Origin of the sequence: Salinispora pacifica DSM 45544, assembly GCF_000378845.1 — a bacterium.
Lineage (GTDB): Bacteria > Actinomycetota > Actinomycetes > Mycobacteriales > Micromonosporaceae > Micromonospora > Micromonospora pacifica.
The window spans coordinates 2,571,549-2,628,332 of sequence record NZ_KB905359.1 but is presented as its reverse complement, the minus strand read 5'-3'; the positions used below and the strand labels follow the sequence as shown (position 1 = coordinate 2,628,332).

General features: G+C 69.9%; 53 protein-coding genes (1 of these 53 cut by a window edge). 34 read left to right on the top strand and 19 right to left on the bottom strand.

Features of this window, described 5'->3' with window-relative positions; translation table 11 throughout:
* The 8 genes from SALPAC3_RS0111830 to SALPAC3_RS0111795 all read left to right on the top strand — a co-directional run.
* Window positions 1-637, top strand: the 3' portion of a protein-coding gene (locus SALPAC3_RS0111830; RefSeq protein WP_018221445.1) for an ABC transporter permease. Its footprint begins 191 nt before the window's first position; only the last 637 of its 828 coding nucleotides appear in the window; its start codon lies beyond the left edge, outside the window; the stop codon is at window positions 635-637.
* 1 nt (window position 638) lies between these two features.
* Window positions 639-1,388, top strand: a complete 750-nt coding sequence (locus tag SALPAC3_RS0111825) for an ABC transporter ATP-binding protein (protein ID WP_018221444.1) — start codon at window positions 639-641, stop codon at window positions 1,386-1,388.
* Window positions 1,385-3,370, top strand: coding sequence for a DUF5941 domain-containing protein (locus SALPAC3_RS0111820; RefSeq protein WP_018221443.1), 1,986 nt, complete (start codon window positions 1,385-1,387; stop codon window positions 3,368-3,370). The genes SALPAC3_RS0111825 and SALPAC3_RS0111820 overlap by 4 nt, the downstream gene beginning before the upstream one ends.
* A gap of 8 nt (window positions 3,371-3,378) precedes the next feature.
* Window positions 3,379-5,574 carry a bifunctional glycosyltransferase/CDP-glycerol:glycerophosphate glycerophosphotransferase gene (locus SALPAC3_RS0111815; protein WP_018221442.1) on the top strand — a complete coding sequence of 732 codons (2,196 nt, stop codon included), beginning with the start codon at window positions 3,379-3,381 and terminating at the stop codon, window positions 5,572-5,574.
* A gap of 153 nt (window positions 5,575-5,727) precedes the next feature.
* Window positions 5,728-7,035 carry an ABC transporter ATP-binding protein gene (locus SALPAC3_RS0111810; protein WP_018221441.1) on the top strand — a complete coding sequence of 436 codons (1,308 nt, stop codon included), beginning with the start codon at window positions 5,728-5,730 and terminating at the stop codon, window positions 7,033-7,035.
* A gap of 75 nt (window positions 7,036-7,110) precedes the next feature.
* Window positions 7,111-7,575, top strand: a complete 465-nt coding sequence (locus SALPAC3_RS0111805; protein WP_018221440.1) for a DUF4442 domain-containing protein — start codon at window positions 7,111-7,113, stop codon at window positions 7,573-7,575.
* Window positions 7,576-7,633: 58 nt separating this feature from the next.
* The gene (locus SALPAC3_RS0111800) at window positions 7,634-8,389 is read left to right on the top strand and encodes an HAD family hydrolase (protein WP_018221439.1); all 756 of its coding nucleotides are present in this window, start codon (window positions 7,634-7,636) and stop codon (window positions 8,387-8,389) included.
* A complete protein-coding gene (locus SALPAC3_RS0111795; protein ID WP_018221438.1) occupies window positions 8,386-10,761 on the top strand; it encodes a glycoside hydrolase family 65 protein in 2,376 nt (791 codons plus the stop codon). Before SALPAC3_RS0111800 ends, SALPAC3_RS0111795 begins: the two co-directional genes overlap by 4 nt.
* 53 nt (window positions 10,762-10,814) lie before the next feature.
* Here the strand turns inward: SALPAC3_RS0111795 and SALPAC3_RS28370 are convergent, their stop codons facing one another.
* Complete coding sequence (locus SALPAC3_RS28370) at window positions 10,815-10,991, bottom strand: hypothetical protein (RefSeq protein WP_018221437.1); 177 nt, start codon at window positions 10,989-10,991, stop codon at window positions 10,815-10,817.
* A gap of 150 nt (window positions 10,992-11,141) precedes the next feature.
* Here SALPAC3_RS28370 and SALPAC3_RS0111785 point away from each other — a divergent pair, with 150 nt between their 5' ends.
* A complete protein-coding gene (locus SALPAC3_RS0111785) occupies window positions 11,142-11,789 on the top strand; it encodes a dienelactone hydrolase family protein (protein WP_026185482.1) in 648 nt (215 codons plus the stop codon).
* Between the two features lie 95 nt (window positions 11,790-11,884).
* Window positions 11,885-12,067: an antitoxin gene (locus SALPAC3_RS0111780; protein ID WP_018221435.1), complete on the top strand. Its 183-nt coding sequence runs from the start codon at window positions 11,885-11,887 to the stop codon at window positions 12,065-12,067.
* A 71-nt stretch (window positions 12,068-12,138) separates the two neighbouring features.
* On the opposite strand, the gene SALPAC3_RS0111775 is transcribed toward SALPAC3_RS0111780, so the two are convergent.
* A complete protein-coding gene (locus tag SALPAC3_RS0111775) occupies window positions 12,139-12,675 on the bottom strand; it encodes a C39 family peptidase (protein ID WP_018221434.1) in 537 nt (178 codons plus the stop codon).
* Between the two features lie 309 nt (window positions 12,676-12,984).
* Here SALPAC3_RS0111775 and SALPAC3_RS0111770 point away from each other — a divergent pair, with 309 nt between their 5' ends.
* Window positions 12,985-13,725: a carbonic anhydrase gene (locus tag SALPAC3_RS0111770; protein ID WP_018221433.1), complete on the top strand. Its 741-nt coding sequence runs from the start codon at window positions 12,985-12,987 to the stop codon at window positions 13,723-13,725.
* A 150-nt stretch (window positions 13,726-13,875) separates the two neighbouring features.
* On the opposite strand, the gene SALPAC3_RS0111765 is transcribed toward SALPAC3_RS0111770, so the two are convergent.
* From SALPAC3_RS0111765 to SALPAC3_RS0111755, 3 genes are all read right to left on the bottom strand, one after another.
* On the bottom strand, window positions 13,876-14,892 hold the full coding sequence (locus SALPAC3_RS0111765; RefSeq protein WP_026185481.1) for a coiled-coil domain-containing protein: 1,017 nt from the start codon (window positions 14,890-14,892) through the stop codon (window positions 13,876-13,878).
* Between the two features lie 298 nt (window positions 14,893-15,190).
* Window positions 15,191-16,537, bottom strand: coding sequence for a YibE/F family protein (locus SALPAC3_RS0111760; RefSeq protein ID WP_018221431.1), 1,347 nt, complete (start codon window positions 16,535-16,537; stop codon window positions 15,191-15,193).
* A 42-nt stretch (window positions 16,538-16,579) separates the two neighbouring features.
* Window positions 16,580-16,882: a metal-sensitive transcriptional regulator gene (locus SALPAC3_RS0111755; protein ID WP_018218277.1), complete on the bottom strand. Its 303-nt coding sequence runs from the start codon at window positions 16,880-16,882 to the stop codon at window positions 16,580-16,582.
* A gap of 103 nt (window positions 16,883-16,985) precedes the next feature.
* On the opposite strand from SALPAC3_RS0111755, the gene SALPAC3_RS0111750 reads away from it, so the two are divergent.
* The 4 genes from SALPAC3_RS0111750 to SALPAC3_RS29070 all read left to right on the top strand — a co-directional run bounded on the left by SALPAC3_RS0111750 (window position 16,986) and on the right by SALPAC3_RS29070 (window position 20,124).
* A complete protein-coding gene (locus SALPAC3_RS0111750; RefSeq protein WP_018221430.1) occupies window positions 16,986-17,195 on the top strand; it encodes a heavy-metal-associated domain-containing protein in 210 nt (69 codons plus the stop codon).
* A 23-nt stretch (window positions 17,196-17,218) separates the two neighbouring features.
* On the top strand, window positions 17,219-17,446 hold the full coding sequence (locus tag SALPAC3_RS0111745; protein WP_018221429.1) for a hypothetical protein: 228 nt from the start codon (window positions 17,219-17,221) through the stop codon (window positions 17,444-17,446).
* Window positions 17,447-17,454: 8 nt separating this feature from the next.
* Window positions 17,455-19,758, top strand: a complete 2,304-nt coding sequence (locus tag SALPAC3_RS0111740; protein WP_018221428.1) for a heavy metal translocating P-type ATPase — start codon at window positions 17,455-17,457, stop codon at window positions 19,756-19,758.
* A gap of 240 nt (window positions 19,759-19,998) precedes the next feature.
* Complete coding sequence (locus SALPAC3_RS29070) at window positions 19,999-20,124, top strand: hypothetical protein (protein ID WP_018221427.1); 126 nt, start codon at window positions 19,999-20,001, stop codon at window positions 20,122-20,124.
* A gap of 54 nt (window positions 20,125-20,178) precedes the next feature.
* Here the strand turns inward: SALPAC3_RS29070 and SALPAC3_RS0111730 are convergent, their stop codons facing one another.
* The gene (locus SALPAC3_RS0111730; RefSeq protein ID WP_018221426.1) at window positions 20,179-21,222 is read right to left on the bottom strand and encodes a sodium:calcium antiporter; all 1,044 of its coding nucleotides are present in this window, start codon (window positions 21,220-21,222) and stop codon (window positions 20,179-20,181) included.
* 161 nt (window positions 21,223-21,383) lie between these two features.
* Between SALPAC3_RS0111730 and SALPAC3_RS0111725 the strand changes: the two genes are divergently transcribed.
* Complete coding sequence (locus SALPAC3_RS0111725; protein WP_018221425.1) at window positions 21,384-22,181, top strand: class I SAM-dependent methyltransferase; 798 nt, start codon at window positions 21,384-21,386, stop codon at window positions 22,179-22,181.
* Between the two features lie 44 nt (window positions 22,182-22,225).
* On the opposite strand, the gene SALPAC3_RS0111720 is transcribed toward SALPAC3_RS0111725, so the two are convergent.
* Complete coding sequence (locus SALPAC3_RS0111720; RefSeq protein ID WP_018221424.1) at window positions 22,226-22,411, bottom strand: hypothetical protein; 186 nt, start codon at window positions 22,409-22,411, stop codon at window positions 22,226-22,228.
* A 43-nt stretch (window positions 22,412-22,454) separates the two neighbouring features.
* Window positions 22,455-23,156, bottom strand: coding sequence for a spermine/spermidine synthase domain-containing protein (locus SALPAC3_RS0111715; protein ID WP_018221423.1), 702 nt, complete (start codon window positions 23,154-23,156; stop codon window positions 22,455-22,457).
* A 115-nt stretch (window positions 23,157-23,271) separates the two neighbouring features.
* On the opposite strand from SALPAC3_RS0111715, the gene SALPAC3_RS0111710 reads away from it, so the two are divergent.
* From SALPAC3_RS0111710 to SALPAC3_RS0111655, 12 genes are all read left to right on the top strand, one after another.
* Entirely contained in the window at window positions 23,272-23,808 is a 537-nt protein-coding gene (locus SALPAC3_RS0111710; protein WP_018221422.1) for an RNA polymerase sigma factor, read from the top strand.
* A complete protein-coding gene (locus SALPAC3_RS0111705; RefSeq protein WP_018221421.1) occupies window positions 23,805-24,590 on the top strand; it encodes a zf-HC2 domain-containing protein in 786 nt (261 codons plus the stop codon). Before SALPAC3_RS0111710 ends, SALPAC3_RS0111705 begins: the two co-directional genes overlap by 4 nt.
* Complete coding sequence (locus SALPAC3_RS0111700) at window positions 24,587-25,342, top strand: ABC transporter ATP-binding protein (protein WP_026185480.1); 756 nt, start codon at window positions 24,587-24,589, stop codon at window positions 25,340-25,342. Before SALPAC3_RS0111705 ends, SALPAC3_RS0111700 begins: the two co-directional genes overlap by 4 nt.
* A complete protein-coding gene (locus SALPAC3_RS0111695) occupies window positions 25,339-26,610 on the top strand; it encodes a hypothetical protein (protein WP_026185479.1) in 1,272 nt (423 codons plus the stop codon). Before SALPAC3_RS0111700 ends, SALPAC3_RS0111695 begins: the two co-directional genes overlap by 4 nt.
* Window positions 26,607-27,242 carry a hypothetical protein gene (locus tag SALPAC3_RS0111690; RefSeq protein ID WP_018221418.1) on the top strand — a complete coding sequence of 212 codons (636 nt, stop codon included), beginning with the start codon at window positions 26,607-26,609 and terminating at the stop codon, window positions 27,240-27,242. The genes SALPAC3_RS0111695 and SALPAC3_RS0111690 overlap by 4 nt, the downstream gene beginning before the upstream one ends.
* 166 nt (window positions 27,243-27,408) lie before the next feature.
* A complete protein-coding gene (locus SALPAC3_RS0111685; RefSeq protein WP_018811810.1) occupies window positions 27,409-28,215 on the top strand; it encodes a cupin-like domain-containing protein in 807 nt (268 codons plus the stop codon).
* Window positions 28,212-29,465, top strand: coding sequence for an 8-amino-7-oxononanoate synthase family protein (locus SALPAC3_RS0111680; RefSeq protein ID WP_018221416.1), 1,254 nt, complete (start codon window positions 28,212-28,214; stop codon window positions 29,463-29,465). The genes SALPAC3_RS0111685 and SALPAC3_RS0111680 overlap by 4 nt, the downstream gene beginning before the upstream one ends.
* Complete coding sequence (locus SALPAC3_RS0111675) at window positions 29,462-30,322, top strand: HpcH/HpaI aldolase/citrate lyase family protein (RefSeq protein ID WP_018221415.1); 861 nt, start codon at window positions 29,462-29,464, stop codon at window positions 30,320-30,322. The genes SALPAC3_RS0111680 and SALPAC3_RS0111675 overlap by 4 nt, the downstream gene beginning before the upstream one ends.
* Window positions 30,319-31,302, top strand: coding sequence for an ornithine cyclodeaminase family protein (locus SALPAC3_RS0111670; protein ID WP_018221414.1), 984 nt, complete (start codon window positions 30,319-30,321; stop codon window positions 31,300-31,302). Before SALPAC3_RS0111675 ends, SALPAC3_RS0111670 begins: the two co-directional genes overlap by 4 nt.
* Window positions 31,289-32,641: a hypothetical protein gene (locus SALPAC3_RS0111665; RefSeq protein ID WP_018221413.1), complete on the top strand. Its 1,353-nt coding sequence runs from the start codon at window positions 31,289-31,291 to the stop codon at window positions 32,639-32,641. Before SALPAC3_RS0111670 ends, SALPAC3_RS0111665 begins: the two co-directional genes overlap by 14 nt.
* Before the next feature lie 50 nt (window positions 32,642-32,691).
* Window positions 32,692-33,183 (top strand): MaoC family dehydratase, encoded by a 492-nt coding sequence (locus SALPAC3_RS0111660; RefSeq protein ID WP_018221412.1) that lies wholly within the window; start codon window positions 32,692-32,694, stop codon window positions 33,181-33,183.
* Window positions 33,184-33,316: 133 nt separating this feature from the next.
* Complete coding sequence (locus tag SALPAC3_RS0111655) at window positions 33,317-34,819, top strand: aminopeptidase P family protein (protein ID WP_018221411.1); 1,503 nt, start codon at window positions 33,317-33,319, stop codon at window positions 34,817-34,819.
* Window positions 34,820-35,183: 364 nt separating this feature from the next.
* Here SALPAC3_RS0111655 and SALPAC3_RS0111645 read toward each other — a convergent pair whose 3' ends face one another.
* The 6 genes from SALPAC3_RS0111645 to SALPAC3_RS0111615 all read right to left on the bottom strand — a co-directional run bounded on the left by SALPAC3_RS0111645 (window position 35,184) and on the right by SALPAC3_RS0111615 (window position 45,355).
* Complete coding sequence (locus SALPAC3_RS0111645) at window positions 35,184-35,879, bottom strand: hypothetical protein (protein ID WP_157632324.1); 696 nt, start codon at window positions 35,877-35,879, stop codon at window positions 35,184-35,186.
* Window positions 35,876-37,546, bottom strand: a complete 1,671-nt coding sequence (eccE, locus tag SALPAC3_RS0111640; protein ID WP_157632323.1) for a type VII secretion protein EccE — start codon at window positions 37,544-37,546, stop codon at window positions 35,876-35,878. The genes SALPAC3_RS0111645 and eccE overlap by 4 nt, the downstream gene beginning before the upstream one ends.
* Window positions 37,547-37,985: 439 nt before the next feature.
* Entirely contained in the window at window positions 37,986-39,239 is a 1,254-nt protein-coding gene (gene mycP, locus SALPAC3_RS0111630; RefSeq protein WP_018221408.1) for a type VII secretion-associated serine protease mycosin, read from the bottom strand.
* A 98-nt stretch (window positions 39,240-39,337) separates the two neighbouring features.
* Complete coding sequence (locus SALPAC3_RS0111625; protein ID WP_026185476.1) at window positions 39,338-40,762, bottom strand: WXG100 family type VII secretion target; 1,425 nt, start codon at window positions 40,760-40,762, stop codon at window positions 39,338-39,340.
* Window positions 40,763-40,797: 35 nt separating this feature from the next.
* Window positions 40,798-41,235, bottom strand: a complete 438-nt coding sequence (locus SALPAC3_RS0111620) for a hypothetical protein (RefSeq protein WP_018221407.1) — start codon at window positions 41,233-41,235, stop codon at window positions 40,798-40,800.
* Between the two features lie 154 nt (window positions 41,236-41,389).
* Entirely contained in the window at window positions 41,390-45,355 is a 3,966-nt protein-coding gene (locus tag SALPAC3_RS0111615; RefSeq protein WP_018221406.1) for a type VII secretion protein EccC, read from the bottom strand.
* Window positions 45,356-45,491: 136 nt separating this feature from the next.
* Between SALPAC3_RS0111615 and eccD the strand changes: the two genes are divergently transcribed.
* The 4 genes from eccD (at window position 45,492) to SALPAC3_RS0111595 (ending at window position 49,246) form a co-directional block, all read left to right on the top strand.
* On the top strand, window positions 45,492-46,880 hold the full coding sequence (gene eccD / locus SALPAC3_RS0111610) for a type VII secretion integral membrane protein EccD (RefSeq protein ID WP_026185475.1): 1,389 nt from the start codon (window positions 45,492-45,494) through the stop codon (window positions 46,878-46,880).
* A 136-nt stretch (window positions 46,881-47,016) separates the two neighbouring features.
* On the top strand, window positions 47,017-48,465 hold the full coding sequence (gene eccB, locus SALPAC3_RS0111605; protein ID WP_018221404.1) for a type VII secretion protein EccB: 1,449 nt from the start codon (window positions 47,017-47,019) through the stop codon (window positions 48,463-48,465).
* 144 nt (window positions 48,466-48,609) lie between these two features.
* Window positions 48,610-48,939, top strand: coding sequence for a WXG100 family type VII secretion target (locus SALPAC3_RS0111600; protein WP_018221403.1), 330 nt, complete (start codon window positions 48,610-48,612; stop codon window positions 48,937-48,939).
* A 19-nt stretch (window positions 48,940-48,958) separates the two neighbouring features.
* Entirely contained in the window at window positions 48,959-49,246 is a 288-nt protein-coding gene (locus SALPAC3_RS0111595) for a WXG100 family type VII secretion target (protein ID WP_018221402.1), read from the top strand.
* Window positions 49,247-49,355: 109 nt separating this feature from the next.
* On the opposite strand, the gene mycP (SALPAC3_RS0111590) is transcribed toward SALPAC3_RS0111595, so the two are convergent.
* The 5 genes from mycP (SALPAC3_RS0111590) to SALPAC3_RS0111570 form a co-directional block, all read right to left on the bottom strand.
* Complete coding sequence (gene mycP / locus SALPAC3_RS0111590; RefSeq protein WP_033774845.1) at window positions 49,356-50,654, bottom strand: type VII secretion-associated serine protease mycosin; 1,299 nt, start codon at window positions 50,652-50,654, stop codon at window positions 49,356-49,358.
* A 169-nt stretch (window positions 50,655-50,823) separates the two neighbouring features.
* Entirely contained in the window at window positions 50,824-51,030 is a 207-nt protein-coding gene (locus SALPAC3_RS0111585; protein ID WP_018221400.1) for a hypothetical protein, read from the bottom strand.
* 39 nt (window positions 51,031-51,069) lie between these two features.
* A complete protein-coding gene (locus SALPAC3_RS0111580; protein ID WP_018221399.1) occupies window positions 51,070-51,711 on the bottom strand; it encodes a hypothetical protein in 642 nt (213 codons plus the stop codon).
* Between the two features lie 246 nt (window positions 51,712-51,957).
* Window positions 51,958-52,434 carry a hypothetical protein gene (locus SALPAC3_RS0111575; RefSeq protein ID WP_018811823.1) on the bottom strand — a complete coding sequence of 159 codons (477 nt, stop codon included), beginning with the start codon at window positions 52,432-52,434 and terminating at the stop codon, window positions 51,958-51,960.
* 930 nt (window positions 52,435-53,364) lie between these two features.
* Complete coding sequence (locus tag SALPAC3_RS0111570; protein WP_026185473.1) at window positions 53,365-55,029, bottom strand: RCC1 domain-containing protein; 1,665 nt, start codon at window positions 55,027-55,029, stop codon at window positions 53,365-53,367.
* 109 nt (window positions 55,030-55,138) lie between these two features.
* Between SALPAC3_RS0111570 and SALPAC3_RS28360 the strand changes: the two genes are divergently transcribed.
* Together SALPAC3_RS28360 and SALPAC3_RS0111560 are read left to right on the top strand one after the other, a co-directional pair.
* Window positions 55,139-55,285, top strand: coding sequence for a hypothetical protein (locus tag SALPAC3_RS28360; RefSeq protein ID WP_018221395.1), 147 nt, complete (start codon window positions 55,139-55,141; stop codon window positions 55,283-55,285).
* A gap of 216 nt (window positions 55,286-55,501) precedes the next feature.
* Window positions 55,502-56,784 (top strand): RCC1 domain-containing protein (locus SALPAC3_RS0111560; protein WP_026185472.1); only part of this gene is annotated, 1,283 nt, incomplete at its 3' end.

Sequence of the window (56,784 nt, the reverse complement as noted above, 5' to 3'; positions counted from 1 at the left end):
GGGTGAGGCGGCTGACTCATACCCGCTGTTCCTGTTCACCGGGGTCTTCGCCTGGATGTGGGCCAGCTCGGCGCTGGGCGAGGCGACCAACGCGCTGACCGGCCAGGCCAGGTTGATCACCACGATGAACCTTCCCCGCCAGTTCTTCCCGATCGGGCGGGTCGCCGGGCGGGTCGCCGAGTACCTGGCCGGCCTGCCCCTCCTGGTGGCGGCCGCGGCGGCGTACGCGGTGGCGGGGCGGATCCACCCCGGCTGGTCGGTGCTCGCCCTCCCGCTGGCCATCACCCTCCAGGGTGTTCTGCTGGTCGGCCTGGCGCTGCTGCTCTCCGCGGCCAACGTGCTGATGCGCGACGTCGAGCGAGTCATGCGGCTGGTCGTCCGGGTGCTCTTCTACGCCACACCGATCATTTACCCTTTCGGTCTGGTTCGGGACTCCAGCCTGCCCGACTGGCTTAAGGTCGGGTACGAACTGAACCCCCTGGTCGGAATCTTCCAACTGCACCACGCGGTCTGGTACCCCGACGAGTTCCCCGACGCCCGGTTATTCGGCACCACGATCACTGGCTGTCTGTTGGTACTCGCCATTGGTTGGTGGACGTTCCGCCGCCTCGAACCGGCGGTCCTCAAGGAGCTGTGAGATGGCCGATCCGATCATCGAAGCAGCGGGGCTCGGCATTCGCTTCGTCCGGAACCGCCGTCGGCAACTGCGGCTGCGGGACCTCGCCCTGCACCGGGGGCGTCGCGGTGGTCGTGTCGATGGTCGGTTCTGGCCGCTACGAAATCTCTCCTTTTCGATCGCGGCCGGCGACACGGTCGGCGTGATCGGCCGCAACGGCACCGGCAAGAGCACCCTGCTGCGGCTCATCGCCGGCGTGCTGATCCCCGACGAGGGGTGGATCACCGTGCGCGGCGCGGTCGCCCCGCTGCTGGAGCTCTCCGCCGGCTTCTCCGCCGACCTGACCGGCCGGGAGAACCTCTACCTGGTCGGGGGCCTACACGGCCTCTCGTCGAGCTACCTGCGGCGCCGGGTGGACGAGATCGTGTCGTTCGCGGGCAAGCAGGTGGAGCAGGCCCTCGACACGTCGGTGCGGCACTACTCGTCCGGCATGAAAGTCCGGCTCGGATTTGCGATCATCTCGCACCTGCCGCACCCCATTCTGTTGATGGACGAGGTGACCGCAGTTGGGGACGCCGAATTCCGCCAGCGGTGCTATGCGACGATCGATCGTCTGCTCGGAGAGGGGCGCACCCTGGTGCTGGTATCACATAACGAACAGGACCTGACCCGATTCTGCCGGCGCGGCTTCTACCTCGAAGCCGGCCAAATGGTGGTGGACGGGACGATGGCCGAGGCGCTGGCCGCGTACCACGGGGCGGTGGCCCGGTGACGCTCGCGGTTGTGTTGACCACCGACGGATCAGCGGACCTCGCCGACCGCCTGGCCGGACAGTGCCGCCATGCGGGAGTCGACGAGGTCCGGCTCGTCAGTGACCTGGCCACCCTGGCTGACCTGGCGGAGTCGGCAACCGGTCCGGTCCTCGTCACCGGCGCTGATCTGGTCGCGCACACGGCCGTCCTCCGGCACCTCGCCACCAGCCCGGCGGAGCCGACGGTGGCGCTGGTGCTCGCCGGTCCGCCGGTGCCCGGTCGGACGGCGGTTCGGGAGGATCGGGGGCAGGTGGTCGCCGCTGGAGCGCCGGCGGCACTGGGCGGCGAGGCCACCGGTGTGTTCGGGGGTGCGCTGCGGGTCGATCCGGCGAACCTGCCGGTCCTGGTCGCCGCCGCGCGCGCGATCGCCGCCGAGGTCGTACCGGTGGGAGCCGCTGCGGTCCACGGTGTCGTGGACGACGGGCCCGCCGTTGACCGGCTCTTCGCCAACCTGGTGGCCCGCGACGTGGTGACCTTCGCCCACCGGGTACGGCTGCTCGTCGCGCACCGGATCGCTGCCGCCGACGACCCGGCCGCCGCCGACGACCGGGCCGCGGCCGAGGCGGCCGTCGCCGCCGTTGACCCGGACCGGGCCGAGCTGCGGTTGTCGGTGAAGGAGCGAGACGACTTCTTCACCACTTTCTTTGTCAGTACCTGGTCGCCGTACGTGACGAAGGCGGCGGCCCGGCTCCGGCTGAGCCCCACCACGGTCACGATGATCTCGGTGGCGTTCGCGGTGGCGGCCGCGCTGCTGTTCGGCGTCGGCGGACGGCCCGCGTTGGTCGCCGGTGCGGTGCTGCTTTACCTGGGTTTCGTGCTGGACTGCGTGGATGGGCAACTCGCCCGCTACACCCGTAGCTTCAGCGCCTGGGGCGGGTGGCTCGACACCATGGCCGACCGGGCCAAGGAGTTCATCGTCTACGCCGGCCTTGGCTACGGCGCCACCCAGGCCGGGTTCCGCTACGGGTGGGCCCTGGCGATCGCCGCGATGGCCGTGCAGACCGTCCGCCACATGAGCGACACCTGGTACGGCGCGATGCACGACGAGGCAGCCCGTCGGCCGCCGGCGACCTCGGGGGGTGGGTTCGGTGCCCGGCTCAGTGCCGCCTCCAATCGGGTACAGGGCGACGTTGGTTCGGTGAGCTACTGGCTGAAGCGGACGGTGGTTTTCCCGATCGGTGAGCGATGGGCGTTGATCGCCCTGGCGGCAGCCTTGTTTGACCAGCGGGTCGCCTTGCTCGCGGTGCTGACCGGGATGGTGCTGGCGCTTGGGTACACCGCGGCGCTGCGGCTGCTGCGGGCCCGCTCGATGCGGGTCGGTGTGCTGAACACGGTGGACACCTCCCTGCATCGGGACGACGGCCCACTGGCCCGCGCCTGGGCGACGCCGCGCTGGCCGGGCCCGCTGGGGTTGGCGGTGTCGGCGGTACTGGTGTCGGCGGTGCTGCTCGGGCTCGCACTCTTCGGCCCGGAATCCCTCCCGCGGTGGACGGCGTTGGTCGGGCTCGGCGGGCTGCTGCTGGCTGCCGCGGGGACGCGGGCCGTTCACGGCGGTGCGCTGGACTGGCTGGTGCCGGCGGCGCTACGCGCGGCGGAGTATCTCTTCGCGATCGCGGTCGGGGTGCTCGGGGGCGTCCCCGACTGGTTGGTCTTTGGGTACGTTTTCGTGCTGACCCTGCACCACTATGACCTGACCGCGCGGTTGGAGAAGCGGAAGCTGGCCCCGCCGTTGCATGACGCCACGCTGGGCTGGGAAGGGCGGTCAGCGCTGCTGACGCTCTCTGTGATCACTGGAATTGCTGCTATTGGCATGGCTACACTCGGTATATACCTTTTAGTGGTCTTCGTGGGGAGCGTGGCCCTCGCCTGGGCGATTCGGCCGGCCCGCGCCGTACGGGCGGTGGGATCGACAGGTGTTGTTGGCGGTCGCCCACCGGGTTAGGGGGCCGGGTGGCACTGATCAGCTTCGTGGTCCCGGCCTACCGGGTGCAGGGCTACCTGCGCGAATGCCTGGACTCGATCCTCGGGCAGCCGGTGGCTGGGATCGAGGTGATCGGCGTCGATGACTGTTCGCCGGACAGCAGCGGCGAGATCCTGGCCGAGTACGAGGCCCGCGACCAACGGGTACGGACGATCGCGCTGCCGGCGAACGGGGGACTCGGCCCCGCCCGCAACGCCGGCCTGGACCAGGCCGGCGGGGAGTACGTGTGGTTCGTTGACGGCGACGACTGGTTGGCCCCGGAGTGCCTCGTCGAGGTGGCCGAGCGGCTGCGCGCCGCCACACCGGATGTCCTCGTCGTCGACCACGTACGGACCTGGTGGAACGGGGACAGCACCCAGAGCGGGATGCGTGAGGTCTTTCCGTCCTCGCCCGGGGCGGCGACGTTTCGGCTGCGTGAGCGGCCGGAGCTGATCCGCCTGCTGCACACCGCGTGGAACAAGGTGCTGCGCCGCGAGTTCCTGCTGGAGCACGGGCTGCGCTTCGCCCCCGGCTGGTACGAGGATGTCTCGTTCACCTACCCGCTGCTCCTCCGCGCCCAGCGGATCGGGGTGCTGGATCGGGTCTGCGTGAACTATCGGCAGCGCCGGGCCGGCGCCATCACCCGAACCCGGGGGGACCGGCACTTCGAGGTCTTCGCGCAGTGGCACCGGGTGTTCACGCTCCTGGACGAGCTGGATGCGGGCGAAGACAACCTCCGCCCGGCCCTCTTCGAACGGATGATCTGGCACTACCTGGCCGTGCTCGGCACCGGGGAGCGGATCCCGGCGGACCTGCGGCCCGCCTTCTTCGTCCGGATCGCCGCCGACCATGCCCGCTGGCGTCCGGCGCCGGACCAGCCGGCCCCGCCCGGGATCGAAGGGCTGAAGCACCGTCTGGTCGCCACCGGCCGGTGGCGGACGTACAACGCGCTGCGCGGTGCCGCTCGGATCCGGGGTATCGCCGCCCGCGCCACCCGACAGGCCCGGCGCGGGGCCGTGCCGCTCCTCCGGCGGGTTCGGGACGCCGGGTTGCGCGAGTACTACCGGGCCGAGCTACTGCGGCCGGTTGACCCGCGGCTGGCGGTGTACGCCGCCTACTGGTACCGCGGCTACGCCTGTAATCCGGCGGCCATCTATGAGGCTGCCCGGCGACTCGCCCCGCACGTGCGGGGGGTGTGGATCGTGCGGCGGGACCGGGTGGACTCGCTGCCGGCAGGCGTGGACTACGTGGTCTCCGGGACCCCCGCGGGTTACCGGGCGTTGGCGCAGGCCCGCTGGCTGGTCAACAACGTCAACTTTCCCAATTTCGTCCGGAAACGACCCGGCACCGTGCACGTGCAGACCCATCACGGCACCCCGGTCAAGGTGATGGGCCTGGACCAGCAGCGCTACCCGGTCGGGGCCCTGATGGACTTCGCGGGGCTGCTGCACCGGGTGGACCGGTGGGACTACAGCATCACCTCCAACAGCTTCTCCACCCAGATGTGGGAGCGGGCCTACCCGGCCGCGTACACCACGCTGGAGGTGGGGTATCCGCGCAACGACCGGCTGGCCACCGCCACCACCGAGGAGGTGCTGCGGATCCGGGCCGAGCTGGGCCTGGGGGTCGGCGAGCAGGTGGTTCTCTACCTGCCGACGCACCGGGAGCACCTGCCGGGGTACCGCCCACCGTTCGACCCGGACCGGTTCCTCGCCGCGTTGGGGCCCGCCGGTCGGTTGCTGGTGCGCAGTCACTACTTCGACGACCGAGCCGCCCCGGCTCCGGATACGGCCCACCCGGACCGACTGCGCGACGTGAGCGACCATGCCCGGGTCGAGGACCTCTATCTCGCCGCCGACGTGCTGGTCACCGACTACTCGTCGGCGATGTTCGACTACGCCGTCCTGGATCGACCGATCGTCGTGTACGCGCCGGACTGGGCGGCGTACCGGCTGACCCGCGGCGTCTACCTGGATGTGCTCGCCGATCCGCCGGGGGCGGTGGCGACGGACTTCGCCGGGCTGCTCGACCTCTTCCGCTCCGGTGCGTTGCGGGCTCCGTCGGCGGAGGCGGCGCGGCGTCGGTTCCGGGACCGGTTCTGCCGGCTCGACGATGGCCACGCCGCGGAACGGGTGGTCCGGCGGATCTTCGGGGTGGATGCCGCCGGAGCCAGCCCGGCCAGCTAGCGTCCCGCCCCTCCGGACGCTTCCCCGGCGTTGCGCGGTTCGGCCCGCGGGGGAGCGGTCCGGCGGTGAAGATTGAACGTTCATCCGATAGGCAGGCTGAGTGAGGCTCGTCACAGTCGTTCAGGTCCCAGTTGGTCAGGTGGGGGAGGAACGGTGGCCACCGTCGCGCTCAGGGATGTGACCAAGGTCTTCCGCGCCGGCACCCTCGCCGTCGACCGGGTGAACCTTGACGTCAACGACGGTGAGTTCATGGTGCTGCTCGGCCCCTCCGGCTGCGGTAAGTCCACGGTGCTGCGCATGGTCGCCGGCTTGGAGGACCCGACCTCCGGTGCGGTCCTGCTCAACGGTGAGTTCGCCAACGACCTGCCGCCCCGGGACCGGTCGGTGGCGATGGTCTTCCAGGATTTCGCTCTCTATCCGCACCTGAGCGTCGGCGACAACATCGCCTTTCCGCTGCGCCTGGCCGGCTTGGCGGCGGAGCGGCGCGGTGAGCAGGTCGCCGACGTCGCGGGCGCGTTGGGTATCGGCGACGTTCTCGATCGCCGGCCCGGGCGGCTCTCCGGTGGTCAGCGTCAGCGGGTCGCCATGGGGCGGGCGCTCGTGCGTCGACCGGAGCTCTTCCTGATGGACGAGCCATTGTCCAATCTGGATAGCGGGCTCCGCTCCGAGCTGCGTGCGGAGATTTCCGGACTGACCCGGGAGCTGGGGGTCACCACCATCTACGTGACCCACGATCAGACCGAGGCGCTGACCATGGCCGACCGGGTGGCGATCATGCGCAAAGGGGTCCTGCAGGACGTCGGTACCCCGACCCAGGTCTACGGCCGCCCGGCCACCCTCTACGTCGCCACGTTTCTCGGCACCCCGCGGATGAACCTGCTGGAGGCCGCGGTCCATGTGCACCTGGACCAACACGTCGCGCTCAACCTCGGCGAACAGACGCTGCACCTCCCGTGGGACGACATGCGCGCCCGGGCGGTGGGCCACTATCACGGCGAGCGGATCGTGGTCGGCCTGCGGGCCGAGGCGCTGACCCCGACCGCCCCGAACGCCCTCGGCCCGGTGTTGCACGGGCAGCTCCGCCACCTGGAGCATCACGGGCACGAATCGCTTGCCTTTCTCGACGTCGGTGCTACCGCCGTCGTCGTGGACGAGGCGGTGGCGTCAGCGGACGGGGGCGTGGTCGGGCAACGAGGCCGGCGTCAGGTCGGCCGGGTGCTGCGGCGGATCACCGGCCGGGCTGGTACGGCGGACGAGGGGCAGCGGGCCGCGGCGAGCCGTTCGCCGGCCAGCGTGTTTCGCGATCCGGGTCGGCACCACAATCGGCCGGCGGAGTTGGCGGTGCGGCTGGCGGCCTACCCCGCGGTGGCTCCGGGGCAGAGGTTGGCGCTCCAGGTCCGGATGGACGCGCTGCACTTCTTCGACGAGCACGGCGACCGGATCGATGTCGGTCGGCGCTGACGTGGGAGCCCCGGTGCCGGTCGGGTGCGGGCGCCGCCTTGTCGCCCCGGTTACCGGCCGGTAACGTGTCCGGCCATGAGCATCGATGCGAGCCAGGTGGCCGCCAGCATGCTGGCGGCCGTGCCCTTCGCCCGTACGCTGGGCTTCGAATTCGTCGAGGTGGTCCCCGAAGCCGGTGGCGCGATCCAGGCGGTGGTCCGGCTGCCCGACACGCCGGCCACCCACAACCATGTCGGTGGGCCGCACGCCGGCGCCATGTTCACCCTCGGCGAGACGGCCTCTGGTGCGGTCGTGGTGGCCGCGTTCGCGTCGGTGCTCGACCGGGCGACGCCGCTCGCCGTCAGCGCGGAGATCGCGTACCGGAAGCTCGCCATGGGGCCGGTGCGGGCGACCGCGCGGCTCGATCGACCCGTCGCCGACGTGATCGCGGAGCTGGACGCCGGAGAGCGACCCGAGTTTCGGGTCGGCGTGGAGATCGCCACCGAGGAGGGCAAACCCACCGGGGAGATGACCATCGTCTGGACGCTTCGTCCGCACTGATCGGCGCGTTGACCGCCGAAACGGTTTGCGCCACGACCAGGCTCGATAGATTCGAACGATGCTGGGTCTGCCTGCGCACGTGACCGCCTGCCTGTTCGACCTGGACGGGGTGCTCACCCAGACCGCTCGGGTTCACAACGCCGCGTGGCGGGCGACGTTCGACGAGTTTCTGCGTCGTCGCGCCGCCGCCAACGACGAGCCGTTCACCCCCTTCGATCCGGATGAGGACTACCGGCGATACGTCGACGGTCGGCCCCGGTACGACGGGGTCCGCGCCTTTCTCTCCGCACGCGACATCGTGCTTCCCGAGGGAACACCGGACGACCCGCCCGAGGCCGAGACAGTCCACGGCCTTGGCAACTGCAAGAACGTCCGGCTGCTCCAGGAGCTGCGGACGCACGGGGTGGACGCCTATCCCGGCTCGGTGCGGTACCTCCGGGCGGCTACCGACGCCGGGCTGCGCCGGGCGGTGGTCACCGCCAGTGCCAACGGCGGCGAGGTGGTCGCCGCGTCCGGGCTGGCGGAGCTGCTGGAGGTGCGGGTCGACGGTCTCGTCGCCCGCGCCGAGAAGTTACGCGGCAAACCAGAACCGGACACCTTCCTGGCCGGGGCCGAACGGCTCGGGGTGGCTCCGGGCAACGCGGCCGTCTTCGAGGACGCCCTCGCCGGAGTCGCCGCCGGTCGAGCCGGTGACTTCGGGTACGTGGTGGGCGTGGACCGGGTCGGGCAGGCCGGTGCCCTGTTGGCGCACGGCGCGGACATCGTCGTGCGGGACCTCGCGGAGCTGATCGAGAGTCGGGAGCCGGGGGCATGATTCGAGAACGCGCCTACCCGGTCGAGCCGTGGCATGTCCGAGAAACCAGGCTGGACATGGATGTGTTGGCGCAGTCCGAGTCGGTGTTCGCCCTCTCCAACGGGCACATCGGCCTGCGCGGCAACCTTGACGAAGGCGAGCCGTACGGTCTGCCGGGAACGTACCTGAACTCCTTCTACGAGCTACGCCCCCTGCCGCACGCGGAGGCCGGCTTCGGGTTCCCCGAGTCCGGACAGACCATCGTTAACGTGACCAATGGGAAGATCATCCGGCTGCTGGTCGACGATGAGCCGCTCGACGTGCGATACGGCGAACTCCTCGCCCACGAGCGGGTGCTCAACCTGCGCGACGGCACGCTGCACCGGACGGTGCACTGGCGCTCGCCGGCCGGCCGGGAGGTCTGCGTTCGCAGCACCCGGCTGGTCTCGTTCCGTCAGCGCTCGGCCGCCGCCATCAACTACGAGGTCGAGGTGGTGGACGGCAAGCCGCTGCGGCTGATCGTCCAGTCAGAGTTGGTGGCCAACGAAACCCTGCCGGCCCAGAGCAAGGATCCGCGGGTGGCGGCGGTGCTGGAGTCGCCGCTGTATGCCGAGGAGGAGCTGACCACCCATGACGGTGGTCTACTGATCCACCGCACGAAGGTGTCCGACCTGCGCCTCGCCGCCGCGATGGAGCACGAGGTGCAGACCACCGCGCGGACCAACATCGAGTCCGAGGGGTACGAGGACTGGGTGCGGACCACCATCGCCTGCGTGCTCAAGCCGGGCGAGACGCTGCGGGTCGTGAAGCACCTGTCGTACGGGTGGTCCAGCCGCCGGTCGCTGCCGGCACTGCGGGACCAGGTCGGCGCCGCGCTGGCCGCCGCCCAACTGGACGGGTGGGACGGGTTGCTGCGGGAACAGCGGGAGTATCTGGAGGAGTTCTGGGACTCCGCCGACGTGCTGGTGGAGGGCGACCCCGAGGTGCAGCAGGCGGTACGCTTCGGGCTCTTTCACGTGCTCCAGGCAGGTACCCGGGCCGAGCGCCGGCCGATCTCGGCGAAGGGTCTCACCGGCCCGGGGTACGACGGCCACGCCTTCTGGGACACCGAGATGTTCGTGCTGCCGGTGCTCACCTACACCCACCCCACCGCGGTGCGCGATGCGCTGCACTGGCGGCATCACACCCTGCCGATCGCGCGGGAACGGGCCCGTACCCTCAACCTGGAGGGCGCGGCCTTTCCCTGGCGCACCATCGAGGGGCCAGAATCCTCCGGCTACTGGCCGGCCGGTACCGCCGGCTTTCACATCGCCGCCGGCATCGCCGACGCGGTACGCCGCTACGTGCAGGCCACCCAGGACACCGACCTGGAGCGGGAGATCGGCCTGGAGTTGCTGGTGGAGACCGCGCGGTTGTGGCGGTCGCTGGGCCACCACGACCGGCACGGGCAGTTCCACATCGACGGGGTGACCGGCCCGGACGAGTACACCGCGATCAAGAACGACAACGTCTACACCAATCTGATGGCGCAACGGAATCTGACCACCGCCGCGGAGACGGTGATGCGGTACCGGGAGGAAGCCGAGCATCTGGGCGTTACCGACGAGGAGGCGGCGGCGTGGCGGGACGCCGCCTCCTCCATGCATATCCCCTACGACCAGGAGATCGACGTACACGAGCAGGTTGAGGGCTTCACCCGGTTCCAGGAGTGGGACTTCGTCCACACCCCACCGGAGAAGTATCCGTTGCTGCTGCACTATCCGTACTTCGATCTGTACCGCAGGCAGGTGATCAAGCAGGCCGATCTGGTGCTGGCGATGCACTGGCGGGGGGACGCGTTCACCCCGGAGGAGAAGCTGCGCAACTTCCTCTACTACGAGCGCCGTACCGTCCGCGACTCGTCGCTGTCGGCCTGTACCCAGTCCGTCCTGGCTGCTGAGGTGGGGTATCCGGAGCTAGCCCACACCTACCTGCGGGAGGCCGCGTTGATGGACCTACACGACCTGAACGAGAACACCCGCGACGGCGTCCACATCGCCTCTCTGGCCGGTGCGTGGATCTCCCTGGTCGCCGGGTTCGGTGGGTTGCGCGAGCACGACGGGACGCTCTGCTTCACGCCCCGGCTCTCCAGCCGCCTGGGCCGGCTGAGGTTCTCCCTGCACTGGCGCCGGATCCAGCTCCGGGTGGACATCCAGCAGCACCAAACCACCTACGCGTTGCAGCACAGCGACCCGAAGGAGACGCTGGAGTTGCTGCACCACGGCGAGCGAGTCGAGGTCACCGGTGCCAAACCGGTGACCCGGCCGACCCCATCAGTGAGTGAGCCGAGCCAGACCCCGGAGCAGCCGCCCGGCCGCGACCCGCTGATCCGCCTCCCGGAGCGGGAACCGTAGGGTCGGGGCCTGCCCCGGCCGAGCCGGATCGGGCCCCGACCGAGGTCGGCACCTTACAACTGGCGGCCCTGGGAGGGGCGGCCGGCGGCGTCCCGCGGCGCCATCGCTCGCGGATCATCAGCGGTACGCGCCCGCGCCGCCTCGTCCGCCCAGTCCCGGTTACGGTTCGCGTCGCGCTTTCGTCGTTCCCGCTCGGCGGCCTGCTGCCGAGACTCCTGCTGCTGCGCCATGGCGATCCTCCCGATCCATCACCGGCGCTGCCCGCGCCGGTACGGTCTGCCCGCACCAGCCGGGTACCCGAAGCCCGCCCCGGCGAAACGAGACCGGACGGGCCCCGAGGCGTACGCATGGCGGGCGAACGGGTGGGAATGACCGGGGCTGTGGACGTACGGAGTGAGGTGTCGGTTCCGGCGGGGGACGTCCAGCTTACGGCTGATCTTCGGGTGCCGCCGGAGCCGGCCGGAGTGGTGCTCTTCGCACACGGCAGCGGCAGCTCGCGGCGGAGTTCCCGCAACGTCGCGGTGGCGCAATCTCTCAATGGCCGCGCGCTCGGCACCGTCCTGGTGGACCTGCTCACCCCGGATGAGGAGGTGGCCGACGCGCGCACCGCGCAGCTGCGGTTTGATATCGACCGGTTGGCCGGCAGGCTGTCCGCGATCGTCGACTGGCTGGCCACCGGAGATCCGGTGGGCGCGGTGCCGATCGGGCTCTTCGGGGCCAGCACCGGGGCCGCCGCCGCCCTGGTGGCCGCCGCCGAACGCCCGGAAGGGGTCGGCGCGGTGGTGTCCCGAGGCGGCCGGCCGGATCTCGCCGGTCCGGCGCTGGGCCGGGTGCGAGCACCGACCCTGCTGCTCGTGGGCGGCCTCGACGACCAGGTGCTCACCCTGAACGAGCAGGCTCGGGCGGCGCTGCCGGGGCCGGCGGAGTTGACGGTGGTCCCCGGCGCCGGGCACCTGTTCGAGGAGCCTGGTGCGCTGGAACAGGTGGCCCGAGCGGCGGCGACCTGGTTCACCGACCACCTTGGGTGACCCACGGCCGTGCGTGCTGTCCCGGCACGGTCCGTGTTTGTGCTCCGGGCACTGGGGAACGCCGTACGTGCAAGACCTCGACCCTAGGAGGAGACATGAAGAAATTCATGGACCAGGCCAGGGAGTACGTCGATAAGCAGGACGAGCAGGTCGACCGGGGCATAGAGAAGGCCGGCGACATGGTCAACGAGCGCACCGGCGGCCGGTACAAGGAGCACGTCGACCGCGGCGTGGACATGATGCGGTCCCGGACCGGCCAGGGCGATCAGAACGGCTGACACATCCGAGTTTCGGCGCGGTACGCGCCGAACGGGCCGGTCTCCCGTTGGGGAGGCCGGCCCGCACGCGGTCAGGACGAGTAGCCGCGTTCGGCGATCCAGTTGGCGACCTTCGGTACGGCCATCCAGTATTCGCGCTTCGATGCGGCCGGATCGGCGACCCGGAGGAGGTCGTCCTGGGGGCGGTAACCCACCAGGGTCAGGTAGTGGCCTCCCTCGTACGAGTGCGGGGTGCCGTCGGTGTCGACGGTGGTCCCCCGGACGTTGGCCACGACCGCGCGTCCCTGTGCCAGGGCGTGCCGGGTGTCCTCGCGTAGCTGGTGAACCTCATCCGGTTTGGCCGTTGTATCCGGTATTTCGGTGGTTCGGTACGCGTCTCCGGTCAGCTCGTTGAGGACGCGGGTGACGTCCAGGGCCGAGTCCGTGCCGGCCTGGGTGGTGCCGAGCCGTTGGGCGACCTCATCCTGCGGGAGTGGCCGGCCCAGCGCGGAGAGCGCCATCCGGGTCGCCGCCGGGCCGCAGTAGTAGAAGTTGGGCTGGGCCTGATAGTCGATGGTTACCAGCAGCCCGGCGATCGCGCGGCCGCCGGTGGGGGTGATCGTGCTCATGGTCGGGCTCCTTGGGGGTCTGACGTCCGGTCGGGGACGGCAAGCACCGCGCGGCGCTCGGCACGAACGGGGGGCCCGAGCCCGGACGGTCCGGGGGATCGGGGAATCGGGGTTATCCGGGTACCGGAGCTACAACGGGCCGGACGCGGTGGGCATTCCTCGGCGCGGGGAGGCCGTTGGCGGTCAACATATGAAGCGCAGATCACGCATGTCTTGACGTGCTTTCTGCTTCATGTGAGCGTGGGTACGGCCCAGGGTCCCGTACTCCGGGCTTCAGGTTGGGGCCTCCCACAGGGATGAGGTAAGGGCATGAATCGTCCCGAAACGCCCGATGCGCACTCGGACGCAGCTGAGCTGTCCACCGGTGGATCCGGCGAGCTGCGGAAGCAGCCGGTCCACCCCCGTGCAGCGGTCGCCGAGCTACACGTCGGTAACCGGCGGTTTGCCGCCGGGACCCCGGACCGCCCGCACCAGGATGTCGGCCGCCGGATCGCGCTGGCGGAGGGCCAGCAGCCCTTCGCGGTGATCCTCGGTTGTTCCGACTCGCGGGTCGCGGTTGAGCTAGTCTTCGACCGCGGTCTGGGTGACCTGTTCGTGGTACGCACGGCTGGGCACTCAGTCGGGCCGGAGGTGCTCGGCAGCGTCGAGTACGCGGTGACCGCGCTGGGCGCCCCGCTGGTGGTGGTGCTCGGGCACGACTCCTGTGGCGCGGTGCAGGCGGCCCGGTCAGCTGAGGCCACCGGCGTACCGGTCTCCGGGCACCTCCGTGCGGTGGTGGAGGCGGTGCTGCCGAGCGTCCGTCGGGCCGAGGCCGCCGGGGTAGCCGACCTCAACCAGATCGTGGACCACCATGTCGAGCGGACCGTTGCCGTGCTGCTGGACCGCTCCGCGGCGGTCGCTGCCGCGGTGGCGGCCGGCACCTGCGCGGTGGTGGGGATGTCGTACCAGCTCACCACCGGCGCGGTGCGGACCGTGACGGAGGTCGGGCTCGCGGCGTCGAGCGCACCCCCGGCGGGCGGCGCCCGGGCGGAGCCGCCCGCTCCCGCCTGAGCCGCGTCGGCGGCGACTGGCGCGTTGGGGCGGTGCCGCGAGAACGACAACGGGCCGGTCCGCCAAGAAGCGACAACGGGTCGGTTCCCAAGAAACGACAACGGGCCGGTGCCGCGCAGAACGCGGCGCCGGCCCCAGATCGTCGGCGGCCTACAGCAACGACACGTGGACGTGGTCGGTGTGGTTCGACGGGCCGCTGTACGACTTCCAGCCGGTGGTCGGGAACCAGATCTGCCGGTTCCAGATCACGTAGTAGATGCCGAGTTTGTCGGCGTTACGGACCAGGAACGCAGTCAGGTTGTTGCCGTAGATGCGCATGTCGTTGTTGTGCCAGGGGCTGAACCCGCTGTTTTGGAGCGACCAGTCACAGGCCCGGCCCTTGGGGTGCTCGTACGGACCACCCGAGCGGTAGCATCCGACGAATCGGTCAAAGCCAGCTCGCTTGACCTCGTTGTACATGTGCAGCGTCCGTGCGGTGATACAGCCGCTGGTGGTCGGATCATTCTCGGTGCAGCCAAGCGACTGCCAGCTGCCGTCCGAGTTGCGTCCCGGCGCGACTCGGGCGACCGGCGATTCGGCATCAACCAGGCCGCCGGTGAGCCCGGTGCCGCCGACGAGGCGGAGCGCCTTCTCCGCTTCGAGCTTCCCGCGTTCGAGATCGCTCTCCAGCTTCTGTTGTTTGCGTACCTCTTCGTCGATCCCCACCTTCGCCTGCTCGGCGCGGGTCTTGATCGTGTTGACCGCCTTGATTCGCTGGTCGTTGACGCGGTTCAGCTCATCCAGCGCGGTGGCCCGGGCGATGAAGGAGTCGGGGTTGTCCGCTTCCAGCAACGTCGATATCGCCCCGACCTGTCCCGTCCGGTACGACTGGGTAGCGATCTCCGCCACCTGAGGGGCGAGCTCGTCCAGCTCGGCCTGCGCCTTCTTGATCTCCTTCTCCAGGGCGGCCTGGCGTTTCTCGGAGTCCGCCAACTGCGCCTTTGCCTTCACGTACTCACGGTTGCGGACCTCGATGAGATCACCGAGGAGCTCCGGCTCCTCGTCGTGCCCCGAGGGCTGCGGGGGAGAGGTGGGGGTGGCGGACACCGGGATCGGCCCGGCGAGCACGGCCAGCGCGGTGAGCACGGCCGCCACAGGCGTCAACCAGCGGCGTGGGGGTGCCGTCACAATGATCCCTTCCGTTGACCGCCGGCTGGGCGAGCTGACGGGTTGGGGCGGTAGGTGCTCCCTGGTGGGGCAGCCGCACTCCAGCTGCCCGCTTCCCCGGCTCGCCTCGCGGCGATTGGGCGGTGGTCCCGCAGGTGCTGATACGCGCCTTTGGCGGTGACCGGCAGCGAGGTTACCTGACGCTCATCCGGTCGAGCTACGCCCCAAACTCGACTAATCGCACGAAATCGTCGACACGTTGGGTGATTAGAGCCCTGTTGGCTCGGCCCGTGGGTCCCGTTCGTTACGACGCGTATCTCTACCATGGGCCTTCCGTGTTGTGGTCCCCGCCGGTCCGTCGGTCGCCAGCCGAGGCGACTGGGCCGGAGCGGGAGGTGCTGAGCGCCTCCAGCACCTCGACGCGAGCGGTGCGCGGTCGTGGTGCCGGCGCTGATGCGGTGCTCCCGCCCGACTCGCCACCAGCGGTGCGACCGGCGGTGGTCACGATGGCGGCGAGCCCGGTGGTGAGGGGGACCGCGGCGATCAACCCCAGCGTGGCCACGGCACTGCGGACGATCTCCTGGGCGAGGAATTCGCTGGTCAGGATCTGGCTCACCGGCCGTGAGTCGGCGGTCAGCAGGAGAAGCACCGGCAGCGAGGCTCCGGCGTACGCCAGCACGATGGTGTTCACCGTGGAGGCGATGTGAGCCCGACCAACCCGGGTGGCGGAGCGGTAGAGCTGGCGGCGGGACAACCCCGGGTTGGCGTTCGCCAACTCGGTCACCGTGGCGGCCTGGGTCACGGTGACATCGTCCAGTACCCCGAGCGAGCCGATGATGATTCCGGCCAGCAGCAGACCGTGCAGGTCGACGTTGGTCTGGAAGATCGACAGCGTGATCGCCTCCTCGCTGCCGTACCCGGTCAGCCGGGTGGCGGCGGTGGCGAGTGAGCCGAGGAGACCGGTGAGGATCAGGCTGCCCAGGGTGCCGAGAACCGCCACCGAGGTCTGCGCGGTCACGCCGTGGGTGAGGTACAGGACCACAAACATGATCAGGGCGGCGCCGACCACCGCGACCAGTAGCGGCGACTGGCCGGCGCTGATCCCCGGCAGGACGAACGTCAGGAGGACGGCGAAGCTCGCCGCGAGGCCGGCGAGCGCGGCGAGTCCGCGCCAGCGGCCGAACGCCACGATCGCGGCGGCGAAGAGCGCCACCAGCCACAGCAGGGGCTTGCCCCGCTGGTGCTCCGCGATGGTGTAGATGCTCGTGGTCGGGTCGGTGGGGTCGGTCAGCTCGACCAGGATGATCTCGTCGTCGACGGCGACGTCGGGGGCACCCGGTCCGGCGGGTATCGGCGTGCTGACCTCACGTCCGACATCCGGCCCCTGCTCGACGCGGACGGACACCTCGCCGCAGGGGCCGGCGTCGGCGGCCTGCCCGGGATCGGTGGACTCCGGGGTGGGGGGACAGGGCTCGGTGACCACCTTCGTCACGGTGCCGTGGTAGCGGGGTGGCTCGGTGCCCGCCTCGGCCGTACGGGTGTCGCGCGGCCAGAGGGCCACCGCGGTGACCAGGGTGGCGAGGAGTAGGGGGACCACCGTCGCGACGAGAATCCGTCGCACCCGGGGTGGGGTGGCCGGAACGGCTCGGGTGTGGTCGGCGCCCATTTGTTCTCCCAACGACTACCGGGCGAGTAACGGGACGGGCGGTCAGCCGCGTTTCATCAGTCGGCCGACGGCAGCCATCATCTCAGTTGCCATCTCGTCGGCTCGTCCCTCGGCCGCCCCCTCGCGCAGGCAGTGTCGGGCGTGTCCGTCGAGCAGCCCGAGCGCCACCTTGTCCAGCGCGGCCTGGATCGCGGAGATCTGGGTGAGGACGTCGATGCAGTATCGATCCTCCTCGACCATCTTCTCGATCCCCCGGACCTGCCCCTCGACCCGGCGCAGCCGGGTGAGTAGCTGGTCCTTGCTGGCGGTGTAGCCGCGGACCGGGGCGGGGTCGGGTCTGGTCATGTGGATCAGAATACCGTACCCCTCGGGGGTATGTTACTGTCGCTGGCAGTTACCCCTGGGGGGTATAGCCCCAGGGATTGGCCTGGCGGAAGGGGAGGTTTCCATGGTCACCACCACATACCAGGTGCAGGGCATGACCTGCGGGCACTGTGTAGCCACGGTCAGCGCCGAGGTGGGTGAGCTGCCGGGGGTGGAGCAGGTCCAGGTTGACCTGGCGGCTGGCCGGTTGACCGTCACCAGCCAGCACCCGATCGAGGTCGAGACCGTACGCGCCGCGGTCGACGAGGCCGGCTACGACCTCGTCGACGCCTGACCCGCGTCGAGACCGAGGCCCGCATGAACACGGCGACGAAGCTCACCGCCTTCCTGCTCGGTCTCGCGGTGGTGTTCGGCGCGGCGTACGGGGTCGGTCAGGTGACCGGCCCCGGCACCCCAGCCGTCGAGACCCACCACGACGACCCCGGGCCCGCCAACCCGGAGCGTGACGCCCCCGAGCACGAAGCCCCCGAGCATGACGACCCCGGCACCGGGTCCCACCCCCCGGAGCACGGGCCCGACCGGTAGGGAGTGCGATGACCACCACGAGCAGCCCGAAGCCGCGGGCCGCCGACCAGATTGAGCTGTCGATCGGCGGGATGACCTGCGCCTCCTGCGCCGCCCGCATCGAGAAGAAACTGAACCGGATGCCCGGTGTCACCGCCACGGTGAACTACGCCACCGAGAAGGCCCGGGTGGCGTACGTCGACGGGGTGACCCCGGACGACCTGATCGCCACGGTCGAGAAGACCGGCTACACCGCCGTCGTACCGCCGCCGGCAGCCGCGGCGGCGCCCGCCGCCGAACCGGCCGACGAACTGCGTGGGCTCGCCACCCGGCTCGGGGTCTCGGCCGCGCTCACCGTGCCGGTGATCCTGCTGGCGATGGTGCCGCCCTGGCAGTTCACCTACTGGCAGTGGCTGTCGTTGACGCTGGCCGCCCCGGTGGTGGTCTGGGGTGGTCTGCCGTTCCACCGGGCCGCCTGGGTCAACCTCCGGCACGCCGCGGCGACCATGGACACGTTGGTGTCGCTGGGCACCCTCGCCGCGTTCGGTTGGTCGCTCTGGGCGCTCTTCCTCGGCACGGCTGGCGTTCCCGGCATGACCCACCCGTTCAGCTTCGCCATCGTCTCCGGCGGCGGCGCGGGCCACATCTACCTGGAGGCGGCGGCCGCCGTCACCACCTTCATCCTCGCCGGTCGGTACTTCGAGGCGCGCGCGAAGCGCACCGCCGGTGCCGCCCTGCGTACCCTGCTGGAGCTGGGTGCGAAGGACGTGGCGGTGCTGCGCGGTGACGTGGAGACCCGTATCCCGATCGACCAGCTGGTGGTGGGGGACCGGTTCGTGGTGCGCCCCGGTGAGAAGGTCGCCACCGACGGGATGGTGGTGGCGGGGAGCTCGGCGGTCGATGCCAGCATGCTCACCGGTGAATCCGTACCGGTCGAGGTCAAGGCCGGTGACGCTGTGATCGGCGCCACCGTCAACGCCGGTGGACGGCTGGTGGTGAAGGCCACCCGGGTCGGCAGCGACACACAGCTCGCCCAGCTGGCCCGACTGGTGGAGGCCGCGCAGTCCGGCAAGGCGGCCGTGCAGCGGCTCGCCGACCGGATCTCCGGGGTCTTCGTTCCCGTCGTGATCGTCCTCGCCGCCGCCACCCTGGGTTGGTGGCTGGGCAGTGGCGCCGGCCCGACCGCCGCCTTCACCGCCACGGTAGCTGTTTTGATCATCGCTTGCCCCTGTGCCCTGGGCCTGGCTACCCCCACCGCGCTGTTGGTCGGCACCGGCCGGGGCGCGCAGCTCGGCATCCTGATCAAGGGGCCGGAGGTGCTGGAGTCCACCCGGACGGTGGACACGGTCGTGCTGGACAAGACCGGGACCGTCACCTCCGGCCGGATGGCCCTGGTGGACGTGGTCACGGCCAGTGGTGTGGAACGGGCCGAGCTGCTCCGGCTCGCCGGCGCCCTGGAGGCCGCCTCGGAGCACCCGATCGCCCAGGCGGTCGCGGCGGGCGCGGCCGAGGCGGGGCCCCTGCCGCCGGTAGCCGACTTCGCCAACCTCGAAGGGCTGGGCGTCGAGGGCGTGGTGGCGGGCCACCGCGTGCTGGTCGGCCGGCTTCGACTGCTGCGGGAGCGGGGACTGGACGTACCGGAGGAACTGGTGACGGCCGGGGCCACGGCGCAGGCCGCCGGTGCGACGGTGGTGCTGGTGGCCTGGGACGGGCGGGCCCGCGGGCTGCTCGCGGTCGCCGACATGGTCCGGCCGACCAGCGCGCTCGCGCTCCGACAACTGCGGGAGCTGGGCCTGAACCCGGTGTTGCTCACCGGCGACAACGAGACCGTCGCCCGGGCGGTCGCGGCGGAGGTCGGGATCGACGAGGTGATAGCGGAGGTGCTGCCCGCCGAGAAGGTGGCGGTGGTCCAGCGGCTCCAGCGGGAGGGCCGGGTGGTGGCGATGGTCGGTGACGGGGTCAACGACGCCGCGGCGCTGGCCCAGGCCGACCTCGGGTTGGCGATGGGCACCGGTACGGATGTGGCGATCGAGGCGTCCGACCTGACCCTGGTGCGGGGTGACCTGACCGCCGCGGCCGACGCCATCCGGTTGTCCCGACGGACCCTCGCGATCATCAAGGGCAACCTGTTCTGGGCGTTCGCCTACAACGTGGCGGCGCTTCCCCTGGCCGCGGCCGGTCTGCTCAACCCGATGATTGCCGGGGCCGCGATGGCCTTCTCCTCAGTCTTCGTGGTCGCCAACAGTCTCCGGCTGCGGGGTTTCCGCCCACTGCCCCAACTCCCGGCGGGGCTCAGCTCCGGCCACCCCCGCCCTTCCGGCCACCCCCGGTAACGAGGAGCATGCCAAGCCCGCCCGGCCAGCGCGTTTTGCGGCGCGGCCGGGCGGGTACGCGTTCTGCCGGGACTGCTGTGTCGCTGAGGCTGTTGTCGCCGGGCCCGCCCCGCCGTGCGGCGGAACGTGTCCCATCGTCGAGTCCACTCGTTGCCAGGAAAACGCCGTCCGGGCGGCGCTGACATCAGCTGGGGGATGTCGCGGGGCACGAAACGGGGGTGAGTCGAGGTGTCGAGGTGCGTGGTGATCGCGCGGCGGGCCGCCGCGGTGGCGGCGCTGGTCGTGCTGGTACTGAGCGGTCACGGCGAGCAGCGCGACGCCGGCAGCCCAGCCACGCCACCCCCGCCCGTCACGACGAGCCGCTGACCCGCACCGCTCCGCTCCCCGGCGTCGGCGACGATCCGGCGGCCCTGGCGCCGGTCAGGTGGCCAGGATGACGGTCATCGCCGCGTAGCTGGTCAGCAGCAGGATGCCCTCGAAGCCGAGCCGCCCCCAGCCGTACGCCTGCCGCACCAGCAGGCCGCCGAGCAGGATCGCGGTCATGAACAGCGCGCTGGTGGTCACGAAGAGTTGGGCGTCGCCGGCAGCGTGGTAGATCGAGCCGCCTCGGTAGGCCACGTCGCCGACCACCAGGTTGAGGGCGTCCAGACTGTTGCCGCCGAGGACGGCGGCGATGGCCAGGGTCGGGGCGCCCCGGCGGACCGCCGCCACGGCGGTAACCGTCTCCGGGAGGGCGTTCACCGCGCCCATCAGGATCGCCCCGACGAAGCCCGCGCTCAAGCCGGTGCCCAGCACCAGGCTCTCGGCGGCCCGGGCGATCGCCCAGCCTCCCATCGCGACCAGCAGACCCACCGCCACGAAGCGCACCCAGAGCCGGCTGGAGCTGGTCCGGTCGAGGCTGCCGTGCTCCTGGCTGATATCCGGCAGGGTCTCGGCGGTGGCGACGGCTCGCCACAGCGGACTGGCTCCGGAGCGGCGGACCAGATGCAGGCCGCCGAGGTAGGCGGCGACCATGGCGAGGGAGGCGGGGTGCAGACCGGCCACGGTGACGTCCGGTGCGTAGCGGCCGAGCAGGACCAGCGAGAGCAGCACGATGAGCAGGACCCCGAAGAGCACGTTCGACAGCGACGCCGAGGCGTGCTCCAGGTTGGCCCGGCGGTGGAAGGCGTCCGCCACGGCGACCGCGGTGGTTTGGGCGGCGATCCCGCCGACCGCGTTGCTGTAGCCGAGCTGCGGCTGCTCCGCCGCCGCGGTGACGGCGGTCATCACGATGCCGGACAACGAGGTTGCCAGCCCGATGAAGACCGCGCCGAAGAACGCCTCACCCCAGCCGGTTCGGTCGGCGAGCGTGTCGCCGAGGGCGACCAGGCGGATGCTGCCCAGCACCGTGAGGGCCCCCGCCACCCCGAAGACGGCGATGCTCGGCCCCGTTGGCCACGGCAGGCTGGTCAGTACGTCCGGCACCGGCCGAGGATTCCCCGATCCACCCGATCGAATCCCGCGGCGACGAATGTCCGGTATCGCACCCCATGGCGGGGCTGGCCGGAGCGGGTTGGTGCGTTTCGCCGCTCCCGGAACAGCCCAATGCCTATGGTTCTTACGTCATTTGCCGTAAGGAGGCAACTATGAGTATATTCCATGGAACTGTCGGTTTCTATCGACAGTTCCGGCCGGACATACCGACGGCGGTGGCCGATGTCTTGGACGCCGCGGTCCCCGCCGGTTCGCCACGACGGCTGCTCGACATCGGCACCGGCACCGGCCTCGTGGTGGAGGCGCTGCGGGACCGGTTCGACGACATCATCGGCATCGACCCGGACGCCGAGATGCTCACCGCGGCCGAGAACGCACTCCGCCCGCGGCTACCCGCCGATGCCCAGCTGCGCCTCCAGGAGAGCACCGCGGAGGAGTTCACCCCACCAGCCGGGTGGCAGGCCGACCTGGTGACCATCTGCCGAACGTTCCACTGGCTCGATCAGGCGCGGATCCTGAACCAACTGGATGCACAGGTCAGCCGGGACGGTGCCGTCGCGATCTTCGCCGACAAGAGCTTCTGGGTCGCCGACAACGAGTGGGAACTGGCGGTCCGGGCGGTCATCCAGGAATTTCTCGGCGATCAACGTCGGGCGGGTGCTGGCACGTTCCATGGGCAGCGCCGTCCAGACCTTCAGGCCCTACGCGACTCGCCGTTCAATCGGGTCGAGGAGTCCGTCGTGCCGGTGCACCGGACCTGGACGGCCAACAGCATCCTCGGCTACCTGCACTCCACCACGTTCGCCGAACCGGAACTCTTCGGCGACCGGCTCCATGAGTTCGACAACGCGGTCCGTGATGTCCTGGGCCGGTACAGCGACACCGACACCTTTGTCGAGAAGAACGAGTTCCTCATCCATCTTGGCCGGCGGCCGAGCGTGAGTCGGTAAGCCGGACCAGGTGACCTCGGCCTTCTGGGGTGGCTGCGCGCGGTTCACTGAATCAACACCTGGGGCCCCTCGCCGACGCGGCGGCGAGCGACGCGAAGCTGACCAGGGCCGAGACGGCGCTGGCGCAGGCGCTCGTCGGTGAGGTGGGCAAGGACGGCGGCCGGGTCCGCCGCCCGAGTCAACGACCGGCCAATGATGACGTGGGTCGCGCCCGCCCGGACCGCCGCCACCGGGTGGGCCGGCCGGGCGTGTTCGGTCGTGACCGCACCTCGCTCATGCCGGCGACTCCGGTAGCTCTCCCCGCGCCACCGTCGAAGCCCGGACCAGGTAGACGACGTCCGGTGCGCCCGAGTCGGTCGGCGTCTCCAGCAGCTCCAGGTCACCGAAGCGTTCCCGGAGCCGCTGCTCGAAGGCGTCGTCCCGGCTGGCGCTCCAGATCGCCAGGACACCCCCCGGTCGGAGCCGGCCGGCCACCAGTTCCAGCCCGCGCTGGGCGTACAACTCGGCGTTGGCCTCGAAGACCAGCCAGTTCGGGCCGTTGTCGGTGTCCAGGCAGATGGCGTCGTACTGATCGTCGGTGTTGGCCAGCCAGGCGAGGATGTCCGCCTCGATGATCCGTACCCGGGGGTCGGTCTGCGCTACGCCGGTGAGGTGGCGCAGGTGGTGGGCGTGCCAGCCGATCACGGTGGCCTCGATCTCGACCACGTCAACGGCGGCCAGCCGCGCGTGCTCGATCGCGCGCAGCAGCGAGAACCCGACGCCGAGCCCGCCGATGAGCAGCCGGGGCGCCGATGCCGTGCATCTGCTCATCGCCGCGTCAACCAGCAGCCGCTCGGACCGGCCGTCTGCGGTGTCCATCAGGAAGACGCCGTTGCTGATGACCTCGTAGCGGCCGTTCGTCTCGCGGAGCACCAGCTCACCCCGGCTGGTCGTCACCCGGTCCAGGGTGATTGGTGGCTGCCGGAAATCGTTCACGATAAGTACCCCCGCGGGACGTGAAAGACGGGACGGGCCAGGCGGGCCAACGCGTCGCATCACTATAGGCGCCGGTCAGCGAACCGCCCCGGGGAGTTCTGCGTCCTAACCTTTCATGGTGGACGCAGACGATGGGGAGCTGTTGCGCCTCGTCGGTACGGGGGACCGCGGGGCGTTCGAGCTGCTGTACGCGCGGAACGCACCTTGGCTGCTGCTCCGGCTCCGGCGACGGTGCCGAGACCCGGAGCTGGCGCGAGAACTGCTGCAGGAGACGTTCCTGACGGTGTGGCGGGCCGCGGCCAGCTACCGGGGGGACGGGACCGCGGTGGGCTGGCTGTGGTCGATCGCCAGCGGCAGGCTGATCGATGCCCGACGGCGGGCCTCGGTTCGTCCACAGCTGGTGCACTTGCCGGGGGAAGACACCCGCATGTGGTCGCCGTCGGCCGAGGACGAGGCCCTGACCGACGCGTACGACGCCGGGTTGGAGCGGGCGCTGCACCAGCTCCCGCCGGAGTTGTCGGCGGTGCTGCGGGCAACGGTGCTGGACGGCCGGACCGTTCGGGAGACGGCGACGTTGCTGGGGGTGCCGGAAGGCACCGTGAAGTCCCGGGCGATGCGTGCCCGGCAGCAGCTACGGGCGGCCCTGTCATGACCGGGGAGCACGTGAGTGCGCAGGTGCTGGCGGCGTACGCCGAGGAGCAGCTGACCGACGGGGACGCCGAGTCGGTGGAGGCGCATCTCGACAGCTGCGACGCCTGCCGGGCGAGCCTTCCGCCGAGCGAGGCGGTGCAGCGGGTGGTCGCGAGCGTCGCGCTGGCGCTGGACGGTCTGTTGTCGACGCCGGGGCGGCTACGACCCGGGACCGGGTGGCGCCGGGTGCGGGTGTTGGTGGGTGCAGCGCCGGCGGTACGGGCCGCGTGGCTGCTCTCCGTGCTCGTCACCGGGCTGCTCATCCTGGGCTTGGCGGTCAGCCCGCGGTCGCTGCCACCGTGGGTGCTGCTGCTGATCGCCCCGGCGCTGCCGGTGGTCGGTACGGCCCTGTCGTACGGGCCGCGCACCGACCCGCTGCACGAGGTGGTGGCCGGAACACCGCAGGGGGGCCTGCGAATCGTGCTGTGGCGCACGCTGGCGGTGCTCACCGTGGCCACGCCGGTCGCGGTGCTGGCCGCGGTGGTGACCGGTATCAGCACTCCCCTGATGTGGACGCTGCCGGGCGCCGCGTTGACCGCCGGCACGCTGGCGCTCGGCTCGCTAATCGAGCCGACGTACGCCGCGGCGGTGGTGGCGGGGGTGTGGGCGGTGGTGGTGCTGGCACCGCCGGTTGGTGGGTTGGCCGTCGTCGCCGCGAGTGCCCCGGTGTGGCTGGCCGTCACCGGGGTGGCCGTTGTCGTGCTGTACGCGCGCCGGGACCGAGTGGGGAGACAGGCGGGATGACGACAGTTAGCGTGGCGGGTCTGCGGGTCAGCTACGGCAACCGGGCCGTCCTCGACGACCTGGCCATCGAGCTGGGCGTGGGCGTGCATGGGCTGCTCGGCCCGAACGGTGCCGGCAAGACGACCCTGATGCGGGTGCTGGCCACGGTGCTGCGCCCGGATCGGGGGGAGGTCCGGCTGCTGGGGCACCGCACTGACGACCGGGTGGGGCTGCGCCAGGCCCGTCGCCGGTTGGGCTACCTACCCCAGGCGTTTGGTTTCTACCCGCGCTTCACCGTCCGGGAGTTCGTCGAGTACTTCGCCTGGCTGCGGGAGATGCCGGCGGCGCGGATACCGCTCGCGGTGGACCGGGCCATCGAGCGGGTCGGCCTGCGCGACCGGGCGGATGACCGGATGAAGCACCTCTCCGGCGGAATGCTGCGGCGCGCCGGCATCGCCCAGGCCATCGTGAACGACCCTCGGGTGCTGCTCTTGGATGAGCCGACGGCCGGGCTGGACCCGGAGCAGCGGGTGGAGTTCCGGACGCTGCTGCGGGAGTTGGGCCGCGACGCCGTGGTGCTGGTCAGCACGCACCTGGTCGAGGATGTCGCGGCGGCGTGCGCCCGGGTCAGCCTGGTCGACGATGGGCGGCTGGTCTTCGCCGGCCACCCGGAGGGGCTGATCGCGGCCGGCGGGGACGGCGACAGCGGTGACTCCCCGATCGAGCGGGGCTACACGGCGGTGTTGCGCGGCGCGCGGCAGGTGTCGCGGTGAGGCGCGCGCTGTGGGTGGAGCTACGCCGTGGCACCGCCCCCTACGCGGCGCTGGCGATGTTCGGGGCCGGGGTGTGGGTGCTGGCGGCGCACCCGGACGACTGGGGTGGCCGCTGGGTCGGCCTCGCCGACTACCTGCGGGTGTCACTGCTGGTCCTCTGCCCCCTCATGGTCTGCGCCGGGGCGTGGCAAGCCGGCCGGGAACGGCGACGCGACATCGGCGAGCTGATCGCCGCCACCCCACGCCCGGGGTGGCATTCGCTGGTGGCGGCCTGGCTCGCCGTGACCCTGGCCGGGGTAGCCGGGACAGCGGTCGCGTTCGGCGGGGCGGCGGTGCTGGTCGCGCGGGTCGCGACCTACGCCGGTGGGGACTGGTGGCAGCGGGCGGCCGTCGGGGTCCTCGCCCTGGCCGCTGCCAGCGCGGGTGGTGTCCTCGTCGGCCGGCGGGTTCCGCTGCGGGTGGCGGCGCCGATCGCCGGCCTGGCCACCTACCTGGGCCTGGCAATCCTGACCTACTGGAACGCGGCCCCCGCGCGGCTCTCCCCGGCCTACGACGGTAGGCGGATGTACTCGCTGGTGCCGGAGTGGGTCATCGAGTGGCAGGCCACCTGGCTGGTGGCACTGACCGTCCTGCTGCTCGCCGTCGCCGTACGTCGGTGGCGCGTGGCGCTGCTGGCCGGTGGGGTCGCCGTCGCCGCCGCGGTCCCGATCAGCACCGGGCCGAGCTGGAATCGCGCGCCGGCCGATCCGGCCGCGGTGGAGCTGGTCTGCACGAGCAGCGGCCCAGAGGTCTGTCTGACCCGGGTCAACGCCTTTCTGCTCGGAGAGGTCGCGGCGGTGGCGCAGCCGATCCTGGCCCGGCTCGACGGGATACCCGGAGCGCCCCGGCGGGCGGTTGATCATACCGTCCGGCCGGCCGGTGCTTCCGTCGCGGAGGATGCCGACACGGTCTGGCTCTACCTGGACTTCCAGGCCACCGCACTCGGCGGCCTGGCCAACGCCGAAGATCTGCGTACGGCCTTTCGCCAGGAAACTGGGTGGGGGTGTGCGTACTGGTTACAAGGTGACGAATTCGATCAGCGGATTCACCAGGCCGACAACATGGCCACCGACTGGCTGCTCGATGGGTCGGGGTTCTGGGCAAAGGGGGCGTCGGCCGGGCTCCGCGAGTTGCCGCCGTCAGCGCAGCGCGCCTGGTTCGCCGACTACCTCGACGCCGTCGGTCGCTGCGACGTCCCGGCCCTGGTCCGCCTGGCGGAGCAGCCGTGACCGGCCGGCTGCTCCGGCTGCATCTGCGTGCCCGGGGGGCGTCGGCCTTCACGGCTGGGGCCAGCGCGATCGCGCTGCTGGCGTGGGCCGGCGGAACCTGGCTCGCCGCTCAGCCCCACCTCGGTGGGCCGGCCGCCCGCCTCCCCGTGGTCGTGCTCGCCCCGCTGCTGGCCGCGGTGTTGCTCGGGCCGACCCTGGCCGGAGCCGACGAGGAACTCGAACGCGGCACTCCGCTGCGCTGGCCGGCCTGGCGGGCCGGACATGTTCTCCTCGCCGTGCTCGCCGTGGCAACGGCGCTCGCCCTGACGGGGCTGCGCGCCCCCGAGACGTTCGGCGCCCATGCGCTGGCCCGGAACACGCTCGGCTGGATCGGTCTGGTCGCCGGCGCCACGGCGCTGCTGGGCGCGCGGCTGGCCTGGCTGCCGGCCTTCGGCTACGGGTGCGTGGTCTACCTCGCCGCGCCCCGGGACGCCGGCGTGTTCGTGGCGCTGTGGGCCTGGCCGGTTCAGCCCGCCACCGCTGCCGCCTCGTGGTTGGCCGCCGGCGGAGTGCTCGCGCTCGGCCTCGCCGGCTACGCGTACCGTGGTTCTGCCGTCGGTCACCGCCTCCCGTCCCGGCCGGTTACTATCTGAAGTGGACTGATCACAAACGTTCACAAGGTACACATTGGCCGGTACGGTGTCCTGATTGCGTCGCTTTGGGATGCTCCTGCGGCAGGTCCGTTGGAGCTCCCGGTGGTAGAAAGACGGAGGACGGATCGTGACGGTTCCGCAGGAGGCTGGCGTACCAGTCGCCCGCATGACGTTCGAGGAGTTTCAGGCGCTCGGCCCCGGCGGCCTCTTCAGGGCCGACGTGCCGACGGTGATCTCACTGCCGGAGAGCGTGCGCGGGCTCGGGCGCGAGGGGGTGGCGGCCCGGCTGGCCGACATGACCGTCACCCTCTTCACCGAACCGGGCGACAAGCACCATCCCGGGCGCTGGGAGACCCGGGACATCACCCTGCGGGACTTCTTCGCCGACGAGCGCCACCTGACCGAGTCCGACACCTGGCACCGGGTGGTGTCGAACATCCGGAACAGCCCGGCCGACGTCAACGCCGTGATCGGCTTCGACGCCGAGGGATTCTTCGGCTACGGCAGCTCGTTGTACGCGGCCAACCTCTGGATCAGCCACCGCGGTGTCTTCACCAAGAACCACTTCGACGAGTTCGAGAACTTCAACATCGCGCTGGAGGGCCGCAAGCGGTTCATCATCGCGCCGCCCGGGTCCCGCGACTACTACCCCCGGTCGGTGCTGCGCGGCTTCGGGGACAAGTCCCACGTGTTCGACCTCGACAACGTCGACCTGGGGCGCTATCCGAGAGTGGCACCGAAGCTCGCCCAGCGCCGCGACTTCGTCCTCGAACCCGGCCACATGCTCTACCTGCCGCTCGGCTGGTGGCACCAGGCCGAATCCCTCGATCCCCTCAACATCAATGTCAACTTCTGGTTGAAGTCGAAGAAGATTCTGCGCCGGCCACATGTGCTGGGCGTCGCCCTCTACACGTACGCCTACCGGCGATTCAAGGGCGTCTACAGCTACCAGCCCACCGAGGTGAACTCGTGAGCGACCGCAAGACCATCACCCCCACGCACCGCTACCGCAACAACGACAAACTCATCGGCATCGGCAACACCTTCTGGAACATGTCCGAGGCGAACGGGGTGGCCGGCATCGTCGGTGACCTCGCCGACGGGGTGTTCACCATGGCCGACGGCCACCAGTTCGTGAACTTCACCGTATGCTCCTATCTGGACCTGGACACCCACCCGAAGGTCATCGACGGCGCGGTCGCGGCGCTACGCCGGTTCAACGTGCTGGACCACTGCATTCCGCGCACCCGGGTGCAGACGCCGGTGCTGCTAGAGTTGGAGGAGTCCCTCGGCGAACTCTTCGGCGCGATGGTGATCAGCGCGGTCTCCACCGCGGCGGCGAGCACCGGCCTGCTGCCGCTGATCGCCTCCGGTCACCTCGGCAACGGCACCCGGCCGCTGATGGTCTTTGACAAGAACGCCCACGTGTCGCTGGCCAACGCCAAGCCGAGCTGCGCCGACGAGTCCGAGGTGGTCACCTGTAAGCACCACGACCTCGACTACCTCGAAGACATGTGCCGCACCTACGAGCGGGTCTGCTACGTCGTCGACGGCGCCGACAGCCTCGGCGGCTACGCCCCGGTCAAGGAACTCGCCGACCTGCAGGACAAGTACAACATGCTGGTCTTCTACGACGATTCGCACTCGCTGTCGGCGTACGGGCAGCGGGGCATCGGCTACGTACGGACCCACGCGCCCCTCCTCGACCAGCGCACCATCACCGTCGCCACGCTGAGCAAGGGCTTCGGTGCGGGTGGTACGGCGGTCCTGCTCGACGGCTACCCGCACGAGACGCGTCGGCTCGTCGAACGATTCGCCGGCCCGCTGGGCTACTCGCAGAAGATGAACGCCGCCGCCGTCGGCGCCGCGCTCGCCTCCGCGGAGATTCACCGCACCGAGGAGCTGGACCAACTCCAGGGGCGGCTCCGTGCCAACATCGCGTTGTTCGACTCGCTGCTCGACACCGAGCAGTCCGGCGAGTCGTACCCGATCCGGTTGGTGCCGATGAGCGACGACACGGTCGTTGCCGCCGCCCAGCAGGTCTTCGCCGCCGGCTTCTACACCTCGCCGGTGTTCTTCCCGATCGTTGCCCGGGGCACCGCTGGCCTGCGGGTGATGCTGCGCGCCGGTCAGACCGAGGAGCAGATCCGGCGGCTCTGCGCGGTCCTGGCGCAGGCCGGGGCGCGCCCCGCCGCCCCGCTCGACGGACCGGTCCTCCGGTGAGCGCCGCCGTACGCGCCCTCCCGCGCAGCATCCTCTACACCCCGGCGCTGTCCCTGGACCGGGTCGTGAACGCCTGGTCGTACGACGCGGACGTGCACCTGATCGACCTGGAGGACTCCGTCCCGCCGGCGGAGAAGCCGGCCGCGCGGATGATCTGCCGGGACGCGTTGGACAAGGCCCCCCGGCCGGCCAACGTCGCCGTTCGCATCAACGAGCTGGGCAGCGTCGAGGCCGTGCACGACCTGCTGCTGCTCGCGGAGAGCTCGGTGCGGCCCGGAATCGTGGTGATGACCATGGTTACCTCCGCGGCCGAGGTCACCCTGCTGCGACGGATCCTGGCCTCGGCCGGCGCCCAGCCGGAGATCTACGTGACGGTGGAGACCGTCGAGGCGGTCACCGAGATCGACGCGATCGCCGAGGCAGCCGACGGGCTCGTGCTGGGCTCGGCCGACCTGGCCGCCACGCTCAACGTGGAGATCACCTGGGCGGCGATGCTCGCCGCCCGGCAGGCGATGGCGATGGCCTGCGCGCGGCACGGCACGGCCTGCGTCGACACCGCCAACTTCCGGCTCTCCGAGCCGGCCGTGCTGGCGGAGGAGACGGTGCGGGTGCGGGCCCTCGGTTTCCACGGCAAGGCGACGGTGCACCCCAGCGAACTGGCCACCATCAACCAGGCCCTGCGCCCGCAGGACAACGACCTGCGGCTGGCCCGCCGGGTGGTCTCGGCGGTCGGCAGCGCCAACGGTGGCATCGCCGTGCTGGACGGCAGCATGGTGGGCCCACCGTTCGCTCGGATGGCCCACGCCACCGTGGCGCGTCAGGACGCCTGGGAAGCCCGATTCGGCGGTGCCAGATGACAGCGACGGTGATGGTCACCGCCGCCGACATGGCCGGCGCACGCCGGATGACCCAGGTGATCGACGTACTCGGCGAGATGTTCGTGGACCTGGCCACCGGTCGGACCCGCTCCCCGGCCCGTACGGTGCTGGAGCACGGCGAACAGCGGGTGCTGTTGGTCAGTCCGGCGGTCTGGGAACGGCGTGGGGTCGGCAGTGTCAAGGTCACCACCCTGACCCCGGACAACCCCGGGCGTGGGCTGCCGCTGATCCACGGGATCGTCGCCCTCACCGACCTGGAGACCGGACGGATCACCGCGCTGCTGGACGGCGCCGAGCTGACCGCCGTACGGACCGGGGCGGTGGCGGCCCTGGCCACCCGTTTCTGCACCGCGGCCACCGCCGACGACCTCGCCGTCATCGGCGCCGGGGTACAGGCCCGCGCCCTCATCCGGGCGGTGGCTGCGGTACGTCCGATCAAGACCCTGCGGATCTTCTCGCGAACCCGGGCCGGCGCGGAGAGGCTCGCCGAGGAGGTGCGGGCGACGACGTCGATCCGGGTGACGGTCTGCGACAGCGCGAAGACCGCCGTCGCGGACGCGCCGATCATCTGCACGGCCACCTCCACCAGCGACAGCACGCCGGTGGTGGCGGCGGACTGGGTGGCGCGCGGGGCGCACCTGAACGTGGTCGGCGGTACCCACCCGGACGCGATCGAGGTGGACCCGGCTCTGCTGGGAGACGCGGTGATCGTGGTCGAGGACCAGGCCGCCGCGGTGGACGGCGCCGGCGAGGTTCGGGCCGCCCTCGCCGCTGGCCTGCTCGCCGCCGATGACCTGCGCGAGCTGGGACGCCTCGTCGACGGCGAGGTCGAGTTCGGGGGCCGAAACTCGGTGCTGCGTACCGTGGGTATGGCCATCGAGGACACCGCCGCGGCGGTGGCGCTCCACGATGCGGTGGCGCCGTGCGACGCGGTGGGGGAGTCTGATGCGCGGGGTTGAACCGGTCGCCGCGACGGGACACCCGTGGTTCGGCGATCACCGGCTGGCGCCGGCCGCGCCGGCGGAGACGCTCCGGCACCGGCTGCGCCGCGTGCTGCAGGACACCGGCTGGCCGTATCAGCCGGTGTTGCCGGCCGCACCGATGACCATCCCCCGGGCCTCGTACGCGGAGCTGTTCCGGGTGGCCGGTGTCCTGGTGGGGCTGCTGCGCCGGACCGCCCTGGAGACCGCGCCCACCGTTCGGGAGCGGCTGGCGGTCTACCAGATGCCGGCCAGCGAGGACCAGCTCTGGCTGCGTGACCCCCTTCTCGAAGAGCGGTACGCGGACTGGGTGGCCCGGCCGGACGCGGTGATCGGCCCGGATGGGCTGCGATTTGTGGAGTTCAACGTCAGTGGCGCGCTCGGCGGTGCGGTGGAGACGCAGCGCCGCCTGGACGTGTGGGGTGGGCTCTACGCCGACGCCGACGGCCGCCTGCCGTACCACTCGCCGGACCCGTTCGCCGTGCGCGCCGAGATGTTCCGCGCGCTCAGCGCGGAGCTGGGGGTGGCGCCCCGGGTGGCCATCGTCGGAAGCGCCCAGGTCACGGGAGTCGACAGCTACTACTTCGAGGTTGAGGCCGAGTATCACCGCAGCCGGGGGCTGCCCACCCGGTTCTTCGAGCCGAAGGAGCTGCACGAGGCGTGGGACTGCCCGCCGGAGCTGCGCTATCCGATCGGGCTGCGCAACTTCACCATCCCGGACTGGAAAGACGCCGGCGTCCCCACGGTCGAGGTGCAGGAGGCCCTGGACCACGGCACCCTGCTGGTGGGTACCCAGACCGCCACCTTCCTGCACAGCAAGCTGACCATGGGCCTGCTCTCGGAGGGGCGGCCCTGGATGACCGCGACCGAGCGGTCTCTGGTCAACCGGTACCTGCCCTGGACCCGGGTGCTCTCCGAGCGACGGACCGAACGCGCGGGCGAGCAGGTTGACCTGCTGCCGTACGTGTTGCGCAACCGCGAGCGGCTGGTGCTCAAGGAGGCGCTGGGGGACTGCGGCAAGCAGGTGGTGATCGGACCAGAGGTGGATGCCGTGGAGTGGGAGGCCGCGGTGGCGGCCGGGGCCGACGGCACCAGCATCGTGCAGGAGTTCGTCCCGCCCCAGACCTGCCGGGTGGCGTTACTGGCAGACGGCGCCGACGAACCCCACGACGCCGAGGTCGCCCCGGTGCTGGGGCCGCTGCTGTTCGGCGGTCGGCCGGCGGGGCTGTGGTGCCGCTACCGCACCGATGGCGCGGCCGGAATCGTCAACGCCCGGGGATCTGCCACCGGTGCGGACAACGCCATGGTGGCGCTCTGACCATCCCGGCGGCCAATGACCCTATCCACCCGAAACGTCGGAGACAGCAGATGACGCTACGCCGAGTCAACGACCACGAGTACGTCGAAGAGCACGGTGGGGACTACGAGGACTTCGAACCCGGGATGGTGATCCGGCACTGGCCGGGGCGCACCCTCTCCGAGGCCGACAACACCTGGCTGACGCTGTTGACGATGAACCAGCATCCACTGCACTTCGATCAGCACTACGCCGCCGGCGCCGAGTACGGCCGGGTACTGGTCAACAGCGGCATCACCCTCTGCCTGATCGGCGGGATGACCGTGCAGGCGCTCTCCGCGCGTGCTGTCGCCAATCTGGGCTGGGACAAGGTGCGCCTCAAGGAGCCCGTCTTCGTCGGGGACACCCTCTACGCGACGAGTCGAATCCTGCAGAAGCGGCTGTCCCGGTCCCGTCCCGGCAACGGGATCGTGACGGTGGAGACAACGGGTACGAAAGCGACCGGAGAGCCGGTGATCGTCTTTGAGCGATCCTTCCTGGTCCGCTGCCGGGAGGCTGGCTGAGTCCGGTGCCGGGAGGCCGGCTAACCACCGCCGGGCGATGGCACCTGGAAAGGTGCCATAGCCCATCGACCACTTACCGGGTGCGCAAACCGTGGGTCGGCGCCGATGACCCGATCTGGCAGGATGTGTCGGCATGACGAGCGAGAAGCAGGCGAAGGCCAGCCACCGCGGCATTCCCAGTAGTAACGAGTTCCGTGAATTCATCGGCTCCGGATGGGCCAACCCCGACCGGGAGCCCACCCCCCGCGCCGCCGTGGCCGACCACGCCGCCCGGCGCCGGACCGCGCTGTCGCAGCAGTTCCCCGGCGAGCGGCTCGTCATCCCCGCCGGTGGTCTGAAGGTGCGCAGCAACGACACCGACTACCCGTTCCGGCCGCACACCGCCTTCGCCCACCTCTCCGGCCTCGGCGCGCACTCCGACCCGGACAGCGTCCTGGTGCTCGACCCAAAGCCGGGCGGTCGCCACCACGCCATCCTCTACTTCCAGCCGCTGGCCCCGCGAGACAGCGAGGAGTTCTACGCCGACTCCCGTCGTGGCGAGTTCTGGGTGGGTCCGCGCCCGAGCATCGCCGACCGGGAGTCGGAGCTGGGCATCACCGCGCGGCACATCGACTCGCTCGCCGACGACCTCGCCAAGGATGCCGCCGCAGCCCGGCTGCGGGTCGTCCGGGACGTCGATTCGCGCCTCACCGAGCTGGTGGAGAACGTCCGCGCCCAGGCCGGCGCGACCGGTTCGGAGCAGGAGCGGGAGGAGGCGGACGTGGAGTTCGCCCGGCACCTCTCCACCATGCGGCTGATCAAGGACGAGTGGGAGGTGGGCGAGATGCGCAAGGCCGTCGCCGCCACCCACAAGGGCTTCGACGCGATGATCGCCTCGCTGCCCGAGGCGGTCCGCAAGGGTCGCGGCGAGCGTTGGGTCGAGGGCGTCTTCGGCCTCTACTCCCGACACGAGGGCAACGGCGTCGGCTACGAGTCGATCTGCGCCTCCGGTGACCACGCCAACACGATCCACTGGACGAAGAACACCGGCGAGGTTCGCGACGGCGACCTGATCCTGATCGACTGCGGGATCGAGATCGACTCGCTCTTCACCGCCGACATCACCCGTACCCTGCCCGTCACCGGCCGCTTCACCGACGTGCAGCGCCGGATCTACGACGCCGTCTACGAGGCGCAGCAGGCTGGGCTGGCCGCGGTGAAGCCGGGCAACAAGTTCAGCGACATCCACGCCGCGGCGAACGCGGTGATCGCCCGAATCCTGCACGAGTGGGGGCTGCTGCCCGAGGGGGTCACCCTGGAGCAGACCCTGGACCGGGAGAAGGGCGGCTGGCACCGCCGCTGGATGGTCCACGGCACCTCGCACCACCTGGGCCTGGACGTGCACGACTGCCAGCTGATGCTGCGCGAGAAGTACATGGACAGTGAGTTGCGGCCGGGCATGATCCTCACCGTCGAGCCGGGCCTCTACTTCAAGTCCGACGACCTGCGGGTGCCGGCGGAGTTCCGCGGCAACGGCGTCCGGATCGAGGACGACGTGCTGGTGACCGAGGACGGCTGCGAGAACCTCTCCGCGGCGATGCCGCGAACCTCCCACGAGGTGGAGGAGTGGATGGCGCGGGTCTGGGCGAACGCCTGACCCACCTCCGAACACCTGCCCCACCCCCGGATCAGCCGGTAGGAGGGGCCGCCTCGGGCGCCGTACGACGTGGCCCGCGATCGGCGTACCGGTCGCGGGCCACGCTCAGCCGCTCCGCGGACGCAGCTGGCGCCAGGACACGACGGCGCTCGCGGCCGTCGCCAGGGCCAGGGTGCCGAGGACCGCCCCGGCCACCACCGCACCACTGAGCTGCACGGACACTCGGGTCGCGGTCTCGGCGCCTGTCGGTCAGTGCGGCGTCGGTGTGGAAACTTGACCTGCCGGTCGCCACCGGCGGGTGCTCGCGGTGCTGGCCTACCAGCGGAGCTGAGCGGCAGGGGCGTCGGGGTGGCCGGCCCGCCGATCAGGCGTCGCCGCGGGCCACCGAACCCATCAACTGGCGCTCGGTGGGGGTCACACTCAGCATGACCCACTGCACCTTGCCTCTGGTGATCAGGCCGACCATTTCCGGGTGCAGCTGGGTGAACCAGCTCTGCACGCTCACCAGCCCCAGCGCGTTCGCCGCCATCCCCGCCTCCGCCGCCGTCAGCCGCTGAAGCAGCAGGATGTCGCTGCGTACCAGCGCGGTGGAGTCCCAGCCGGCCAGGTCGTCGCGGACCACCAGGGTAGCCCGCCACGGCGTACTGAGCCCGGGGTTGGGGCCGGTGACCGGGCCGGTGTCGACAACCACGAGCTGCGGCTCGGTCGGGTTGGCCGGGGTCGGCGGCGAGCTACCGAGCGGCAGGAACGTGGCGATTTCCCGGCCGATGACGCAGCGCCGCAGGAAACCGTCCCACTCCCGCTCGCGGCCCGTCTGGATGAACAGCCGGGCGCCGAGCGCGATGGCGCGGAAGGCGATCAGCTGGGCGCTGCGGACGCCGCCGACCAGCATCAGCTGGGTCGGTTCGGGGCGGAACACACGCAGCCCCACCGGTTCCTGCTGCCGGTTGCGACCAACCACGAGGCCACCGCCACCGGCGACCAGGCGCAGCCCGCCGACGGATGCGGTGTCGGTGCGGTGCAACCCCATCCGGCTGTCCGGGAAAGCGACACTCCTCACCGTAGGAAACCTCCGAGCGGTAGCGTGGCGGCCACCCCGTGGGCATGCTCGCCGTCGAGTCGTTGCAGCTGACCGCCGTGGCGGCGGATCGCCTGGTGTAGGGCCTCGTCCGCGGCGGCCAAACCATCCGGCCCGCTCCCCAACAGCCGGAAGGCCGCCTCCATGGCGAGGTCGTCGCCGTCCACCCGACTGGCGGCGATCGACACCACACCTCCGGCGGAGGGGAGCCCCCGTAGCAGTGGATCGATCTCCCATCGCTGGCTGGGCCAGTTCAGCAGCCGGTGGCAGCTCTGCCGGGCGCCCCCGGTCGACCAGGCCCGCCAGGACTCGCGGGCGAGCAACTGCTCGCTGCCCGCGCCCGGCATTGCCCCGGTGAGGTGGGTGAGGGTGGCGACCGCGGCGAGCACCTCGTCCCGGTTGAGCATGCGCGCGGTCACCCGCTCCTGCCGCAGCAGCCGCCGGGTCCGCTGAATCACCTTGGTCAGCGTCGGGAGCAGGTCGTGGTCGGCGTGGAAATCGGGGGTCCGCGCCACCTGGAGCACCACCCACGCCTGCCGGCTGGCCGGTACGTCCCCGTTTGTCAGTTCCCGGTACGCCCGGCCGACCGCCGCCGCGCTCGGGTGGGCCCGCGGTGCCGGGGTCACCTGGATCAACAACTGCACCACCACCGGCGGACCCTTCCTGTCTGCCGGCGGCAGCAGCACGGCGGGGGAGGGCAGGGCCTGCGGAGTGCTCATCAGCAGGGCACCCTCGGTGGGGTCAATGTCGAAGACGACGCTCAGCCCAGCCGGGTGGGTCAACAACACCGCCGGCTGGTCGTCGATCTCGACCGGCTCCAGCTCGACGCCGCGGGCCAACCGGGCCAGGAGGTCCCGGGCCGGTTCCGGGTCGCCCGCGGCGAACTGCCGGCGTCGCCTTCGGAAGGCCCACCAGACCACACTCCACTGGTGCAACCAGCGGCCATGAATCCGGATCACTGTCGGTGCGAGTACCAGCACCGCCACGGCGGCGACCACGGCGGTGAGTAGCACGCTGTGCTGGGTGGCGGCGAGGATCGCCACCACCCCGACCTGCCACGCCACCAGCTGGACAACGGTGACCGGGCCGATCCCGAGTGGAGGCCGATACAGCCGTACCCGGGGGGCGCCCGGACTGTCTGGTTTGGGTGGTGGCCCGGCCACAGTAGTGGAGGTGGTCGACGAGGCGGGGGCCGCTCGCGGCGGTGGCGTGGCCGGCGGTGGCGCGGCGGGCGCAACGGCGGCTGACTGGCGCGCTGTGCTGGCCCACGCTGCCGTGTTGACTGGTGCCGCCGGGTTGCTCTGTGCCACCGGGTGCGGCTGCGTGGGCGCCGCCGCCGGGTAGGCGTGCTGACCGCCGTGGTTGGCCGGTGCTGTCGGGTTGGGCGGTACCGCCGCCGCGGCCCGCGCGCCGTAGACGGTGCTGGTAGCCGCCCGACCCTGCCCGCGCTGCGCGGCCCAGGCATGCCCCGGTCCGCTGGCCGCCGGATTGACCGGCCCCGCCGGCCGCGCCGGCCCCGCCGGCCCGCCGGCCTGCTGCCCAGGCGCCCCCCATTGCTCGGGCGGTAGCTGTGGGGCCGGCTGGGCAGCCACTTCCGGGTGGTGCTGCCAACCCGGTTCGCCCGGCCGTGCCGCACCCGGATGAGTCACCTCACGTCCTCCTCAGCTGGGCCGAAGGTGGCAGGCCGGTCGGCCGCACACTCCGTATTTGTCGGCGAAGCGCCGGCTTCACGGTCACGAGCGGATCACCGACGGACAGGTGCGCGCCAGGCTGGTCCGGGAAGACGAGAAGGGTGCGCGTCATGGCTCCGGGCTTCGTGCGTCGACGGGTGGGGGTTACGCCGACGATATCCCAGCCACTCGACCTGGTGGGGCCCCGAGGCTCGGGCGGCTGTCGCAAAGAATCCAGATTGGTAGCACTGAATGATTGTTGCCATTGGCGTGGCGCCGCACCAAGGGACCAAAGCGAGAGGAGTAATGGCCACACCCTTGATGTGGCCGCTGGTCGCAGAAGCACTGCTGCTCAACGGAATCGTCCATACGCACCGTCGCTGTGGTTCACCCGGACGGTTTGTGGTCTTGGGTGTGGTTAGTTGGGGCGTTGCCAGTCGGTGTGGTCGGTGTGGTCGGTGTGGTCGGTGGGGTCGGGTGGTGGTGTGGTGGTGGGTGTCTGGGGGGTGGTGTGGGTTGTGGGTGTGGTGGCAAGCCGCCGGCGGCGACGTAGGAAAAGTAGTGCGGTGGCCGTGATGAGGCCAAGGCCGAGGACCACGATTGCGATGACGAGTGTGGGTTGGAGACTGTTGTTTGTGGGTTCTGACTCGCGGGCGCGGATGAGGGCTGGGTCGAGTGGGGCTTCTGGGGTGGGGGATTGGGTTTGGGTGGTGCGGCCGTCTAGTTCGCCGGTGAGGGCGGCGCGTAGGTCGAGTGTGCCCCAGCCGTATTCGGGGTCTCGGCCGGGATCGCCGGCGTCGCGAGTGGTTTCGATCATTCGCTTGAACAGGTCTTCTGAGCTCAGGTTCGGGTACTTCGATTTGACCAGGGCGACGGCGCCGGAGACGAGTGCGGTGGCGCCGCTGTTTCCACCGATCGTTGCGTATCCCCCGCCGGGAGTTGCTTGGTAGAGGTCTTCGGCGGGTGCGGCGAGGTGGGTTTCCCACCCTAGGAGGGAGCCGAGGCGGCTGGGCTGGCCGTCACGGTCCAGTCCGGCCACCGTGAGCGTGGCATCGTGCGTCGCTAGGGAACTAATTACCGCGTTTTCCCGGTTACCGACACCGGCGACGACGATCACGTTATTCTGGTAGGCCCGCTCTACCGCCCGGTTAATTGCCGTGCTGTGCGTGGTACTTAGGGAGACGTTGATGACGTCTGCACCCTGGTCGATCGCCCATTCGATTGCGTCCGCGACCCCACTCTCATTTACCAGCGGCAGGCCCCCAGTTCCCAGGCTCGTGACGGTGATTGGGAGGACTTTGGCTTTGGGGGCGACGCCGAGGACTCCGTTGCGACCGTCGGGGCCGTGTCCGTGTCCGGCGATGAGGGAGGCCATCGCGGTGCCGTGGTCGGTGCGGGCTTCGTGTCCCTTGGACTGGTCGTCGTAGAGGTCCGCGCCGGGTAGTACGTTGTTTTTCAGGTCTGGGTGGCTGGCGTCCACGCCGCTGTCGATGACCGCGACGGTGATTCCTTCGCCCTGGGTTATTTTGTGCATCTCGGTTAGTTCGAGGGCGTCGAGGTACCAGGCGTCTTTCCGGTCGGCGGCGGCTGCTGGTAGAGCTGACATGCCGAGGGCCATGACGGCGGCGAGTGTCGCGGCGGTGCTGGTGGCCGCCGGGCGGGCGAGGCGCATTCGCGGATACCTCCTTCGGGGCCGTGGCGCGGCCGGTGGGGCGGTCGCATGGTGTGGGCCGGCTACCTGTGATGGGGTAACCGGCCCGTGCGAGGGGGTCAGCTCTGGCCTATGGCTTTGCCGTGGTGTCTTGGTCGTTGCTCGGTTGGTGTGGTGATGGTGCCAGTCGGGGGTGGGGTGGTGGTCCAGAGCTCGTCGTCGCCTTCGCCGTATTCCCAACTTTCGGCTTGGTCGGTGGCGTGTCGTGTCCTGGCGTGGCCGCCCAGTGGTGCGGGCCCGGTGCTGCCGACCGCTCGGGTGCTCCCGGCCGGTCGGGTGTTGCCGGCCGCAGTCTGGCCGGTGAGGTGGCTGCCGCCGGTCAACGGGGTGGGGCGGTTGGTGGTTGGTGCTGGGGTGCCGTGCGCGCCGTTGAGGAGGGTGGGCGGTGGTGGTGTTGTTGGGCGGCCCAGTGCGGGCTGGTGCGGGTTGGGTACCGGGCCGCGGGCACCGGGGGCGCCAGTGGTGCCGGGGGCGCTGGTTCCCAGCAGGGTGGGGCGGGGGAAGCCGGGCCGGTTGGTGGTGGTTGGTGTGTTCGGGCCCGCAGGTGTTGGGCCGTTGACACCTGGAAAGACCGGCGGGGGGCCAGGCGTAGGGGGGGGGGGGGTGGGGATTGGTGGTGTGGCTGCTGGGGGCCCGAGGGTCGGAGGCGGTGCGGTGAAGGTGCCTCCGGCGAGCCCGATGCCGTCGGTCGGCCCGGATGGGGAAGGTGGCGTCACGTTGGGTCGGGTGAGTAGCTCTGGCCGGTCACCAGACATGGTCGATGTGGACGGCCCCAGCCCGACCGGTGCGTTCGGCAGCACGGGCGGCGGGAGCTGCCCGAGGCCGATCTCGGGCACGTTCGTTGGCCCTTTGTATTTGCCGCCGCGTTGGACGTGCGTGTGGGCGACGTCGACATACAGCTCGGCTAGCGGCGTGACGATGCTTTTCGCGCGCTCATGGAACTCCTTCTTGACCTGCTCGTACGTCTTGCCGTTGTTCATGCCAGCGAAGTCGCTGAGCTGAATGCCCTCGTCGGCCTTACGGATGTGGTATTGGCGGTCCTGCTCGGCGACGTACGCCTGCCAGAGCTCGCTCATCTCCCGCTGGGTCTTGGTGATGGTGTTGCCGACCTGCTCCAGGCCGCGGGCGTGCCTGTCGGCGACCTCGGTCCACTCGTCCAGCGAGTAGAGGGCCGCACCCACCTTGCCCATGAAGTATTGGCCCGCGGGCGAGTGCCATTTCGCCGCCAGCCCATCGGCGTGCCGTTTCAGATTTTCCCGGGTGGCCTGCAGCAGGGCGCTGGTGCGGTGCCATGCCTCCGCGAGAGCGAGGGTGCGTTCGTCACTCTCGTCGCGGACAAGCATCCGCATCTGCTCGATATCGACCCCGTCCCACTGCGTGGGGGTGTAGATCTCGTTCGCGTTTTCGACGTAGTCGTCTTTGACATCGGCAAACAGCCGACGGTCTGGTTGCGTCGGCGTCCACTCGTAGTACTGGTCTGTCATCCCCGCTCCTCAGCTCTGCGTCCTGTCCGCACCGGTCAGGCCCGTGGGTCAACCGCCGGCGGAGCCACCGCGTTGTCGCCCTGCTGCCAGGTGGTGTCGAGGGTCGCCTGCCCCTCAACGTTGCGGAAGGCGTTTAAGACATCGTCGTTGGTCGCCTCGGTGAGGGCGTCCTCGGCGAGATAGTCGGCGGAGATCGATTTGGCGGCGATGCTGAGGGAGGCCAGGCCCCTCGCCGCCTCGGCGATCAGCGCCTGCATCGCCAGTCGGCTGTGTTCGTGTCTGGCCTGAAAGTACTGGCCCTCCTGCAGCCCGCCCTCGCCGAACGGCGCCGGCGCGTGGAGTGTCGGAGCCACGCCCTGCTCATAGCTGGGTGTGAAGTTCACGTTCAGCTCGTCCATGACCGCAGCTGCGAAGTCGCTGAGCTGCTGAATGTCGACGTCGATTTTCTCGCCGGCGAGCCAGTCGTCGCCCATGTGTCTCCCCCGATCGCTCGCCCGTCAGTGGCGCATTTGATCCAACTAGCGAGTTGTCATTTATTGGATGTGTCCAAAATGTGCTAGTTCGCAGCCACGAGCCGAGTATCCACTCTGGGGGAGCATAGCGTCATCGCGCAACCCCGTCGGGTGCTCATACCCGGGACGGAAGGTTCACCAACTGCACCAGACGGGTGCCCTCCCGCCGGGTGACCAGCCAGCCGCGACCGGGTGGTAGCGGCCCGGGACGGACGTTGCCGAGTAGTACCCCCTCGTCCCGGCTGCCGGACATCACGATGCCCGGGGTGCTGATCTCCCGCAGCCGCATCAGCACCGGCTCGTAGAGGGCTCGGCTCGCGCCACCGGTGCGCCGGGCGACGATCAGGTGCAGACCGACGTCCCGGGCCTGCGGCAGGAACTCCAGCAGCGGCGCCAACGGATTGCTGCCCACCCCCGTCACCAGGTCATAGTCGTCAACCAGGATGTAGAGGTCGGGCCCCCTCCACCAGCTGCGAGCGCGGAGCTGCTCGGGCTTCAAGTCGGGGGGAGGCAGCCGGTCCCGCATCACGGCCGCGACCTCAGCGATGTAGCTCTCGGTGAGCTGCGCCGACGACCCGTACCCGATCAGGTGTTCGGTGGTGATGTCGCCGAGCATGCTGCGGCGGTAGTCAACCAGCACCAGCCGCGCCTCGTTCGGCTCGTTGCGGTCGACGATCGACTGGGCCAGTGACCGCAGGAAGGTGCTCTTACCGGACTCCCCGTCCCCGAAGAGCAGGAAGTGCGGGTCGGCGGCGAAGTCCAGGTGCACCGGCTGGAGGTCCACCTCGGCGAGGCCGATCGGCACGCCGGGCCGTCCGGTGGACGGCAGGCTGCCGTACGGGATCACCGGGGGGAGCAGTCGGATCGGTGGAGCTCCCGGCCCCTCCCAGGCGGCGGCGAGGTCGTTGATCAGTTTGCGGGCTCCCTCGGGGAGGCTCTCCGGCTCCTGGGTGCCGTCGGCGCGAGGCAGCGCGGCGAGGAAGTGCTGACCGTCGGGGTCGATGCCCCGGCCGGGAGACTTTTCCGGCACGTTCACCGCGGCTCGGCGGTCCAGCATGGAGTCAGAAGCGTCCGCCAGCCAGAGTTCCAGCCGGGTGCCGAAAACGTCCCGGACGGCCGGGCGCAGGTCCATCCAGCGTCCGGCGGTGACGATCAGGTGGATGCCGAAGGAGAGCCCACGGTTGGCGATGTCACTGATCGCCGGCTCGAGGTCCTCGAATTCGGTCCGGATGGTGGACCAACCGTCGATGACGAGGAAGACGTCGCCGAACGGGTCATCGGTGTGCTCGCCCTGCCGGCGGGCGCGCCGGTACGCGGCCATCGAGTCCACCCTGTGCTCACCGAACCGCCGCTCCCGTACGCCCATCAGCAGCTGCAACTCGGCGACCGTCCGTCGGACCAAACTGGCGTCGAGCCGGGTCGCCACCGCGCCGACATGCGGCAGGTCGCGTAGGGAGGAGAGTGCGTTGCTGGCCAGGTCGAGGCAGTAGACCTGTGCCTCACGTGGCGTGTGGGTCAGCGCCAGCGAAGTGATGATCGTCCGCAGCATGGTGCTCTTGCCGCTCTGCGGACCACCCACGATCACCGCGTGGCCGGCGGCGCCCGCCAGGTCAAACCAGAGTACGTCCCGACGCTGCTCGAACGGCTTGTCAATGATGCCGGTGGCCACCTGGAGCTCGCCGAACAGATCGGCCTGCGCCACCGTCACCCCCCGGTTCGGGTCTGTGGTCAGCGGTGGCAGTAGCTGATCCAGGGTCGGCGGCTCCGCGAGCGGAGGCAGCCACACCTGGTGGGCCGGCGTACCCTGGCCGGTAAGTCGGTTGACCAGGATGTCCAGCAGGCTGTCGCCGCCGACGGCGGCGGTGTTGTCCGGTTCCGGCGTCACTTCCTTCTCGGGCGGTGTCACCGGCGGTGCGGTATAGCTGGTGTGGTATTCCAACACCCGCGTCTCGCCACCACCGGCGCCGGCCGCCGCCGCCGTCTCACTGCGGTAGGTCCCGGAGACATACGAGGCCTTGAACCGGACCAACGGTTCGGTGCCGAAGCGTAGGTAGCCGTGCCCCGGCGAGTTGGGCAACTCGTACGCGTCGGCAGTGCCCAGCACCACCCGGCTCTCCATGGCGGAGAAGGTCCGCAACCCGATCCGGTACGACAGGTGGTTGTCCAGGCCGCGCAGCCGGCCCTCCTCCAACTTCTGGGTGGCCAGCAACAGGTGGACGCCGAGCGACCGGCCAACTCGGCCGATCTGCACGAACAGGTCGATGAAGTCCGGCTTTACCGTGAGTAGCTCGGAGAACTCATCGCAGACGATGAGCAGGCTCGGCAGGGGAGCCAGGGGCGCCCCCGCGGCCCGGGCCTTCTCGTAGTCACGCTGCGAGGCGTAGTTGCCGGCCGCACGCAGCAACTCCTGCCGGCGCAGCAGCTCACCGCTGATCGCGCCGGCCATCCGGTCTACCAGTGGTAGCGCGTCCGCGAGGTTGGTGATAACCGCGCTGGTATGCGGGAGGGCATCCAGCCGGGTGAAGGTCGCGCCACCCTTGAAGTCGACCAGGACGAAGTTGAGGCTCTCCGGGTTGTGTGTGACGGCGAGCGCCAGCACCAGCGTACGCAGCAGCTCGGACTTGCCGGAGCCGGTGGCGCCGATCAGGAGGCCGTGCGGGCCCATGCCGTCCTGCGCGGACTCCTTGATGTCGAGGTCCACCGGACCGCCGTCGGTGCCCGCACCGATCGGCACCCGCAGTCGGTCCCGGTTTGGCCGCGGCTGCCAGGCTGCTGCCAGGTCAAACTCGTACGGGTCACCGATGTTGAGCAGCTCGGGCAGGCCCAGCTCGGTGGCGACCGAATCCTCGCCGCCCTGGGACATGGCCGAGAGGCGCAGCGGAGCCATCTGCATGGCGAGTGTCTCGATCTCCGTGATTCGGCAGTCGTCCGCGCGACCCATCTCGATCACGCCATCCACAGTCGTACCGACAAGCTTGTGGTCCGCACCGACCTCGAGTACCAGCCGTGACCGTTCCAGCAGCCGCGGCGCCGGGTTGGAGAGGTCGAGCAGGGTGACCCCATCCACCCCACCATCAGTCATCAGGTGCTCCGAACCAGCTGTGCTGCCGCCGTCGATGATGACCAGGATGTGCGGTCCATCGGTCTTGGACATCCCGCCGGTGGGGCTGTATCTGGGTCGGTTGGCCAGCACGTCGTCGAGCATCTCCTCCAGTCCTTTGACCGAGGGTGCGACGAGCCGCAGCTGGCCCAGCGCGTCGGTGCGACTCGGGTGCAGCCCGTGCGGCAGCCACTTCGTCCACTCCCATGCCGCACGTTGATCAGCGCTGACGCAGGTGGCGACGAGTAGGTCGTCCGGGGCGTGAAAGGCGGTGGCCTGGGCCAGGATCGAACGGACCAGCCCGCGTACCGCCTCCTCATCCCCCCGGAGGTGCACCTGGGCGAAGCCGCTGAGGAGCATCGCCACTGGCAGATCCGGCACCTCGCGGTAGGTGGTGAGAAAGCGGCGTAGCGCCAAGGCACACATCGGCTCCAGTTGTTCCAACGTTGCTGGCGGTGGCGGAACCAGGGGAGTGGCCAGTTCCTGCGGGCCGAGTCCGATTCGTACGGTCGAGAAGTCGGGGTCTCCGCGCCGCCGCTCCCACAATCGTGGGCCGATCGGAACGGACCAGAGCGCACCCGGTGCCGGATGCCGGTAGAACATGGATTCTCGCTGGCCCCGAATTGCCTTGAGTACCCGGCGACGCTGCCGCGACAGGTGCGTCATGTACTCGCGTCGCCGCTGCAGCATTTCCTGCTTGCTCGGACCACCGGAGTTGTTGGCGAGTTGAGAGGCGAGCATCCCGATCGCGGAGAGGCCGAAGAGACCCCCCGCGACGTAGCGGATGGTGTTGCCGCTCTGACCGGCGAACATCAGCGCCATAGCGAACGAACCGGCGAGCATCGGCAGCATCATCAGCAGCTGTCCCCAGCTGCGCCCACCGGGCGGCGGCACCTCCGGCGGCGCCTCCAGCACGATTTCGCCGAACGGGTACTCCGGCTCCGGCTGCCGGGCCGGGCGTTTCACAACGACGGTACTCACGTATCAGACCTCCCCGTTGTTGCCTGGACTCGACCGATCCGAACCGGCGCCCACGCCATCGGCACATGGTAGGTAGCCTCTTGTCGTCATGACAGCCGCGGGCCCGTTGGCCCGCTCCTCGTCGGAGGAAGCGTCAGTGGTCACCCAGGTCGGAACCGGACTCGCGCGCATCGCCATCGCTACCCCAGACCGGCGACTAGATATAGCCCTACCAGAGCATTTACCGCTGGTCGGAATGCTTCCCGCGGTGTTACGGCAGGCAGCGGAGCATCCGTCTGACGGAACGGCTCACGGCGGCTGGGTGCTGCGCCGTACCGACGGATCGCTCATTGATCTCAATCGTACGTTGGCCGCGCAGCACATCCGCGACGGGGAGACGCTGCACCTGGCGCCGCGCCGTACCGAGTGGCCAGAGTTGGCGTACGACGATCTGATGGAAGCTGTCGCGTCGGGCGCGCGCCGTCGTGGAATCGCCTGGAATCCACTCGCGACCCGGCTGACCGGTCTGATTGTCGCCAGTGCTCTGCTATTGATCGGTTTGACCGTCATCATCGGTTCGAACGAGCCCGGCTGGCTCGGCGGCGTGATTGCCCTCGGCGTTGCCGCCGGGCTGCTGTTGGCCGGGATTCTGCTCTCCCGGGCGATGGCCGACTCGCTCGCCGGGGCAGTGCTGGCCGCTGCCGGCCTGCCCTACGCCTTCGTCGGCGGTGTCCTGGTGATCGGGACCGGTGAGTCCGTCTGGGCGCTCGGTGCGCCGCACGTGCTGCTCGGCTCTGCCGTTCTACTCCTCTCGGGCCTCATCGGCATCCTCGGCGTCGGTGACGCTGCCCGGGTCTTCGTCGCGGCGGTCTACACCGGGTTCTGGGGAATGCTCGGTGGGTTGCTCGCCCTCAGCTCGATCGACGCCGTGCAGGGCGCGGCGATCGTGGTGAGCGGGGTGACTCTGCTGCTGCCGGCGCTGCCGCTGCTCGCGGTGCGGCTGGGGAAGCTACCGATGCCGGCGCTGCCCAGGAACGCCCAGGACCTGCTGCGCGACGAGCCGCAGCCACCGCGGGAAGCGGTGTACCAGGCGACGGCCCGGGCTGACGAGGTACTTACTGGCATGATTTTCGGTTCGATCGTGGTCACCCTCGGTTGCCTGACTGTGTTGACCGGATCGGGGTCGGTAGCTGCGCTGGTGCTGACCGGAATCGTCTCCCTCGGCTACCTGCTGCGAGCCCGACTGATGCCCACCGTCCGGCATCGGGTACCAATGCTCGCCGGCGGGCTCGTCGGGCTCGCCCTGCTGTCCCTGATTGGCGCGGCCGGCGCCGGGACGGCGGTGCGGGTGCTGACGGTGCTGCCCTTGGCGATGCTCGCGGCCGGGATCTCGGTCAGCGCCGGGCTCGCGTACAGCCGACGATCCCCGTCACCCCGGCTGGCCCGGTTCGGCGACTTCTTCGACGTGGTGCTGCAACTCGCGGTACTGCCGGTGGCGTGTGGGGTGATGGGTTTGTACGGCTTCATGCGTGCGCTGGGCGGCTGACCTGACGGGTTGGCGGTTGAGGTGATCTGAACGTGGTGCCCGCTGGCCGCCGGGCCCACGGTTGCGGTCGCGGTGCCTATCGTAGGCATCGCGGTCCGGCTCCAGCTGTGCCGACCGTACGCAGGGGGAGGGTGCCATGTCTTCGCGGCGGGACCAGGTCCAGTCGTATCAGTTCTTCGTCCAGCGGATGACCTCCGCGCTCGTTTCCCGGGAGCCTGATCCGGAGAACGGTGCACCGTTTCGGCGGCTCGGTGGTGCCGGCTTCGCGAGCATCATGGTGGCGGTGCTCTGTCTCGCCGCGGTGGGCGTCTACGGGCTACTGCGCCCCGGCGGCGCCACGAAGTGGCAAGAACAGGGAGTCGTCATTCTGGAAAAAGAGACCGGTACTCGGTACATCTATCGAGAGGGTCGCTTGTATCCGGTCGTCAACTACGCGTCGGCGCTGCTGGCGTTGGGCTCGGCGGGGAGCACCGTGTCCGTCTCCCGTAACTCCCTGCTCGGCACGCCGCGCGGCACCCCGATCGGCATTCGGGATGCGCCCGACGCGCTACCCGACTCGGAGCGACTTCTCGCCGGGCCGTGGACGCTCTGCACCCAGCCTGTTCGCGATTCGGCGGGTGAGAACGTCGCCACCACTGTGCTGACCGTCGGGGCCGCACCCGGTGGTGGGCAGGAGCTGGGCGACATGGCGCTTCTGGTCCGTGACACCACGACCAACCGACTGTATTTGATCTGGCGGGACCACCGGTACGAGATTCAGGACGAAAAAATCATCCTAGAAGGACTCACGATGACGACCGAACGGCAGGTAGAGGTGGGCGGAGCGTGGTTGAACGCCCTACCCGCCGGTGAGCCGATCGGCATCCGGAACGTGGTGGGCCGCGGCGAGTTTTCAGATGCAAGACCGGACACCCGAATCGGTCAGGTCCTGGTTGTGGAAAGCCAGAGTGGTGGCCGCCAGTACTACCTCGTGGAGCGAGCGCAGTTGCGGCCGTTGACCCAGCTTGAGGCCGAGGTGCTGCTGGCTGATCCGGAGACCACGCGGGCGTATCCGAATGGGGCGGCACCTGAGCCGATATCACTCTCGGCCGGCGCCGCGGCGGCGGCACCCAAGGCGCCGCCGGCGGTCGAGGGACCGCACCGTGCACCTGGGGAGCGTCCCGACATCATTCGTGAGGCCGGCGATCAACCGGCTGTCTGTGCCGCCTACCACCCGGGGCGAAGCGAGCCAACCCTGCTCCTGGAGGGGCAGGCGCAGCAGGTGCGGGAGCCAGCGTTGCCCCCAAAGCAGAGCAGCGCGGGGATTCCGCTCGCGGACCGGGTCGTAATCGAACCGGGGCACGGCGTCCTGGTTGAAGCTATGCCGGCACCCGACGCGTCGACGGGTGCCCTAAGTCTGGTTACCGACCTCGGCTATCGGTATTCGCTCGCCTCGAAAGAGGTGGCGAATACCCTCGGCTATGGCGATGTGGAGCCCATTGCACTACCGGCGAGCCTGGTTGATCGGCTCCCCGCCGGTCCCGCACTCGATCCGGTGGCGGCAAAGCAGACTCTTGATCCAGCCCAGCCGGGGCAGCCACAGTAGAGGGTGATTCGGACCAGAGCGAGCTGACCTAGCGCGGGCTGGACATGACCCGTTACGGTTCGTACGGAAAGCGGTGTGAGCGCACCGCGACGAGGCCGCCTCCGCCATTGCGGGGGGATCGATGAGGACGGGGGTGACTCCACCATGACGATGCGTACCGATACCGGCTTGATGGTGAAGACCGAGGGCGAGGTAAACGCTACCGCCGATCGGCTCACCAGCAATCTCAACCAGCTGATGGACCAGCTCGCGCCGCTGTACGACCAGTGGAAGGGTGCTGGTGCGGGCTCGTTCCAGCAGGTGCGCCAGCGGTTCGACCAGGACATGGCGCGGTTGAACGTGGCGCTGCGGGCGATCGCCGAGGCGGTTGGGTCGGCCGGCAAGGACTACGACGTCGCAGACGAAGAAATCAAGTCTGAGATGGATTCCGCCGGCGCCACCGCCGGGCAGATCACTGCGGCACTGAAGCTCTGACGGGGGAGAAGGTTCCGAAATGGAAATTCGGTACAACTTCGCTGCCTTGGCCGCTTCGGCGGACAGCTGCGGCAGCAGCCTGAAGAACATGAACGGCGAGCTCGAAACGCTCAAGTCCAGCATCGCACCCCTGCTCGCGACCTGGGACGGTGACGCTCGCGAAGCATACTTCCGCCGGCAGCGCGAGTGGGAGGCCGCGGCAAACGACCTGCGCGACCTGCTTAGCCGGATTGAGCGAGCCCTGCGCGATTCGGCAGCCAGGATGCAGGCCCGTGAGGCCGCGAACCAGGCGAAGTTCGGCGGCTGATCTCTTCGGACGTCCCGATGGCCCGGCCTGGTGCCGGGCCATCGGCGTTTCTCACTGGCTTGACGGCCTGGGCCCGCCCGGCAACGTGGTAGTGGGTGCAAGCCGGTCGTCAGCTACGGGGCGGCGAGGTGGTGGCCACCTGGAAGAACGCCTCATCGGGCTCGTCGATCTCCGGAGGCGGGGGCGGTGGATCCCCGAGGCGCGTCGGGCGCCAGCGTAGGCGTCGACCGCGCGGCAACAAGGCAACAGCTACGGCGACGGCAAGCGCGATCACCGTCACCGACAGGCCGCCCCAGAGCGCCACCCGCCCGAAGACCTGCCACCGCTCGGCTCGCTCCTGCGCCGCCGCGTCGTACAGCGGGTCGGGCAACGGGGCTGGGGCCACCGGAGCCGCCGTACTCAACCGCTCGGTGACCGCCCGGTATGGGCTGAGCACTCCCTGCCCGTAGCCCTGCTCCGGGCCCCCCTGCGCCGGGTCGGCCGTAGCCAGTAGCCGGCGAGAAACCTGCTCGGCCGACAACTGCGGCTCGGCGGCGCGGATCAGGGCCGCGGTCGCACTCACCAGCGGGGTCGCGAAGCTGGTGCCGCTCCAGACGTTGTGGCCGTCCACGCGGGTTGCCGCGACGACCGCACCACCAGGAGCCACCAGATCGACGTAGGGCCCGACTTGTGACTGTTCTACCCGTGCGCCCTGCTGGTCGATCGCACCGACCCCGATCACGCCCTCGTACGCGGCGGGATACGGCACCGGGTCGGGCTGCCCGTCGGTGCGGTGGAAGTTTCCGGCGGCGGCGACCAGGACCACATCCGCCCGCTGGGCGTAGTGGATCGCGCTCTCGACCTCGGGGTCGGGCTGGTAGAGCGTTACCGACATGTTGATCACATCAGCGCCGTTGTCAACGGCCCGACGGATAGCCTGCGCGAAGATCTCGGTGGAGACGCTCTCGCCCTGGCCTTCGGCGCCTCCGCCGCCGGCCTGTTCACTGACCCGGATCGGGAGGATCGTGGCGTCCGGGGCCAGGCCGTGGAAGCCGATGCCCTCCTGTGGGCGCGCGGCGATCAGGCTGGCCACCGCGGTGCCGTGGGAAACGCAGTCGAAGTCGCCACCCGGCGTCCCGCGGAGGGCGTCGAACCCGGAAATTACCTGGCCGTCCAACTGCGGGTGGCTGCCGTCGGAGCCCGAGTCCACGACGGCCACCTCGACCCCGGCACCGGTGCTGAATGGCCAAACCCGTTGCGGGGCGAGCCACTGCTGGTGCCAGGGAGTGTCACTAATGACCTGACCCGGCTCGCTTGGATTGGCACAAGCCGACGGAGCCGCCACGGCTGGCACTGGTGGCATCAGGACGGTCGAGCTAACCAGGGCAAGCAAGAGCGCACCGGCAGGTTGACGACGATCGCGGAGCATGTCGCGCTCACCTCTCATCTGTACAACGCCGCTGCATCCTAGCGATTTTTGGGCGGTGCTCGGGGCAGGGACACCGGATCCACCACCAACATCGCATCGACCACCGCAACCGCGCCGGCTTGTGAGTCGCAGGTGCGCTCCGGGTCATGCTCTGCATCGACCTTAGGCTTCAACTCGGGCACGCCCCCGAATGGTGCTCCACGATCGGCAGCGGCACCTCGAACAGATCCGCGAAGTAGCCCAACCGGTGATACGCCTTCAGCAGCACCACCAACGTCAGCAGATGCTGCGGCGCCCGAGTCCGACCCCGCGCCCACCTGATCTCCTCAAACCCCAACTCCCGCCGCACCACGGTGTAGGCGTATCCCGGCGGCACCGAGCAGGCCCAGTAGCCACTGAGCCTGCTCGGCGGCGGTCAGTAGACCTCGATGCCGACCGCGAAGCCGTCCGGGTCCCAGGCGTTGGAGTCGTACGCCCATGGGCTGGCGCCCCCGCCGTCGGCCGCCCACGGCGTCAACTGGCGGGTGCCGCCCTGGTCGGCGCCGCCGTGGTCGACCGCCTTGATACTCAACCGGAAGTCGTAGAACACGACGCCGGCCGGCATATCGCGGGTCTCCAGGCAGACCTTGACCTGGTCGGGGTCGAACCCGTTGCTGTCGAAGGCGAAATCGCTCACGCCGCCGCCCTCGCTGGCCCACGGCGACCACTGGAGGAAGCCGGTCTGGCTGCCGTTGTGGTCGGTGGCCTGAGCGCCGATCCGGAAGTCGCGGCTCAGCGGTGTGAAGCGCGGCGGCGGCTCCAGGAAGAGCCGGGCGCCGTCCGGGTCGAACGTGTTGGTGTCTCCGGCGAACGGGGAACATCCGCCGCCGAAGTTAGAGTACGGGGTGTACTCGGCATCCCCGATCTGGCTGCCGTTGTCAATCATCTGGATGCCGACACGGAAGTTGGGCAGGTCGGCGGTGGCACTCGGCCGGGCGGCCGCTGGCGCGACCGTGCCGACGATCGCGAGGACGCCAGCCGTGACGGCTGCGGCGAGCCCTGCGGTGATCCTGGGCATGTGCTGTTCCTCCTCGTGGCGGCGTCATCGCGTCGGTGACGCCGGGTTCGTGGTGCCGGGAGCCAGCACCGGATGGCGAGAAACCTAGAGATGAGCGCTGGCGCAGCCCTGGTCATCCGTCACATCGAGCATGATCTATCTCATGAACGCTCGCCATGTATAGCTGCACGCTGGCAAGCCCGACAGCAATGCGCTGCATGCGCATTTATCGCTTTTTGATGTGCGAAGTGAGTGGTCCGGCGGTTGTCAGCCGACCAGGAGGTAGGAGTTGGCGAAGCCGGCGGGGTTGCAGACGTTGAGCTGTCGTCGCACGGAGGAGTACGAGAAGCCGGGTGGGACGGTGCAGGCCCAGATTCCGGCCTGGGGCACCCGCAGGTAGTAGGAGTTGGCGAAGCCGGCGGGGTTGCAGACGTTGAGCTGTCGTCGCACGGAGGAGTACGTGTATCCGGACGGCACGGTGCAGGTCCAGACCCCGTCGCTGGGGGCGACGACATAATAGGAGTTGGCGAAGCCGCCGGGGTTGCAGACGTTGAGCTGTCGCCGTACCGCCGTGTAGGTGTATCCAGACGGCACCGAGCAGGCCCAGAAACCACTCGCCTGCGCGGCGGGCTCGGTGGATTGATCGGCGCCGTGGGCGGCCGTCGCCGGTGCGACAGCCAGGCCGGCGACCATGAGGATAGCCGTGGCGATCAGTCGGGACATCGCCTGACGGGCGCGGCCCATGGAACCTCCAGGTGCTAGAGGGCTTGGATTCATCCCCCGAAGCCTAAAAGTGCTTTGTTAGTATCCGATGAATAAGTGAACCTCGATTAAATGATCGAGGCGATCCCTGCCGGTCCACCCCGACTACCGGCAAAGATTCAGCCACGTAGACCTCCGAAGGTCACATGCTGGGGGCGGTGCTATCGCCGTGATGCTGCGCGGGCGACCGAGGCCGGCGTGGGGCCCCTGACCGACTCGACCAACTCCCTGCACCAGGTCCCGTCCCAGCCGCTCGGGCCGACCGTTGACGCGTGTGCAGCCCGGGTGGTTCGCAGGGTGAACCCACCGCCGGCAGCCGCTGGCAGCTTGCGGCGGCACGCTCCACCTCGACGGGGTGGCCGGCGGTGGCCGGTCACAGTCCGAGCTCGTCGCGCAGCTGGGTCAGGGGGATCGGGTGCCGCCCGCGTCCATCCGGGCCAGGGTTCACGGGCGGCGGCGACGTCCGCGGCGTCCTCGGCCCGCTCGATCGCCTCGGCCGGGTCGGCGGGGACGATGGCGGCCCTGCGCTGACCACGGCGGGTGACGTAGGTGATGCGTCCGGCGTAGTGGGCGCGGAAGGGCCATGTCGGCGAGGCTGTCACGGGCGACGGATATCGGCTGCGGACATACGACCTGCGGCACGTGTGTTGTATTGTCAACATCCTTTCAAAGGATGGCACCGCAGCGGGGCGGGCTATCCCGCCGGAACGAGGCGCAGCAGTCCCGCTCGTAGACCAGTCCGGAGGCCCCCTCGGCCATCGGCGTTACTGGTTGACTACGCCTCACGGGGTGAGGTGCCTTGTAGTCAGGTGCTCACGTTGGCATTCTGGCGTGGCATTCCTGCAAACCGGACCCGTCGGAGCGTCTCGTTCGGCAGGACGTAAGCCGAGGTCCAGCAGACCGACGCCCCGTCTATTCAGGGTGATGGTGGTGTGGTCGGCGTCGGCGCGCGGCGTAGATGAGGATGGCGCCGGCCAGGATGGACAGGGTGGCGGCTCCGGTGGTGGTGGTGAGGGTTGGGCCGGTGATGGGTAGGTCGGGGTTGATGGTGATGGTGGTGGGTGGGGATTGGCTGTTGGGGCAGGTGTTGGTGCTGGTGTGGTGGGCGGTGAGGGTGTGGGTGCCGGTGGGCAGTGTGGTGGTGTGGGTGGCCGTGGCGTTGGTGGTCAGGGGCACGGTGGCCAGGGTTGTGCCGTTGGTGCGGAGGGTGATGGTTCCGGTGGGGGTGTCGACGTTGCAGGTGACGGTGGCGGTGAGGGTGACATCCTGATCCGCCCTCGGCTTTCGTGGCATGACCTGCAGGGTGGTGGTGGACGTTGGGAGGGCGGCAAGCGCCATGCTGTGTTGGCCGCCGGCGGCGACGGCGGTGATCGTGACACCGGTGGGCAGGTCAACGTCCGCCGGGGTACTCCTGTTGGTGGTGTCCCCGTTGCCCAACTGGCCGGAGACGTTTCTGCCCCAGGCGACGACGGCGCCGGCGGCGGTTAACGCCAGACCATAGTCGAATCCGGCGGCGACGGCGGTGATCGTCATGCCGGCCGGCAGGTCGACGTCCACCGGCGTACTGCTACCGGTGGTGGTCCCGTTCCCCAACTGGCCGGAGGCGTTTCTGCCCCAGGCGACGACGGCACCGGCGGCGGTTAGCGCCAGACTATGTAGGCCGCCAGCGGCGACGGCGGTGATCGTGACACCAGCGGGCAGGTCAACGTCCGCCGGGGTACTCCTGTTGGTGGTGTCCCCGTTGCCCAACTGGCCATCCGCATTGTTGCCCCAGGCGAAGGCAGCGCCAGTGGACGTTAGCGCCAGACTATGGGCGGCACCGGCGGCGACGGCGGTGATCGTCGTGCCGGCCGGTAGGTCAACGTCCACCGGCGTACTGCTACCGGTGGTGGTCCCGTTCCCCAATTGACCGTTGCTGTTGTCGCCCCAGGCGAGGACAGCGCCAGTGGACGTCAACGCCAGGCTGTAGGCGGCACCGGCGGCGACGGCGGTAATCGTGACACCGGCGGGGAGGCTGACGCCCACCGGCGTGCTCACGTTTGTGGTCCCCCCGTTGCCCAGCTGACCATGTAGGTTCTCGCCCCAGGCAAGGACGGTACCGGCGGACGTCAACGCCAGACTATGGAAGGCGCCGGCGGCGATAGCGGTGATCGTCGTGCCGGCGGGCAGGTCAACGTCCACCGGGGTACTCCTGTTGGTGGTGTCCCCGTTTCCCAACTGGCCGGAGAAGTTTCTGCCCCAGGCAAGGACAGCGCCGGTGGACGTTAGCGCCAGACTATGTAGGCCGCCAGCGGCGACGGCGGTGATCGTCGTGCCGGCCGGCAGGTCAACGTCCACCGGCGTACTGCTACCGGTGATGGTCCCGTTGCCCAGTTGACCGTCGCTGTTGTCGCCCCAGGCAAAGTAGGTGTCCGACGCACGGATCGCCGCTGATGGCCCGTTCTCTGCGGCTGCGAGCGACATAGTGGCCGCCTGCGTGACCATCACCGCCAACACCAGAAAGACCAAGCCGGTGATGGCCCGCCCCACCCGGCATGCTTCGGCGCCACGGCCGGGCCACCGGCAGAGTCTTCGCATCACTCCTACCCCCAAGCAGGCAAGCAGCGCCAACAGGACAGACGCAAGTGTCAACCACCTATCCCGCACAGATGTGGAGAAACGCCCTCAAGCAGACATCCAGCCACAGGTGCGGCATGACTTACGACTACCTGATCTCACCCGCACCACCGTCCCCGCCGCCGTCGGCGCCCCCACTCGCGTCGCTGGCCTCGCGAACGTGATCGTCCTCGACGCCGACTCGTCCACCACGCTGACCGCCGATGTGGTCGCATGACGATGGCGTTCGGGAGTTCGGCCGTTCCCATAGTGCGGGAGTCGTCTGCCACGGGGACGGCTGAAGGGCCCCCCGCCCGCCGTTCCTTGTCGGGTGCCGACCGGCGATGTTAGCTGGATGCCCCCGTAAGGGCGTTTCTCCCCATAGACAGGTGATAGTTGATGGAACATTGCGCTTGTCCTATTGACGGTGTTTGCCTGCGTGGAGGTAGAAGCAATGGGGAGCCCCTGCCGATGGGCAGGCGATGGCGCGGGCCGAGTGGGCCGGGCCATCACCGGCTGGTTTCTTCTGGTGTTGGTGGTGATGGTCACGCAGGCGGTCGCCGTGTGGCCGGTGGTCGCGCAGGACACGCCAGCACCGTTCGGTGCCGCCTCGGACACCATCCTCGCCTGGGGCAGCAATTTCTTCGGCGAGCTGGGCAACGGGACCACCACCAACAGCAGCACACCCGTCGCCGTCAGCCTGCCCGCGGACACCGCTGCCGTCGCCATCGCCGCCGGTGATGCCCACAGTGTGGCGTTGACGGCCGCCGGTACCGTCCTTGCCTGGGGCGACAACTCGCACGGTCAGTTGGGTGATGGGACTGGCGCTGACAGCTTGACGCCGGTTGGGGTCAGCCTGCCTGCGGGGGTCACGGCCTCCGCTGTCGCCGCTGGTCGCGACCATAGTGTGGCGTTGACGTCTGCCGGCACTGTGTTCGCCTGGGGTGGGAACTCGTTTGGTCAGTTGGGTGATGGGACCGTTGTTGACCGCAGTACGCCGGTCGCGGTCGCTCTGCCGCCCAGCACCACAGTGACTGCTGTCGCTGCCGGTGGCAACCATAGTGTGGCGTTGACGTCTGCCGGCACTGTGCTCGCGTGGGGCCGGAACTTTTTTGGCCAGTTGGGTGACGGGACTGTTGTTGACCGCAGTACGCCGACTGTGGTCAGCCTGCCTGCGGGGGTCACGGCCTCCGCTGTCGCCGCCGGCCGCATCCACAGCCTGGCATTAACGACTGCCGGCGACGTGCTCGCCTGGGGTAACAACACCTTCGGCCAGTTGGGTGACGGGACCACCACCACCAGCAGTACACCCGTCTCGGTGACCCTGCCCGCGTCCACCACCATCACCGCCATCTCCGCCCGCGACAGCCAACACAGTGTCGCGATGACCTCCGCCGGAGCCGCGCTCTCCTGGGGCCGCAACCTGCGGGGCCAGTTGGGCGACGGGACCACCACCAACAGAAGCACACCCGTCAACGTCCACCTGCCCACCGGCGTCACAGTCACGGCCATCGCCGCCGGCGACGACCACAGCCTGGCCCTGACCGCACCAACGCCGACCTCCACCACCACCCTGCAGGTCATGCCACGAAAGCCGAGGGCGGATCAGGATGTCACCCTCACCGCCACCGTCACCTGCAACGTCGACACCCCCACCGGAACCATCACCCTCCGCACCAACGGCACAACCCTGGCCACCGTGCCCCTGACCACCAACGCCACGGCCACCCACACCAC

Coding starts and splice junctions, on each gene's coding strand:
- SALPAC3_RS0111825 (WP_018221444.1), top strand. CDS start 639: ATGGCCGATCCGATCATCGAAGCAGCGGGGCTCGGCATTCGCTTCGTC.
- SALPAC3_RS0111805 (WP_018221440.1), top strand. CDS start 7,111: ATGAGCATCGATGCGAGCCAGGTGGCCGCCAGCATGCTGGCGGCCGTG.
- SALPAC3_RS0111800 (WP_018221439.1), top strand. CDS start 7,634: ATGCTGGGTCTGCCTGCGCACGTGACCGCCTGCCTGTTCGACCTGGAC.
- SALPAC3_RS0111795 (WP_018221438.1), top strand. CDS start 8,386: ATGATTCGAGAACGCGCCTACCCGGTCGAGCCGTGGCATGTCCGAGAA.
- SALPAC3_RS28370 (WP_018221437.1), bottom strand. CDS start 10,991: ATGGCGCAGCAGCAGGAGTCTCGGCAGCAGGCCGCCGAGCGGGAACGA.
- SALPAC3_RS0111780 (WP_018221435.1), top strand. CDS start 11,885: ATGAAGAAATTCATGGACCAGGCCAGGGAGTACGTCGATAAGCAGGAC.
- SALPAC3_RS0111775 (WP_018221434.1), bottom strand. CDS start 12,675: ATGAGCACGATCACCCCCACCGGCGGCCGCGCGATCGCCGGGCTGCTG.
- SALPAC3_RS0111770 (WP_018221433.1), top strand. CDS start 12,985: ATGAATCGTCCCGAAACGCCCGATGCGCACTCGGACGCAGCTGAGCTG.
- SALPAC3_RS0111760 (WP_018221431.1), bottom strand. CDS start 16,537: ATGGGCGCCGACCACACCCGAGCCGTTCCGGCCACCCCACCCCGGGTG.
- SALPAC3_RS0111755 (WP_018218277.1), bottom strand. CDS start 16,882: ATGACCAGACCCGACCCCGCCCCGGTCCGCGGCTACACCGCCAGCAAG.
- SALPAC3_RS0111750 (WP_018221430.1), top strand. CDS start 16,986: ATGGTCACCACCACATACCAGGTGCAGGGCATGACCTGCGGGCACTGT.
- SALPAC3_RS0111745 (WP_018221429.1), top strand. CDS start 17,219: ATGAACACGGCGACGAAGCTCACCGCCTTCCTGCTCGGTCTCGCGGTG.
- SALPAC3_RS0111740 (WP_018221428.1), top strand. CDS start 17,455: ATGACCACCACGAGCAGCCCGAAGCCGCGGGCCGCCGACCAGATTGAG.
- SALPAC3_RS0111725 (WP_018221425.1), top strand. CDS start 21,384: ATGAGTATATTCCATGGAACTGTCGGTTTCTATCGACAGTTCCGGCCG.
- SALPAC3_RS0111710 (WP_018221422.1), top strand. CDS start 23,272: ATGGTGGACGCAGACGATGGGGAGCTGTTGCGCCTCGTCGGTACGGGG.
- SALPAC3_RS0111705 (WP_018221421.1), top strand. CDS start 23,805: ATGACCGGGGAGCACGTGAGTGCGCAGGTGCTGGCGGCGTACGCCGAG.
- SALPAC3_RS0111700 (WP_026185480.1), top strand. CDS start 24,587: ATGACGACAGTTAGCGTGGCGGGTCTGCGGGTCAGCTACGGCAACCGG.
- SALPAC3_RS0111685 (WP_018811810.1), top strand. CDS start 27,409: ATGACGTTCGAGGAGTTTCAGGCGCTCGGCCCCGGCGGCCTCTTCAGG.
- SALPAC3_RS0111670 (WP_018221414.1), top strand. CDS start 30,319: ATGACAGCGACGGTGATGGTCACCGCCGCCGACATGGCCGGCGCACGC.
- SALPAC3_RS0111665 (WP_018221413.1), top strand. CDS start 31,289: ATGCGCGGGGTTGAACCGGTCGCCGCGACGGGACACCCGTGGTTCGGC.
- SALPAC3_RS0111660 (WP_018221412.1), top strand. CDS start 32,692: ATGACGCTACGCCGAGTCAACGACCACGAGTACGTCGAAGAGCACGGT.
- SALPAC3_RS0111655 (WP_018221411.1), top strand. CDS start 33,317: ATGACGAGCGAGAAGCAGGCGAAGGCCAGCCACCGCGGCATTCCCAGT.
- mycP (WP_018221408.1), bottom strand. CDS start 39,239: ATGCGCCTCGCCCGCCCGGCGGCCACCAGCACCGCCGCGACACTCGCC.
- SALPAC3_RS0111625 (WP_026185476.1), bottom strand. CDS start 40,762: ATGACAGACCAGTACTACGAGTGGACGCCGACGCAACCAGACCGTCGG.
- SALPAC3_RS0111620 (WP_018221407.1), bottom strand. CDS start 41,235: ATGGGCGACGACTGGCTCGCCGGCGAGAAAATCGACGTCGACATTCAG.
- eccB (WP_018221404.1), top strand. CDS start 47,017: ATGTCTTCGCGGCGGGACCAGGTCCAGTCGTATCAGTTCTTCGTCCAG.
- SALPAC3_RS0111600 (WP_018221403.1), top strand. CDS start 48,610: ATGACGATGCGTACCGATACCGGCTTGATGGTGAAGACCGAGGGCGAG.
- SALPAC3_RS0111595 (WP_018221402.1), top strand. CDS start 48,959: ATGGAAATTCGGTACAACTTCGCTGCCTTGGCCGCTTCGGCGGACAGC.
- mycP (WP_033774845.1), bottom strand. CDS start 50,654: ATGCTCCGCGATCGTCGTCAACCTGCCGGTGCGCTCTTGCTTGCCCTG.
- SALPAC3_RS0111580 (WP_018221399.1), bottom strand. CDS start 51,711: ATGCCCAGGATCACCGCAGGGCTCGCCGCAGCCGTCACGGCTGGCGTC.
- SALPAC3_RS0111575 (WP_018811823.1), bottom strand. CDS start 52,434: ATGGGCCGCGCCCGTCAGGCGATGTCCCGACTGATCGCCACGGCTATC.
- SALPAC3_RS0111570 (WP_026185473.1), bottom strand. CDS start 55,029: ATGCGAAGACTCTGCCGGTGGCCCGGCCGTGGCGCCGAAGCATGCCGG.